The organism is Mycolicibacterium alvei, from assembly GCF_010727325.1.
Lineage (GTDB): Bacteria > Actinomycetota > Actinomycetes > Mycobacteriales > Mycobacteriaceae > Mycobacterium > Mycobacterium alvei.
Genome location: NZ_AP022565.1, coordinates 3,995,618 through 4,053,288, shown reverse-complemented (window position 1 = coordinate 4,053,288; position 57,671 = coordinate 3,995,618). Strand labels below are relative to the sequence as shown.

The following is a 57,671-nucleotide window of genomic DNA, read 5'->3' as shown; positions in this document are numbered from 1 at the left end:
AGCTCGAAGGGTTCGGTGAGAACGGATTCGGTCATGATCACAGCACTCTCGGTCGAAGTCGGGTCAGGGAGAACAGCGGGGTCAACGGGCGGCGCGGGATCGGTGGCCTGCCGGCGGAGAGGTTGACGCGGTGCAGTCGGGCCTCGAGGACAGGGCCGAGGCCCATCAGGTGGATCGGGTCGCGATCGGATCCGGCGAGCGAGAACTCGTCGAGATGCACCCGTCGCGTTTCGATCGGATGCTCGCCGGGGGTGAATCCGACGATCCGTGGCAGGGCGAGCCCGAGGGTGCCGGTCACGTTGCGGTGCGGCCGCCCGAGGATCGGCGGTGCGTCGGGGAGCTGTTCACCGAGGGTGCCGCGCATGGTGACGAGGTCGTGGCCGCGGCGGCGGAATCCCGAAAATCGTCTTCGGAAGGAACCAGTAGCCGCGCCGCATCGAGATGTCAGCGGTCCCGAAGGTGGCAGAGGCCTCGACGGCAATGTCGCTTGCGGAGTTTCCGGCGCCGACGACCAGCACCCTGCTCCCTGGGCCGAAGTCTTCGGGGCGCTTGTAGTCCTTGGAGTGCAACACCATCCCGGTGAACTCGCCCGGATAGTCGGGGATGTTGCGTTGCCAGTAGTGGCCGTTCGCGATCACCACGGCGCGATACCGTCGGACCTCACCTGACGCCAGCTCGACATACCAACCGTTTGACCCGTTCGCGTCGACAGGCCGAACGCGCACGACTTCGCTGTCGAACTCGATGTTGTCGGCCAACCCGAAATACTCGACGTAGGACTGCAGGTAGGCCAGCATCTGCGCGCCGCTCGGGAACGTCGGATAGGCCTCCGGCATCGGAAACTCCACATACTGCGTGGACTTCTTCGAACTGATCAGGTGGGTGGAGTCATACACCCCGTGCGACCAGTTGCCGCCCACCCGGTCGGTAGCCTCCAGCTGGTCATAGGCGATTCCCGCGCGCTGGAGCGCGAACGCCAGACCGTTTCCTGCGTATCCCGCGCCGATCAAACACACACGGTCCCGTCGGTCTTCGATGCTCACACTCACCCCGTCTCGGCTCTCCACGGCCACAGTTTGTTACACACGCTGTAGCTACAGTCGATGTAACATGCCGGACGAGAGCGCTCCCGTCAACACGATCGGATAGAGGCGTGACGATAGACACAACCCCACAGGCGGCTCGGCGTCCCTACGCCCCGCGCATGGCACCGGCGCAGCGGCGCGAACACCTGCTCGACGCCGCGCTCCGCGTGATCGCCGAACACGGCGTGGGCAAGGTATCGATGGACTCGGTCGCCAAGCAGGCAGGCGTCACGCGCCCGGTCGTCTACAAGCATTTCGACGATACGAACGCACTCCTGCGCGCGTCACTGGTCCGCGAAGAGCAGCGTGCCGTGGCCCAGTACCGGGACGCCTTTCCCCCGGCGTCGTCGCAGATGGCCCTCACCGAGCGGCTACGGACGCTCTACGCGAACCTGCTGAAGATGTTCGAGGCCTCCCCCGACTTGTGGCGGGCGATCCTTGTGCTGGCCGATAGCACCACGTCGGTGTTCCGAACCCGCCTCGAGCAAGGCCGCGAACTCGCCGCGAACAGCATTGAGGCGTTGCTCACCGCCCAGGCCGACGGTGACAGCCTGCCCCCTGACACCGATGTCGAACTACTGGCCCGCATGATGCTGTCGCTGATCCTGGAGTCGGGAAGGCTACTGCTGACCGACCCCGACAACTACCCACGCGAACGCCTCCTGGCCGGAGCCGACACCGCCGTCACGAGCCTGATCCGGCCCTAGATTCCCATACAGTCCGGCACCGCCCCTTCACGGTCGTCTCGGTGATCACCCTGCACGACGCGTTCTTGTAGTCCGGGCCATTGTCACCGCACAAAAACCGGATGTGACTGTACCCCGCTGCCGCGCAAGACGATTCGACTTGGGGAAACGTACAGGTGGACCTGGGCCAGCGACGGGGTGGAGGCCTGAGGCCGCTGCTCCGCTGGGCTTTCCAGACCGAGTTGAGCTGCCCACCGTAGAAATTCGGTGAGACCAGCGCAGGCCAACGACACGCCGACCGATCCGGCGGGTCAATTCCCGCAGATTGGGTCACTTTGGGTCATCGAGATGGTTCCGAGCTCCGCGCGCGAAACTCGGAAACCACCTCTGAACTGCGGTGGCGGAGGGATTTGAACCCCCGGACGGTGTTAGCCGTCTCTCGCTTTCAAGGCGAGTGCATTAGGCCGCTCTGCCACGCCACCGCCGACAAGAGTACGGGTTTCACACCCGGCCGATGTGCGCGGGCGGCGATCCGTTCTTCAGCGCGACGCTGATGCGGCGGCAGTTCTCCCCCATCGCCGCGATCTGCGGACGCGAAAGCCTGCCGAGGAAGTGCGAGCGGACGCCCTGCCCGTAGGTGACCATCGCCTCGCGGACGGCGGCCCTGCCTTCCTCGGTGATCGTGGCCACCACGCCGCGCCCGTCGTCCGGACTGGCACACCTGGTCACCAGGTTCTGCACTTCCAGTCGCCGGATCTGCCGGGTCACCCGGCTGGGCAGTGACATCAGCCGCTCGGCCAAGTCACCCATCCGCGCCGACCCGGTCGACGACTTGTCCAAGATGTCGAGCAGGCGCACATCATTCAGCGTGAGGTGATGCGCATCCACCAACGACCGGTTCAAGGTCGCATACATTCTGAGCGCCGAGTCGAGGTAGTTCTGCCATGACCTCTGCTCGGCGATATCCAAGCCCGGCATGTCACCCGCCGTGCGCCCCGCAATCATCCCCGCCATGGCGCAATCGTAAGGGACGTCAGTATTGCTGCGCTGAGGAAATAGAAGGCTTGTAGCCTGGAAAAAATGTATGCAATTGTCGCCTCCGTCGATGGCCACCTGACCTGGGAAAACGTCGCTGATATCGCGCCAGCAAACGATGAGATCCTGATCCGGGTTCACGCCGCCGGCGTCAACCGGGCCGACCTCCTGCAAGCGGCGGGTAAGTATCCGCCCCCGCCAGGCGCCAGTGAGGTCATCGGGCTGGAGGTTTCCGGGACCGTCGCGGCCGTCGGTGCAGATATTACCGACCGGTCAGTTGGGCAACCGGTGTGCGCGTTGCTCGCAGGTGGCGGTTACGCCGAGTACGTTGCCGTACCGGCCGCCCAGGTGCTGCCATTGCCCGATGGCGTTGCCCTGGGTGACGCCGCAGGTCTACCCGAAGTGGCCTGCACGGTGTGGTCGAACCTCGTGATGACGGCGGGTCTGACGGCGGGCCAGGTCGTCCTGCTACATGGCGGCGGCAGCGGCATCGGCACCCACGCCACCCAGGTGGCCCATGCGCTCGGCGCGCGCGTCGCAGTAACTGCAGGGTCGGCGGACAAGCTCGCGCTGTGCCGCGACCTCGGCGCCGACATCGCCATCAACTACCGCGACGAGGACTTCGCCGAGCGAGTCCGGGCCGAGACCGGCGGCGCGGGGGCCGACGTGATCCTCGACATCATGGGCGCGGCCTACCTGGACCGCAATGTCGATGCCCTGGCCACCGGCGGACGTCTGGTGATCATCGGCATGCAGGGCGGTATCAAGGCCGAACTGAACATCGCCAAGCTGCTCGGCAAGCGGGCCGGGGTCATCGCGACCTCGCTGCGCCCGCGCCCGGTCGACGGGCCCGGCGGCAAGGGAGAAATCGTGCGGGCGGTGCGCGACAACGTCTGGCCGATGATCGCCGACGGGCGGGTTCGGCCGATCATCGGCGCCGAACTGCCCATCCAGCAGGCCCAGCGGGCCCACGAACTGCTGGCTTCCGGCGAGGTGTCGGGAAAGATCGTGCTGACCGTCGGTTGATACTGCGGCTACGGCGCACCCCACTCGCACTTTTGCGCCGTGGACGCAGTCAACGGCATCGGGATTAGCCGAGTGAGGCCAGGGCCCGCACGAGCTGATCGACCTCGGCACCCGTCGAGTAGTGCGACAGCCCGACGGTCACCGCGCCACCGATGTCGTTCACGCCGATCACGTCGAGCACGCGCGAGCTGGCATTCGACATCGCCAAGATGCCGTTGTCGGCCAACCGTTGCACCACCCGCTCGGCCGGGACGTCCCGCACCACGAAGCTGAGCACCGGGATCTGTGACTCCGGCCTGCCGATCACCATCACCAACGGCAACGAGCGCAGCGAGACCACCAGGTACTCGAACAGGCGGTCCAGATACGCGCCGGCCGACTGCATCGACACGGCCAGGCGTTCGCGCCGCGAGCCGCTGGCCGAATCATCGAGGTTCGACAGGTACTCGATGCTGGCCACCACGCCACCCAACAGGCCGTACTGGTGCATGCCCACCTCAAGGCGGGCCGGACCGGTCGCCCGGGGATTCAACGAGACCGAGGCCAGCGAGTCGATCACCGACGGGTCACGGAACACCAGGGCGCCGATCGGCGGGCCACCCCAGGGCACCGCGTTGAGGGCGACGACATCGGCCTCGACCTCGTTGATGTCCATCAGCCGGTACGGGGCCGCGGCCGAGTGGTCGACCACCACCATGCCGCCGACCTCATGCGTGAGCTTGGTCACCTCACCCAGATCGGTGACGGTTCCCAGCGTCGACGACGCTGACGCGATCGCCACCAGGCGGGTCGGCTTGTCGATCAACCCTTCCCACTGCCAGGACGGCAGCTCGCCCGTCTCGATGTCGACCTCGGCCCACTTCACCTTGGCGCCGTAACGATTCGCGGCCCGCAACCACGGCGCGATGTTCGCCTCGTCATCCAGTCGGGTGACCACCACCTCGTAGCCGAGCCCGACCCGGCTCGAGGACGCCTCGGCCAGCGCGGTCAGCAGCTGAGCCCGGTCCGCGCCGAGTACCACGCCCCGCGGATCCGCATTGACCAGGTCAGCGACGGCCTGGCGGGCAGCGATGAGGACAGCCGCACTGCGGCGTGCCGATGGATGCGGGCCCACCGCCGTGGGCATCGAGCCTCGGAACGCAGTGGACACCGTCGTCGCGACGGAATCGGGCACCAGCATGCCGTTCTGGGCATCGAAGTGGACCCACCCATCGCCCAGAGACGGGTGCAAGCCCCGCACCCGGGCGACGTCGTATGCCATGCCAGCCACCTTAGAGCTTCCGCGGATATCACAAACCGACACGATTTGGTGAGCGCCGATCGCATGTTCGCACTTGAAGAGACCATGCTCGGACCGGGTCACCCTGGGCAGCCATACTAGTCCAGTGGGCTTCGGGTTCGGAGTGCTAATCGCACTGTTGTTGCTGGTGATCCCCGGGGCGTTGATCGCCAGGGCAGGTGGGCTGACCGTGCCGACTGCGGTCGCAGTGGGTCCAGCCTTGACCTACGGCACCGTCGCGTTGGCGATCGTCCCACTGGGGGCCATCGGCATACCGTGGAACACGTGGACGGCTTTGTTTGCTGTAGCCTTCACCGCCGCCTTGGCGGCCGGTTTGCGGCGGGCGCTGGACCGCTATCGCGACGCCGACGCCGACGCCTCCGGCATCACCACGCGGCCCGCGATGCTGGTTGCCGCCGGTGTGCTGCTGGGTGCCGCATTGATCGCTGCCGCCGCATTAGCCGGGCTCGTGCACTGGCAATCCATCCCCAGCACCTGGGACTCGGTGTGGCACGCCAACACCATCCGGTGGATCCTCGATACCGGCCAGGCCTCTCCGACCCACATGGGCGAGCTACGCAACGTCGAGACCCACGAGGCGCTCTACTACCCGTCGGCGTTCCACGCCCTGGCCGCCGTCTACTGCCAGCTCACCGGCGCCGCCGCGACCACGGCGTACACCGTGAGTTCGGTCGTCGCGGCGGTGTGGCTGTTCCCGGTCAGCGCCGCGGTGCTGACGTGGAAGATGGTCCGCCCGCACACCTGCGAGATGCGCACCGCGGTCGCTGCGGGCACAGCCGCGGCGCTCGCCGCGTCGTTCACCGCGGTGCCCTACGTCGAATTCGATGTCGCGGCGATGCCCAACCTGGCTGCCTACGGTCTCGCGGTACCCGTGTTCGCCCTGATCGCCTCGACGCCGGCACACCGCGACCGCATCGGCCTTGCCGTGCTCGCCACAGTCGGCGTCTTCTCGGTACACCTCACCGGCGGCGTGGTGATTGCCCTGCTGGTGGGCGTCTGGTGGCTGGTGGATGCGCTGTGGCGGCCGGTACGCGGCCGACTGTCCGACTTCCTGGCACTGGCCGCCGTCGCGGTGCCGGCCCTGCTGATCCTGCTCCCCCAGTTTCTCGGGGTCCTTCAGCAGGCCGAGATCATCGTCGGCCACGCCTTCGTCAACCACCTCGGCAAGAAGTACTCGCTGGTCGCCGCGGTCCTCCAGCACACCCGCCACCTCAACGACTTCCCGGTCCAGAGCGCACTCATCGCCATGGCCGCCGTCGGCGGCCTGGTCCTGCTGGTGAAGAAGATCTGGTGGCCGCTGGCGGTGTGGCTGATCCTGATCGCGTCGATCGTGCATTCCGGCGCCCCGTTCGGCGGGCCGATCGGAGCCATCACCGGCGCGTTCAGCGACCTGTTCTACAGCGATCCGCGCCGACTGTCGGCGGTCGTCACCATGCTCTACGCACCGATGGCGGCGATCGGCCTGTGCGCACTGGTGCTGCTCGGCGCCGCCGTGCTGCGGCGGGCCGGCGCCCGCCCGACCTGGATCCGCGCGACGGCCGCCGTCGCGCTGGTCGCCACCACCGTGGGCCTGGCCTGGCACTACTTCCCCCGGCACAAGCTCCTGTTCGGCAACAAGTACGACTCGGTGATGATCGACGCCAAAGATCTGGAGGCTTTCGCCTACCTGGCCGGGCTTCCCGATGCCCACACCACGCTGATCGGCAACGCCAACACCGACGGCACCGCCTGGATGTATGCGGTGTCGGGGCTGCATCCGCTGTGGACGCACTACGACTACCCGGTGCAACAGGGCCCCGGGTACCACCGGTTCATCTTCTGGGCCTACGCCGACGACGCGGACACCGATCCCCGGGTTGCCGAGGCGGCGGAGGCGCTCAACATTCGCTACGTGATCACCAGCACCCCGGTGGTCCGCGGGTTCGCCATGCCCGACGGACTAGTGTCGCTAGAGCGCTCACGGTCGTGGGAGAAGATCTACGACAACGGTGAGGACCGCATCTACCGCTGGCTCGGAGAGAACGCGGCGACCAAGACGAACTGACACGAGACAGAACTGTTGCAAGGGAAGGCCATGACCATCAACCCCGACGATGACAACATCGAGATCCTGGCCAGCACCGCCGATGAGCCAGATGGCGACGCCGACGGCAAGGCGTTGACCGACCTCGTCGAACAACCGGCGAAGGTCATGCGCATCGGCACCATGATCAAGCAGCTGCTCGAAGAGGTGCGGGCGGCTCCGCTCGACGACGCCAGCCGGGAGCGGCTGCGCGACATCCACCGCACCAGCATCCACGAACTCGAGGAGGGCCTGGCCCCCGAACTGCGTGACGAGCTCGAGCGGCTGACGCTTCCCTTCACCGAGGACAACGTGCCGTCCGATGCCGAACTCCGCATCGCGCAGGCGCAGCTGGTGGGCTGGCTCGAAGGCCTGTTCCACGGCATCCAGACGGCGTTGTTCGCCCAGCAGATGGCCGCCCGCGCGCAGCTCGAGTCGATGCGCCAGGGCGCTCTCCCACCGGGGCTGCAGGGCCCCGGCGGACAACGCGGCGGTTCGGGTCACCCCGGCACCGGCCAGTACCTGTAGGTCGCGTTGTCCGATCCGTACATCTCGACGCGCGAAGCGTGGGTGGAGTTCCCCATCTTCGATGCCAAGACACGCTCGCTGAAGAAAGCTTTCCTCGGCAAGGCCGGCGGCGCCATCGGGCGAAACGAGTCCAACGTCGTCGTCATCGAAGCGCTGCGCGACATCACCATGTCGCTGAAAATGGGTGACCGCGTCGGGCTGGTCGGCCATAACGGTGCGGGTAAATCCACACTGCTGCGGCTGCTTTCGGGTATCTACGAGCCGACGCGAGGCTCGGCCACGGTGAGTGGCCGGGTGGCTCCGGTATTCGACCTCGGCGTCGGGATGGACCCCGAGATCTCAGGTTTCGAGAACATCATCATCCGCGGCCTGTTCCTCGGACAGACCCGCAAGCAAATGATGGCCAAGGTCGACGAGATCGCCGAGTTCACCGAACTGGGCGAGTACCTGTCGATGCCCCTGCGCACGTATTCGACCGGCATGCGGGTGCGCCTGGCGATGGGCGTGGTCACCAGCATCGATCCCGAGATCCTGCTGCTCGACGAGGGCATCGGGGCCGTCGACGCAGAGTTCCTGAAAAAGGCGCAGTCACGGCTGCAGAGCCTGGTGGAGCGGTCCGGAATCCTGGTGTTCGCAAGCCATTCCAACGAGTTCCTGGCCCGGCTCTGCAAAACCGCGATGTGGATCGACCACGGCGCCATCCGGATGACCGGCGGTATCGAGGAGGTCGTCGGCGCCTACGAGGGGCCGGATGCGGCCCGGCATGTGCGCGAGGTGTTGGAGGAAACGGCTCGTGAGGCCTGAGGACACGGTCTGTGCGGTGATCGTCACGCACCGGCGTCGTGAGCTGCTGACCAAATCCCTGGCCGCAGTGGCGAACCAGGACCGCACACCCGATCACCTGATCGTGGTCGACAACGACGACGACGAGGCCGTACGCGAGCTGGTTCTCGGCCAGCCGGTGCCGGCAACCTATCTCGGATCCCGCCGAAACCTCGGCGGCGCAGGCGGTTTCGCGCTGGGGATGCTGCACGCCCTGGCCCAGGGGGCCGACTGGATCTGGCTGGCCGACGACGACGGCCGCCCTGCCGACGACACCGTTCTGTCCACCCTGCTGGCTTGCGCCGAGCAGTACGGCCTGGCCGAGGTCTCACCCATGGTGTGCAACCTCGACGATCCGCAGCGCCTGGCGTTCCCACTGCGCCGCGGACTGGCGTGGCGACGGCTGGTCAGTGAGTTACGCACCGAGGGTGACGGTGATCTGTTGCCCGGCATCGCCTCACTGTTCAACGGCGCCCTGTTCCGGGCCGCCACGGTGGAGGCCGTCGGTGTCCCCGATCTGCGCCTGTTCGTCCGCGGCGACGAGGTCGAACTGCACCGGCGCCTGGTGCGCTCCGGCCTGCCGTTCGGAACATGTTTGACCGCAAGCTATCTGCACCCGTGCGGGACCGATGAGTTCAAACCGATCCTCGGTGGCCGGATGCACACGCAGTACCCCGACGACGAGACCAAACGTTTTTATACCTACCGCAACCGCGGCTACCTGCTCTCCCAGCCGGGTTTACGCAAACTCCTGCCGCAGGAGTGGGTGCGGTTCGGCTGGTACTTCCTGGTGTCCCGCCGCGACCCGGCGGGTCTGCGCGAATGGATTCGCCTGCGGCGGTTGGGCAGGAGCGAGAGATTTTTTCGGGGCGAGCGAAGCGACGGGAGGAGCAGCAGGTGACATTCACCGATGCAGCGTCCGATTCCAAGACCATGGCCCGGGCCGTGCGCGATCTCTCCGAGGGTTTCCGCAAGCGTGAACTGTGGCTGCACCTGGGCTGGCAGGACATCAAGCAGCGTTACCGGCGCAGTGTGCTCGGCCCGTTCTGGATCACCATCGCCACCGGCACCACCGCGGTGGCGATGGGCCTGCTCTACTCGAAACTGTTCAAGCTCCCGCTCGAGGAGCACCTGCCCTACGTCACGCTCGGCCTGATCATCTGGAATCTGATCAACGCGTCGATTCTCGAAGGCTCCGAGGTGTTCATCGCCAACGAGGGCCTGATCAAACAACTTCCGACGCCGCTGTCGGTGCACGTCTACCGGCTGGTCTGGCGGCAGATGATCCTGTTCGGCCACAACATCGTCATCTTCGTGATCATCGCCATCGTCTTTCCCAAACCGTGGACGTGGACCGACCTCGCCGTCATCCCGGCCCTCGCGCTGATCGTGCTGAACTGCATCTGGGTGTCGATCTGTTTCGGCATCCTGGCCACCCGCTACCGCGACATCGGCCCGCTGCTGGCCTCAGTGGTACAGCTGCTGTTCTTCATGACCCCGATCATCTGGAACGAGTCGACGCTGCAGCAGCAGGGCGCCGGATCGTGGGCCAAGATCGTCGAGATCAACCCGCTGCTGCACTACCTCGACATCGTGCGGGCGCCGCTGCTGGGCGCCGACCAGGAGCTGCGGCACTGGATCGTGGTGCTCGCGCTCACGGTGATCGGCTGGACGTTCGCGGCACTGGCCATGCGCCAGTATCGGGCTCGCGTCCCGTACTGGGTGTAGCCGCTACCCGTCGGGCGCGGAGGCGAAGGGTATTCAGCTGCCAGCAGCCGCAGCAAATTTTCACCTAGATGGAAATCCTCAGTTCAACCGGATAATTCCCCAACCAAGGCCGGTATCAGTAACCGTGTGCAGCTAGCTGCGGAACACGTTTCAGATTGCTACCCGCCGGTAGCTTGCGCGGAATTCTGCCTGTTTGCCCACCGACCGTTTCTGAAGTCGGTATTTCTATATGCAAACTTTCCACATTCAGGCTTTTCTCAGGTTTTCCTCAGCTACGGTCCAGCCTGTAGGTACCAACCTCACCGTCAAGGAGACCTGAGTGGACATGAGCCTTCGTCCTTACGCGACCGCCGGAATCGCACTGGTAGGTGCCGGCGTCATCGCCATCACCCCGATCGCGCCACCGCCAACCGATGTACAAGTCGCCAATCCCGCCGTTAACCTCGCCGCCTCCGTCAACCCCATCGCCCCGTGGGTGGATGCATTCAACGAAACTTCAGCCAACGCCACCACAGTCACCCAGGTCGCCGCCGAGGCTCCCGGTGCGGCATTGCAGCAGGCCATCGTCAACCAGTTCGGCTTCCTGGACCAGCTACTCAACAATCCGGGCAGCATCGGGCCCGTCCTCGAGCAGTTCGGCGCCAACCTGCAAAAAGCGTTCCAAGCCGCCACCCTCCTGGGCGTCAAGGAGCAAGGGGACGCCACGCAGCTGTTGATCCAGAGCAACGACTTCATGCACGTGCTCATCGCGTCAGCGATTCCAGTCTTGTTTGAGCCAACCCTCGGCGAGCAGGGTGCGGCCATCCTCACCGAGGTAGTCCGGTTCTTGGCGTCACCTGCCAGCGGCATCCTCATCGGTATGGTCGGCCCCGTCATCAGCCCCGCAGTGGCGACCCTCAACAGTGTCTTGGAAATCTCCGGCGCCCTAGGCGCCGGGAACTTCGAAGATGCACTGCAGGCGCTGGTCGCCATGCCCGCCAATGTCGTCGGCTCGGTCTTCAACGGCGCCACCCTCAACCTCGATGTGCTGCTGCCGCTGGTTTCTCAGGTTACCCCGCCAGAGTTCCCAGTCACCTCACTCAGCATGGCCTTCGGTGGGCTGCTCACCCCCGGAAACACAGGTGGGCTCTGGATACCAGAAGGAGGCACCGGCGGCTCGATCATCAACTCCCTCGGCGTCGGCGCGCTCGGGATGGAGATTGTGGGGAATCCGGTCGGTCCGATCGGCGCCATGGTGAACCTGTCGCAGATGATCGCCAAGGCGATCGGCTGGGATGGTACGGGCAACCCGCTGACCAAGTTGACCTTCCCGTCGATCGACTCGCCTGCCGCACCAGCGGGGGCGAGAGTTGCTCCCAAGGAGATTCAGGTGAAGGCAGCGCCGCCCGCGGTGGATGACATCACCTCAGATCCGACGGCGAATGAGAAGCCCACTGTCACAATCAAATTGGACGATAAGGCTGGCCCGGAGGTCACCGCGACCGGCGCCACCTCGGAAGAGGTTTCCGACAAGGGGACGACGGCCGAGGCCCCCGTGGCGCAGAAGGTGAAGAAGCCCACGCTTCGGCAGAACCCGCTCAGCCGGGTCCAGACCGCCCTCGACAAGGCCGGCGATCGGGCGGAGAACATCCGCTCCGACATCGGAAAGAAGCTGAAAATCAAGTCGCCCAAGAAGGCCGCGACGAAGTCACCGGCCGCGGACAAGGCCGGCGATAGCAGCTCCGACAAGAGCGACAGCGGCAACGCCGCCTGACCTGATCCGGCCCCGCCCCCACCAGGGCGGGGCCGGTTCTGTCATGTTCCAAAGTTAAAGCGTTGTTGCAGAACGAAATTCACCGCCGAACAGGAACCTTCGACCCGAGACCTCCTCCGGAACGATCCGCACGTAGCGGCGTTTCGTGGTGTCGATCCACGAGAGCAGTTGGGCATTCTCGGCTTCGTCGATCTCATCGGGCGTCTCAAGCAGTCGCGGTTCGCCCCGCACAATCACACTCCACCCGCCGGCGACATTGTGATCGTCGGCTTCGAACAGCACCCGGTCGTTCCACAGTGCGCTGATGAGCTTGGTGCCCTCGGCCGTCCGGAACAACACAGTGCGGCCTTGGACGACGAAGTTGACCGGGAAGATCTCCAGCCGGGTGCCCACCGTCGTGACCAGACGGCCCAGGGACACTCCGGACAGCAGTTGCCAGCACTCGTCCTCGCCGACCACCGAAACGGGGCCCTGTGGCGTCATGAGGCCACCGTAGCGCCGATCGACGGGATGGCTACAGCTTCATGCCCTCAGTTCATGTTCCAGGGCTCGCCGTAGGTGGTGACGCTGTCACCGGTCGAGGCGATCAGGCGGGCGAACGGACGCAGCAGCACGCCACCGGCCGCACCGGTCACCGTGCCGTGCGCGTTGGACACCGCCACACCACCGGCCGGACCCTTGACGTCCACCGAGAAGGTGGCCACCTCCTGGATACCGGGGCCGTTGCCCAGGTCGGCGCTGATCGACACACCCGGGAACAGGTTCGGCGTGATCACCGAGTCCAGGCCGAAGGGCGGTCCGGTGATGTCACCGTCGTCGATCAGGATGTTGGGGGTGGTGTAGGAGAAGTTGATGCCCACACCCAGCGACCAGGGGAAGCCGATCTGGTAACCCAGCTCCAGGGTGCCCTCGAACTCATCGGCGCCCGGGCCCTCGACGTGGTACTTGGCCCGGCCGGAGTGGAACCACTCACGGGTCAGCCGGTTGCGGTCCAGGGGGAACACCCCGTTGAGGAAGGTGTCCCACTGCTGAACGGTCAAGGTCCGATCCTGGCCGTCGACCAGGCTCAGTTCATTGTCCAGACCCGCATGAGAAATGCCCGTGCTCGCAAACAGCGCCGCGATGGCTGCGACCATCACGACCAGCACCCGACGGAATGCCTTCATGTTCTCCCTAGCTATACCGATGATCCGATCATCTTCCACCAACCCGGGATCCCCACCCCCAGAGAACATGTTCGGCGATCCGCGCCCCGATTAGGGAGGTCACATTCGATTCTCATGCCTTGCTCAAGATTGGCAGACGAAATCTAACCGGGCAAAGCCTGGGCAGCAACGGCTACGGATTCCGGCCGTCGCACATACAAACCTTGGTACAAAATTTGCTGAGTCCACACCGGACCGCGTCACACCATCACTGTCCGTTACCTGTGAACGTGGACCGTCACAGGCCCCGACCGGAGACCCGGGATGGCGACGCAAAGCCCCGCCATGGCGCCGGAACTGCTATTTCGCCATTCCCACCGAAGGTACGACAGGCAATCGCCTTGAGCGGAACCATTGCCGTCACGGGCGTCAATATCGCGGACGCCCCGGCCGCCCACTCCGGGTTTGCGCTTGCTGTGTAAACGGCCCGTTACGCGCCACACAAGCCCCGATTAACTGAACCGCCGAAGATCCTTCAGCGATGCCCGCAGCCGTTATTCCAAATTGTGACCTAAATCACAATCGCAGTGGACGCCGGGGCCCCGTTCACCCACCCAGGGTCAGCTCCGCCGCGGCGGAGCCGCCTTCACCACCGCGTTGATCCGGTTCCACGCATTGATCGTCACCGCCATGGAGATGACCTGACCCAACTCACGGTCGGTGAAGGCTGCCGCCGCACGGGCATAGACCGCATCGGAGACCGGTCCGTGGTTCACATCGGTGACGGCCTCGGTCAGCGCCAACGCCGCCTGCTCCTGCTCGGTGAACAGATCGCCGGCCTCTTCCCAGGCGGCGATCAGAGATAGCCGCTGCTCGGTCTCGCCGTATTGGCGGGCGTCGTGGGTGTGCATGTCGAGGCAGAAGGCGCAGCGGTTCATCTGAGATGCACGGATCTTGATCAGCTCGCCGATGGTCGGGTCGAGGTCTTTGGCGGCGGCGTTCGACAGCGTCATCATCGCGTCGTAGAGCTCGGGCGAGGCCTTGTAGATCTTGAGACGGTCAACGGTTGCTACGGGCTCGAGTGTCTGTGTCATGCCATCAACGCTAGGCGTGATAGTACCGTCTAGATGGTTCAATATGACAGTGACTTCACGGGCCAATTTCGGTCGCGACCTACACCTTGAGCTACGCACAGGGATCGAGCCCGGCAGCCGGACCGCCCGCGAACAGCTGATCACCGCACTTCGAGACGGAATCCGAACCGGCAGACTGAGCACCGAGACGCGACTGCCACCGTCACGCACACTCGCCGCCGATCTGGGTCTGGCCCGCAACACCGTCGCCGAGGCCTACGCCGAGTTGGTCGCCGAGGGCTGGCTGGCATCCCGCCAAGGCGCGGGCACCTGGGTCGCGCGGACCACCGCCCCGCTGCCCGCACCGCGACCGCGCCGCATTCCCTCTGTCCCGCAGCACAATCTGATGCCTGGCTCCCCTGATGTGTCCGAGTTCCCTCGGTCGGCCTGGTTGGCATCGGCGCGCCGGGCCATCACCGACGCACCCGTCTCGGCGCTGCGCATGGGCGATCCGCGCGGACCGTTGGTGCTGCGCGAGGCACTCACCGAGTACCTGGGCCGGGTGCGCGGCGTGCGGACGACGCCGGAGTCGGTCGTGATCTGCTCCGGGGTACGCGACGGCGTCGACCTGATCGGACGTGTCCTGGGCACCGGGGGCCCCGTCGCGGTAGAGGCTCACGGGCTGTTCATTTTTCGCGATGCGCTCGCGGCCCTGGGAGTACCGACGACACCGATCGGTGTCGACGAACACGGGGCGGTGATCAGCGATCTGGAGCGCCTCGACGCCTCGGCGGTACTACTTACTCCCGCGCATCAGAGCCCGTTCGGCATGGCGCTGCACCCGGCCCGGCGCACCGCGGTCATCGACTGGGCACAACGCGCCAACAGATATGTGTTGGACGACGACTACGACGGCGAGTTCCGCTACGACCGCCAGCCCGTCGGCGCCCTGCAGTCACTGAACCCCGAACGGGTCGTCTACCTGGGCTCGGCCAGTAAGAGCATGGCGCAGGTGATGCGGGTCGGTTGGCTGGTGCTGCCCGAGGCGTTGATCGATCCGGTCGTCGCGGCGGCCGGCGGGGCCCAGTATCACGTCGACGCACTCACAGCACTGACCCTCGCCGACTTCATCCGCACCGGCGGCTACGACCGGCACATCCGGCGGATGCGCAACCGCTACCGGCGACGACGCGACGCCCTGGTCGCCGCACTGGCCGGGTTCGACCTCGATATCGGCGGCCTGGCAGCCGGGGTGAATATGCTGCTCACGCTGCCCGACGGCACCGAACCGGAGGTGCTGCGCCGGGCCGGCGAAGCCGGGATCGCCTTGTCCGGGCTGTCGATCATGCGTCATCCCCTGGCCGGACCGGATACCGCCGACCCCGACGGGGTGATCATCGGTTTCGGGGCGCCCGCCGAGCACGCCTTCGGGGCGGCGGTCGACGCGCTCTGCCGGGTTCTAGCTGCCACGTTGCGCTAGTGGTCCTCACCCGCGATCAGGTCCGACGGTCCGGTGGCGATCCCCAGGTCGTTGAGCGCCGACTGCAGCACGACTGAACCGCAGGCCCTCGCTAAGCTGCCGGGGTGGCTGAGCCCGTTATGTCGCCGACCCTTGACCTCAAAACGCAGGCTTTCCGGTTCCTTGTCACCGGCGGACTGGCTGCGATCGTGGACTTCGGTCTGTACATCACCCTCCTTCGGCTTTTCGCCACGGTCTGGCACGTCGACGAGGACATCCGGGTCAACGTCGCCAAGACCATCAGCTTCATCGCCGGCACCACCACCGCGTACCTGATCAACCGGCGCTGGACCTTCCAGGCACCGCCCAGCAAGGCCCGGTTCATCGGGGTCTGCGTTCTCTACGCACTCACCTATGCGGTGCAGGTGGGCATCAACTTCGTGTTCTACATGCAGTTCGAGAGCCAGCCCTGGCGGGTGCCGGTGGCATTCGTCATCGCCCAGGGCACCGCCACGGTGATCAACTTCATCGTGCAGCGGGCAGTGATCTTCAAACTGCACTGAGGTCGGCGCCGGCTACTGCCGGGTATTCTCCTTAGCGATGTCGACTACCGATTTGCCGACCACTCCCAAGCGCCTGACAGGCTGGGGCCGGACCGCACCGACCGTGGCACAGGTGCTCTCAACCAGCGATCCCGAGGTCATCGTCCAGGCCGTTACGCGGGCCGCCGAGCAGAAGGGCCGGGGCGTGATCGCCCGCGGTCTGGGCCGCTCCTACGGCGACAACGCGCAGAACGGCGGCGGGCTCGTCATCGACATGTCGGCGCTCAACCAGATTCACTCGATCGACCCGGGCACCAAGCTGGTCGATGTGGACGGCGGGGTGAACCTCGACCAGCTGATGCGGGCCGCGCTGCCTCACGGACTCTGGGCCCCGGTGCTGCCGGGCACCCGGCAGGTGACCATCGGCGGGGCCATCGGGTGTGACATCCACGGCAAGAACCACCACAGCGCAGGCAGTTTCGGCAACCACGTGCGCTCGATCGACCTACTGTCCGCGAGCGGCGAGATCCGCAAGCTCACCCCGGACGGCCCCGAGGCCGAATTGTTCTGGGCCACGGTCGGCGGCAACGGGCTGACCGGCATCGTCCTGCGGGCCACCATCGAGATGACGCCGACGGAGACCGCATACTTCATCGCCGACGGCGATGTCACTCACGGCCTCGACGAGACCATCGAGTTCCACAGCGACGGCACCGAGGACAACTACACGTATTCATCGGCGTGGTTCGACGCGATGAGCGCGCCCCCCAAGCTGGGGCGCGCCGTGATCTCCCGCGGCTCGCTGGCCAAACTGGACCAGCTGCCCGCGAACCTGCAGCGCGATCCTCTGAAATTCGATGCGCCGCAGTACTTCACCGCGCCGGACGTCTTCCCCAACGGCCTGGGCAACAAGTTGATCTTCGGCGCGATGACCGAGGTGTGGTACCGGATGGGCAAGACCTACCGGGGCAAGGCCCAGAACCTGACGCAGTTCTACCACCCACTCGACATGGTCGGGGAGTGGAACCGCGCGTACGGTTCGAGCGGATTCACCCAGTACCAGTTCGTGGTGCCCACCGAGGCCGTCGACGAGTTCAAGCGGATCATGGTCGACATCCAGCGCTCGGGGCACTACTCGTTCCTCAACGTGTTCAAGCTGTTCGGACCGGGCAACCAGGCTCCGCTGAGCTTCCCGATACCCGGCTGGAACGTGTGCGTCGACTTCCAGATCAAGGCCGGCCTGAGCGAGTTCCTCACCGAACTCGACCGGCGCGTGCTGGAATTCGGTGGACGCCTCTACACCGCCAAGGACTCGCGGACCACCGCGCAGGCGTTCCACGCCATGTATCCGCGCATCGAAGAGTGGCTGGCGGTTCGCCGCAAGGTCGATCCGGACGGGGTGTTCGTCTCGGACATGGCACGCCGGCTGGAGCTCGTTTAGCCGCTCACCGTTCCCCAGGAGTTGGCGAGAACTTTATTCTTGACTAATTCCAGAAAAGGGGTGAGACTCGGTCACATGGCGACGACCTCGGACTTCCAGCAGATGCTGAGAAGTGCCGACATGCGCGTGACCCGCCCCCGAGTGGCGGTACTGCACGCTGTCCATGCGCATCCGCACGCCGACACCGACACGATCATCCGGTCGGTACGTGAAAACCTTCCCGACGTCTCCCACCAAGCCGTGTACGACTCACTGCATGCGCTGACTGCAGCCGCACTGGTGCGGCGCATCCAACCCTCCGGTTCCGTCGCGCGATACGAATCACGTATCGGCGACAACCACCACCACGTCGTGTGCCGATCGTGTGGCGCAATCGCCGACGTGGACTGCGCGGCCGGGTTCGCCCCATGCCTGACCGCGTCACACGACCACGGTTTCGATATCGACGAAGCCGAGGTCATCTATTGGGGCACGTGCCCCGAATGTTCCACTGCCCCAACTAAATATCCCTAACCCGCCAGCCCCGGAAGGATTCGTCATGGCCGACGCCGAAACTCACCCCCCCATTGGTGAGGCACAAACCGAACCCGCCGAAAGCGGTTGCCCGATGCAGATCAAGCCGCCCGTCGAGGGCGGTAGCAACCGCGATTGGTGGCCCAACGCGGTCAACCTCAAGATCCTGCAGAAGAATCCGCCCGCCATCGACCCGAATGACGAGGGCTTCGACTACCGCGAAGCCGTCCAGACCATCGACACCGATGAGCTGGCCCGCGACTTCGACGCGCTGCTCACCGATTCGCAGGACTGGTGGCCCGCCGACTTCGGCCACTACGGCCCGCTGTTCGTCCGGATGACCTGGCACGCCGCCGGCACCTACCGGGTCGAGGACGGCCGAGGTGGCGCCGGACGCGGTATGCAGCGCTTCGCCCCGTTGAACAGCTGGCCCGACAACGTCAGCCTGGACAAGGCCCGCCGTCTGCTGTGGCCGCTGAAGAAGAAGTACGGCAAGAAGCTGTCCTGGTCCGACCTGATCGCCTACGCAGGTAACCGGGCCATGGAGCAGATGGGCTTCAAGACCGCGGGCTTCGCCTTCGGTCGCCCCGACTTCTGGGAGCCCGAAGAGGACATCTACTGGGGCTCCGAGCATGAGTGGCTCGGTTCGCAGGACCGGTACGCCGGCGCCGGGGACCGCACCAAGCTGGAGAATCCGCTGGCCGCCAGCCACATGGGTCTGATCTACGTCAACCCCGAAGGCCCCGAAGGAAATCCGGACTACATGGCAGCCGCCATCGACATCCGCGAGACCTTCGCCCGCATGGCGATGAACGACATCGAGACCGCGGCGCTGATCGTGGGCGGCCACACCTTCGGCAAGACCCACGGGGCCACCGATATCGAGAACGGCGTCGAGCCCGAAGCAGCCCCGCTCGAGGAGATGGGTCTGGGCTGGGCCAACCCGGGCCGCGGCAACGAAACCGTCAGCAGCGGTATCGAGGTGACCTGGACCCACACCCCCACCAAGTGGGACAACTCGTTCCTGGAGATCCTCTACAGCAACGAGTGGGAACTGTTCAAGAGCGCCGCGGGTGCCAACCAGTGGCGGCCGAAGGACAACGGCTGGGCGAACTCGGTGCCGATGGCGCAAGGCAACGGCAAGACCCACCCGGCGATGCTGACCACGGACCTGTCGCTGCGGTTCGATCCGATCTACGGCGAGATCACCCGCCGTTGGCTGGATCACCCCGAGGAACTGGCCGAGGAGTACGCCAAGGCATGGTTCAAGCTGATCCACCGCGACATGGGTCCGGTAGCCCGCTACCTCGGACCACTGGTGCCCAAGCAGACCTGGCTGTGGCAGGACATCATCCCGGCCGGCAAGCAGCTCAGTGAAGCCGATGTCGCCACGCTCAAGGCCGCCATCGCCGATTCCGGTCTGACGGTCCAGCAGCTGGTGGACACCGCGTGGAAGGCGGCGGCCTCGTACCGCTCCAGCGACATGCGTGGCGGCGCCAACGGCGGCCGGATCCGGCTGCAGCCGCAGCTCGGCTGGGAGGTCAACGAGCCCGACGAGCTCGCCCAGGTGATCCGCAAGCTCGAGGAGATCCAGGTTGCCTCCGGTACCGGGGCGTCCTTCGCGGATCTGGTCGTGCTGGCCGGCAACGTGGGTGTCGAAACCGCCGCCAAGGCAGCCGGATTCGACGTCACCGTGCCGTTCACCTCGGGTCGTGGCGACGCCACCCAGGACCAGACCGACGTCGAGTCGTTCGCCTACCTGGAGCCCAAGGGTGACGGTTTCCGCAACTATGCGGGCAAGGGCGACACCCTGCCGGCCGAGTACCGGCTGATCGACCGCGCCAACCTGCTGGGCCTGTCGGCTCCGGAGATGACCGTGCTGGTCGGTGGCCTGCGCGTGCTCGGCGCCAACCACGGTGGTTCGGACCTCGGTGTGCTGACTGCCAACAAGGGCAAGCTGACGAACGACTATTTCGTCAACCTCACCGACATGGGCATCAAGTGGGCACCGTCGTCGGCCGACGACGGCACCTACGTCGGGTCCGACCGGGCCAGCGGTGCGCAGAAGTTCACCGCCAGCCGCGTCGATCTGCTGTTCGGCTCGAACTCGCAGCTGCGGGCACTGGCCGAGGTGTACGCCGAGGATGATTCCAAGGAGAAGTTCGTCAAGGACTTCGTCGCCGCCTGGGCCAAGGTCATGGACAACGACCGGTTCGATCTGGCCTGATCGCCTGACTGATAAGTAGCGCAACACCCCGCGGGCTCGAAGCTCGCGGGGTGTTGTTGTCTCACTGCCCTTTTGCCCGCACGGCCCGATACGCCGCCTTACCGAAGGTTTCCGCCACCAACTCCGAGTCACCATCGACGTCGAGCATCTTGCGGACGGCCGCTTCGCAGATCGCCAGGAACACCTCGACCAGGATGGGCAGCGTGGCGTCGAGATCGGCGACCTGCCACCGTTGCAGCAGCGGTCGTATCGCCGTGGCGAGCTGTCCTCGGATGCGCTCACGGCCGGCAACGATCGCGGCGGTCAGCACTGGGTCTGGGTCGGCGGCGAAGATGATGCGCCACGAGGCGGGCCGCTCGCGCACCGTGCTGTGCAGCGCGCGGAACCCGTCGACGAACAGTTGCTCGATGGAGCCGGTGCGCTCCGGTGGCAACAGCTCGAGCAGGCTCGACAGCACCTCGTCGGTTTCCCGATCCAGCAGTGCGGCAAGCACTTCCCCGCGGCCGGGATAGCACGCGTAGACCACCGGCCGGGTGACGCCGAGACGTCGGGCGATGGTTCCCATCGTCACCTCCGCCAGGCCCTGGTGGGCGGCGATGTCCAACGCGGTGTCGAGCACCTGGGGCCGACGGCGGTCCGGGCCCAGGTGCTCGGCGCGACCCCGGTTGGCGAGTGCGGCGTCGTTCATTTCGCTTCACTCATATCAGGGTGACGTCCGCGATGATCAACACGGGCCACGCGACGATCTCGCCCAATAGCGAAAACACCTTGTCCAGGCCGGTGAGTCCGACGATGTGGTCGCTGTGGGTAAGCGCCCAGACCATACCGATCACGAAGTACGGGGCTCCCACCACGATCGCGAGGTAGACCAGTTGCCGGATGCTCAGCCGGTAGTCGAGGAGGTTCTTGATCACGAGTCAGCCGATCCCACCGAGAATCGGCTGGGACTCGACGATGCCCTCGTCACTCGGTGCGAGACCGTCACCGAACACCCGGACCTGCTGGCGCTCGCGCAACTCGAAGTGGGCCTGGCTCGGGGCGGCGTAGCCGTAACGACGCTGTGCCTCGCGCGGTGTCGTGGTGACCGGATCCTTCGGCGGAACCGACAGCAGGACCCGAGCGCCGATGGGCAGGGTCGCAGGCGAGAGCAACCGCAGCAGGATCAACTCGAGCCGCTTACTCATCGCGATGATCGTGAATGAGGCGCTCAGCGGTGGCACCACCAATGCATCGAGAACCCGGGATGTGCTGAGCCCAGCCATCTTTCGCATCCAGCGCGGCATCGTTGCCAGGGTGCCGCGGCGCAGGAACGCGGTGACCACGGTGGTGCCCGGGCGCAGCAGCAGCGGCATCTTGGGCAACATCACCTCCGCACCCAGCAGATGATGCATGGCTTGGCGGGCGATATCCGAGCCGATCAACTGGGGCCGCATCTGCTCGAAGTACTCCCGGATTCCCTCGCGGGTCAGTGGGACGTCAGAGGGGTCGCAGGTCTGCAGTTCGGCGGCGATCGCGCATTCCCGCCAGTACTGCAACTCCTCTTCGGGCGGCAGCGGGCCCGGACCGTACTTCTCGTAGGCCACCAGGATGGAATGCCAGGCAGTCAGGTGGATCCACAACTGCGAACCGGGATCGTTGGCGTCGTAGGCCTTTCCGGTGACCGGGTCGGTGCCGATGGCCTTCGAGTGGATCTTGACCAGGACATCGGCGGCCTTCGTGGTCGAACGACTGTCGTCGAACGCCACCATCGCGAAGTACCGCAGCGTCCGGTCATACCGGGTGCGCGGCCGCGAGTAGATCTCATGGGTCTTGTCCACCGCCGCGACGAGAGCCGGGTCAAGTTCCTCGATGACGACGGCCCGCTGGAACCCGATCGACAGCGAGGTCGGGTAGCTCCACACCTTCCAGGTCACCGAATCCGGGCCGAAGAACCCGTAGTCCTCCCCCGGTTCGGTCGCGGGCAACGTCAGCCAGTCACGAATCGTCATGATCTCCCCTTTTTCCTACACGATGTAGAAAAAAGCTACGTCGTGTAGGAAAGAGGGTCAAGACCCTGCGCTCGGATTGCTCGAATTTTCGAAGGAAACCGCACGGTACCCTCGTCACGATGTCCCCCGAGGCTTGGAGCTGCGCTAGATGGTGTTCGACGCCGTAGGTAACCCCCAGACGATTCTGCTGCTCGGCGGCACCTCAGAGATCGGGCTGGCGATCTGTGAGCGCTATCTGCGCGACGCGTCGGCCCGTATCGTGCTGGCCGCCCTGCCCGGAGATCCGGGCCGCGACGACGCGGTGGCCCAGCTGCGCAACGCCGGCGCCAGTTCGGTCGAGGTCATCGACTTCGACGCAGTCGACACCGCCAGCCACCCCGACGTGATCGACAAGGCGTTCGCCTCTGGCGACGTGGATGTCGCGATCGTCGCCTTCGGCCTGCTCGGTGATGCCGAGGAGTTGTGGCAGAACCAGCGCAAGGCCGTGCAGATCGCCGAAATCAACTACACCGCAGCGGTTTCCGTCGGCGTCCTGGTCGGCGAGAAGATGCGCGCCCAAGGCTACGGTCAGATCATCGCGATGAGCTCGGCCGCGGGCGAGCGGGTGCGCCGGTCCAACTTCGTCTACGGCTCCACCAAGGCCGGTCTCGACGGGTTCTACCTCGGCCTCGGTGAGGCACTGCGCGAATATGGCCCGCGGGTGCTGGTGATCCGGCCCGGACAGGTCCGCACCCGGATGAGCGCCCACGTCAAGGAAGCCCCGCTGACCGTCGACAAGGAATACGTCGCCAATCTGGCCGTCACCGCATCGGCCAAGGGCAAGGAGCTGGTCTGGGCGCCGGGCGCGTTCCGCTACGTGATGATGGTCTTGCGGCACGTCCCGCGGTCCATCTTCCGCAAGCTTCCCATCTGATGCAGGCCGGACTGGCCAGTCCGGCCAGAGTGGCCGGACAAATGGTGATCGCCCTGATGCTCGCCTCGGCGGTGGCCGGGGTGTCGATCGCGGCGGTCGCCCAGGTCCAGTGGCCGGCCTACAACACTTCCAACCAGCTGCACGCGCTCACCACGGTGGGCCAGGTCGGCGCGCTGGCCGGAATCTTCGCGGCAGGCCTGATCTGGCGCCGCGGCAGGCGCACCCTGGCCCGGCTGACCGGGCTGATCTTCCTGTCCGCGTTCTCGGTGGTCACCCTGGCGATGCCGCTGGGCGCGACCAAGCTGTACCTGTTCGGGGTGTCGGTCGACCAGCAGTTCCGCACCGAATACCTCACCCGGCTGGCCGATGCCCCCGGCCTGCACGACATGACCTACTTCGGGTTACCGCCCTACTACCCGGCCGGCTGGTTCTGGATGGGCGGGCGCATCGCCGCGGCCACCGACACCCCGGCCTGGGAGATGTTCAAACCGTGGTCGATCGTCTCGATCACCATTGCCGTGGCGCTGGCATTTGTGTTGTGGGCGAACATGATTCGCTTCGAGAATGCGCTGGTTGTGACCACCGCGAGCACCGCCGCCATGCTGGCCTACTCCTCCACCGAGCCGTATGCCGCGATCATCACCGTGCTGCTGCCGCCGGTGTTCGTGCTCGCCTGGTCGGGGCTGCGAGGCAAAACCAGAAACGGCGGCTGGGCCGCCGTCATCGGCGTCGGGATCTTCCTCGGCTTCGCCGCCCTGTTCTACACCCTGCTGCTGGCCTACTGCGCCTTCACCCTCGCGATCATGGCGCTTGTAGCCACCGTGGCCCGCTGGAGCCGCCGCGGCGGCGACATCCGGTCGAGCAGCATCGAACCGCTCCTGCGCCTGACGGTCATCGCCGTCATCTCCGGGGCGATCGCCCTGATCACCTGGGCCCCCTACCTCCTGGCCTCGCTGCGCGGCGAGCCCGCCGAGAAGGGCACCGCCCAGCACTACCTGCCCGATGCCGGCGCCCAACTGACCTTCCCGATGCTGAGCTTCACCCTGCTCGGCGCGCTGTGCATGCTCGGCACGCTGTGGCTGGTGGTCCGGGCCCGCAGTTCGACGACGGCTGCAGCGTTGGCCGTCGCAGTCCTCGCCGTCTACGCCTGGTCACTGCTGTCGATGCTGACCACCCTGGTCGGCACCACGCTGCTGTCGTTCCGGCTCCAGCCCGCGCTGACCGTACTGCTCACCACCGCAGGCGCGTTCGGGTTCATCGAGGCGACCCAGGCGATCGCACGGCGCTATCAACCGGAGACGGGTCGTCGCGTTGTCGCCGCGGCCGCTGCCGTCGGCGCAATCGGCGCCGTCACCTTCAGCCAGGACATCCCCGACGTACTGCGCCCCGACATCAACGTGGCCTACACCGACACCGACGGCACCGGCCAGCGAGCAGACCGCCGACCCCCCGGAGCCGAGCGCTACTACCGCGAGATCGACGCCAAGATCGCCGAGGTCACCGGGGTGCCGCGGAACCAGACCGTGGTGCTGACCGCCGACTACAGCTTCCTGTCGTTCTACCCGTACTACGGGTTCCAGGGCTTGACGTCGCACTACGCCAACCCGCTGGCCGAATTCGACAAACGTGCCAAGGCCATCGAGGGCTGGGCCACCATGAGCAAGCCCGACCAACTCGTGGACGCACTGGACGAGATGCCCTGGAAGGCACCGACCGTGTTCCTGATGCGCCACGGCGCGAACGACACCTACACGCTGCGCCTGGCCTCCGACGTCTACCCCAACCAGCCGAACGTGCGCCGCTACCACGTGGCGCTCGACGCGGCGCTGTTCGAGGATCCTCGTTTCGAGGTGACCGACATCGGTCCGTTTGTCCTGGTGATCAGAAAGCCCACTCCCGATGACCATTAGTTCCGGCGCTGACACGCCGATAGCATCAGAGCCCGTGACGGGACCGCGGGGAACCTCCGGCAGCAACCACCGGACAGTGCGGCTCATCGCGATCATCGCCGGTCTGCTCGGCGTACTGATGGCGGTGGCAACGCCACTGCTTCCGGTCAAACAGACCACCGCCCAGCTGAACTGGCCGCAGGACGGCACGTGGCAGAGCATCAACGCGCCGCTGATCGGGTATGTCGCCACCGACCTGACCATCACCGTGCCATGCCAGGCCGCCGCCGGCCTGGCCGGGCCGGACAACCAGGGCCGCACGGTCCTGCTGTCCACCGTCCCCAGGCAGGCACCCAAGGCCATCGACCGCGGCCTGCTGATCGAACGGGTCAACAACGACCTGCTGGTCATCGTGCGCAACACCCCGGTGGTCAGCGCACCGTTGGATGCCGTGCTCAGCCCGGCCTGCCAGTCGCTGACCTTCACCGCGCACGCCGACAAGGTGACCGGCGAATTCGTCGGGCTGACCCAGGGCGACGCCAGCGCCACCGCCGACCATCCCGACGCGCCCCTGCGCGGTGAGCGCGGCGGATACGACTTCCGGCCCCAGATCGTCGGCGTCTTCACCGACCTGTCCGGGCCTACGCCCGAGGGTCTGAAGTTCTCGGCCACCATCGACTCGCGCTACAGCAGCGCCCCGACGCTGCTCAAGATGCTGGCGATGATCATCGGCGTCGCCATGACCGTGATCGCGCTGGGCGCGCTGCATCGTCTCGACAGCGCCGACGGCGTCCGGCACCGGCACTTCCTGCCGCCCCGCTGGTGGTCGATGACACCGTTGGACGGGCTGGTCACCGCGGTGCTGGTGTGGTGGCACTTCGTCGGGGCCAACACCTCCGACGACGGCTACATCCTGACCATGGCCCGGGTGTCCGAACACGCCGGCTACATGGCCAACTACTACCGCTGGTTCGGCACCCCCGAGGCGCCGTTCGGCTGGTACTACGACCTGCTGGCACTGTGGGCCCACGTCTCCACCAACAGCGTCTGGATGCGGCTGCCCACTCTCGTCATGGCACTCGCCTGCTGGTGGGTGATCAGCCGCGAGGTGCTCCCCCGACTCGGTCGCGCCGTCAAGACCAACCGCGCTGCGGCCTGGACCGCCGCGGGCATGTTCCTGGCGTTCTGGCTGCCACTCAACAACGGCCTGCGGCCCGAACCGATCATCGCCCTCGGCATCCTGCTGACCTGGTGTTCGGTGGAACGCGGGGTGGCCACCAACCGCATGTTGCCGGTGGCGATCGCGATCATCATCGGCGCGCTGACCCTGTTCTCCGGACCTACCGGTATCGCCGCCGTCGGCGCCCTGCTGGTCGCCGTGGGACCGCTGAAAACCATTGTCGCCCGGCATACCTCACGCTTCGGGTACATGGCCCTGCTGGCGCCGATCCTGGCCGCGTGCACCGTGACGATCATCCTGATCTTCCGCGATCAGACCCTGGCCGCCGAGATCCAGGCCAGCAGCTTCAAGTCCACGGTGGGCCCCAGCCTGGCCTGGTTCGACGAGCACATCCGCTACTCACGGTTGTTCACGTCGAGCCCCGACGGCTCGGTGGCGCGGCGATTCGCGGTACTGACCCTGCTGGTGGCACTGGCGGTCTCGGTCGCGATGACGCTGCGCAAGGGTCGCATCCCCGGCACCGCGGCCGGCCCGAGCCGACGCATCATCGGCATCACGATCATCTCGTTCCTGGCGATGATGTTCACCCCGACCAAGTGGACCCATCACTTCGGCGTGTTCGCCGGGCTGGCCGGATCCCTCGGCGCACTGGCCGCGGTCGCGGTGACCGCCGCAGCCATGAAGTCGCGGCGCAACCGATCGATGTTCGCCGCCCTGGTGCTGTTCGTGGTGGCACTGTCGTTCGCGACGGTCAACGGCTGGTGGTATGTCTCCAACTTCGGGGTGCCGTGGTCGAACTCATTCCCCGAGTGGCATTTCGGATTCACCACCATCCTGCTGGGCTTGTCGGTGCTGACCCTGCTGTTGGCGGCCTGGTTCCACTTCAGCGGCCGCGACCAGTCCCCGGACGGACCACAGCGCCCCTGGCAGCGGATCGTGCAGGCCCCGCTGGCCATCGCCGCCTGGGTGCTGGTGATGTTCGAGGTGCTGTCGCTGACCCTGGCGATGACCGACCAGTACCCGGCCTGGTCCGTCGGGCGCTCCAACCTGGAGGCGCTCGCCGGCAAGACCTGCGGACTGGCCAGCGACGTGATGGTCGAGGAGAACGCCAACGCCGGCCTGCTGGCATCGATCAGCGAGCCGCCCGGCCAGGCGCTCGGCGCGGTCACCTCACAGGGCTTCAGTCCCAACGGCATCCCGTCGGACGTCTCGGCGGACCCGGTGATGGAACAGCCCGGCGCGGGCAACTTCGCCGACACCGACTCGGGCACCGTGACGGGCAGCGAGGTGGGCACCGAGGGTGGCACCACCACGGCCGCCGGGGTCAACGGATCCCGCGCCCGGCTCCCCTACGGGCTCGACCCGGCCACCACTCCGGTGCTCGGCAGTTGGCGGGCCGGCACCCAGCAGCCCGCGATCATGCGCTCGGCCTGGTACCGGCTGCCCGATCGCGACACGGCAGGCCCGCTGCTGGTCGTCTCCGCCGCAGGCCGCTTCGATCCGGGTGAGGTCGTGGTGCAGTGGGCCACCGACGCACAGGCCGCGGAGAACAAGCCCGGCGGCGGCATCGGATTCGCCGATGTGGGTGCCGCCCCGGCCTGGCGCAACCTGCGGGCCCCGATGGCCGCGATCCCGCGCGAAGCCACCCAGATCCGATTGGTCGCCTCCGACGACGACCTGGCCCCGCAGCACTGGATCGCGGTGACCCCGCCGCGAATTCCGCAGCTGCGCACCCTGCAGGAAGTGGTCGGCTCGCAGGACCCGGTGCTGCTGGACTGGCTGGTGGGCCTGGCGTTCCCGTGCCAGCGGCCGTTCGGCCATCAGTACGGCGTCACCGAGGTGCCCAAGTGGCGGATCCTTCCCGACCGCTTCGGCGCCGAGGCCAACTCGCCGGTGATGGACTACCTGGGCGGCGGCCCGCTGGGCATCTCCGAACTGCTGGTGCGGCCGTCGAGCGTGCCGACATATCTCAAGGACGACTGGTTCCGGGACTGGGGCTCGCTGCAACGGCTCACGCCCTGGTACCCGGAGGCCACTACGGCCCGCCTGGACCTGGGTACCGCGATCCGCAGCGGATTGTGGAGCCCGGCACCGCTGCGACATAGTTAGGACACAGCTCGGACAAGTGCGGCAGGGCAGACCGGGCCTCATATCCGGGTCGCATAACATCGAGCCTCGTGCCTTCCGATGAGCCAACCGACCGTGTGGTGGGCGTCGCACGCCTGATCGCCATCATCGCGGGCATCGCGGGTGTGGTGCTGTGCGCGCTGGTGCCGCTGCTGCCCGTCAAACAGACCACCGCGACCGTCCTGTGGCCGCAGGGCACCGACGCCGGGGGCAACGTCACCTCGGTGACCGCCCCGCTGGTGTCGGGTGCCCCGCAGACCCTCGATGTGTCCATTCCGTGCACGGCGATCGCGACGCTGCCCGCCACGGGCGGCCTGGTGTTCTCCACCATTCCGTCCGACGGGATCGACGCCAGCCGCAACGGGCTGTTCGTCCGGGCCAACACCGAGACCGTGGTGGTGGCGTTCCGTGACTCGGTGGCCGCCGTCGCACCCCGCGCGGCGATCAACGCCGGCGGCTGCAGCGCGCTGCACCTGTGGGCGAACCTGGGCGGTGTCGGTGCGGACTTCGTCGGCATCCCCGGTGCCACCGGCACCGCGGCCGTCGAGAAGAAGCCTCAGGTCGCCGGCCTGTTCACCGACCTGAAGATGGCACCGCAGCCCGGGTTGAGCGCCCGCGTCGACATCGACACCCGGTTCATCACCTCCCCGACCGCACTGAAGCTGCTGGTGATGGCGCTCGGGGTGCTGTGCGTGGTGGCCTCGATCATCGCGCTGGCCGTTCTTGACCGCCGTGGAAGCCATCGGGTCCGCGGGGCCTGGCGCCGCTTCGTCAAGGTCCCGCTCGGCACCTGGATCGCCGACATCGGCGTCATCGGCGGCCTGCTGGTGTGGCACGTCATCGGCGCCATCTCGTCGGATGACGGCTACAACCTGACCATCGCGCGGGTATCGGCCGACGCCGGGTACACCGCCAACTACTTCCGCTACTTCGGCACCACCGAGGCCCCGTTCGACTGGTACCAGTCGGTGCTGGGCCACCTCGCCACGATCAGCACCGCCGGTGTGTGGATGCGGCTGCCCGCCACCCTGGCCGGCATCGGCACCTGGCTGCTGCTGAGCCGCTGGGTCCTGCCGCGGCTCGGCCGGCGCGTCGCGCTCAACCGCGTCACCATGTGGACCGCAGGCGCGGTGTTCCTCGCCGCCTGGATGCCGTTCAACAACGGACTGCGCCCCGAACCGCTGATCGCCTTCGGCGTCCTCGCGGTCTGGGCGCTCGTGGAATACACAATCGGTACACGCGTTTTGTGGGCGACCTGCCTGGCGATCATCGTGGCGGCGTTCAGCGTGACCCTGGCCCCGCAGGGCCTCATCGCGCTGGCCCCGCTACTGGTCGGCGCGCGCGCCGTCATCAGGATCATCAAGGCCCGACGCATCGCCCTGCCCGCACTGGCCGCGCTCGCCGGGTCGGCGGCACTGATCTTCGTCGTGGTGTTCCGCGACCAGACCCTGGCCAGCGTCGCCGAATCGGCCCGCATCAAATACACCGTCGGCCCGACCATCTCGTGGTACCAGGAATTCCTGCGCTACTACTTCCTGACCGTCGAAGACTCGGTCGACAGCTCCTTGACCCGGCGGTTCGCGGTCCTGGCCATGATGCTGTGCCTGTTCGGCATGATCGCCGTCCTGCTGCGCAAGGGCGGCGTGCCCGGCCTGGCCAGCGGCCCGGTCTGGCGACTGATCGGCACCACCGCCGTCGGCCTGTTGCTCCTGCATTTCACCCCGACCAAGTGGGCCGTGCAGTTCGGTGCGTTCGCCGGGCTGGCAGCCGCGCTCGGGGCGGTGACGGCGTTTGCCTTCGCCCGGGTGGGCCTGCACAGCCGACGCAACCTCGCCCTCTACGTCACTGCGCTGCTGTTCGTGCTCGCCTGGGCCACGTCCGGCACCAACGGCTGGTTCTACGTCGGCAACTACGGTGTGCCCTGGTTCGACCGCCAGCCGGTGCTCGCCGGATTCCCGGTGACCACCATCTTCCTGGCGCTGGCCATCATCACCGCGGTGCTGGCCGGCTGGCTGCACTTCCGGATCGACTACGCCGGGCACACCGAGGTGGCCGACACCCGGCGCAACCGGGCGCTGGCGTCGACCCCGCTGCTGGTGGTCGCAACCATCATGGTGGTGCTCGAAGTCGGCTCGATGGCCAAGGGTTTCGTCCAGCGCTACCCCGTCTACACCACCGCCAAGGCCAACGTCTCGGCGCTGACCTCGGGGCTGTCGGCGGACAGTTGCGCCATGGCCGACGACGTCCTGGTCGAGGCCGACACCAACGCAGGCATGCTGCAACCGGTGGAAGGCCAGACCTACGGCGAGTACGGGCCACTGGGCGGCGAGAACCCGGTTGGCTTCACCCCCAACGGGATCAGTGACACCCTGGAGCCGCCGAAACCCGTCGTCGCCAACCCCGGCACGGTGAACTCCGACGGCTCACCCAACAAACCCAACGTCGGCATCGCCTACGCAGCGGGCACCGGCGGCGGCTATGGACCCGTCGGTGTCAACGGTTCCCGGGTGTACCTGCCCTTCGGCCTGGACCCGGCGCGTACCCCGGTGATGGGCAGCTACAAGGAGAACACCCTCGCGGCCAAGGCCACCTCGGCCTGGTACCAACTGCCGCCGCGTACCGCAGACCGACCATTGGTGACCGTCGCCGCCGCGGGCGCCATCTGGTACTACGACGAGGAACACGAGTTCCACTACGGCCAATCACTGAAACTGCAGTGGGGCGTGCACCGTCCCGACGGCAGCTTCGCAGCCCTCGACGCCGTCCAACCGATCGACGTGTTCGCCCAATACGCCTGGCGCAACCTGCGTTTCCCGTTGGCCTGGGCACCGCCGGAGGCCAACGTGGCCCGGATCGTCGCCGACGATCCGAACCTGTCCGACGACCAGTGGTTCGGTTTCACCCCGCCTCGGGTGCCAACCCTGCAGACCGCACAGGATTTCCTCGGCACGCAGACCCCGGTGCTGATGGACATCGCGACCGCCGCGAATTTCCCCTGCCAGCGCCCATTCTCCGAACATCTCGGTGTCGCCGAGCTGCCGGAATACCGCATCCTCCCCAACGTCAAGCAAGTGGTGGTGTCGTCGAACATGTGGCAGTCCGCCCAAAAGGGTGGTCCCTTCCTCTTCATCCAGGCGCTGCTGCGCACGTCGACCATTCCGACGTATCTGCGTGACGACTGGTACCGGGACTGGGGCTCGATCGAGAAATACGACCCGGTGGTGCCGGCCGGCCAGGCGCCCGTCGCCACGATCGAACAGGGGACCCAACGAGTGTTCGGCTTCAGCCGGCCCGGGCCGATCCGGGCCCTGCCATGAGCACCACGGTGCGCGAACATAGCGCTGACAAGGGCGTTCAGCTGACCCGCTGGGTCGCGATGATCGCCGGGCTCATCGGCTTCCTGTGTGCAGTGGCCACACCGCTGCTGCCGGTGGTCCAGACCACCGCCACGCTGAACTGGCCTCAGGCCGGCCAGTTGGGCAGCGTCACAGCACCTTTGATCACTCAGACCCCGGTCACCATGTCGGTGACAGTGCCGTGCGAGGTGCTCCGCTCGGTACCGCCCGAGGGCGCGATGGTGCTGGGCACCGCGCCCAAGGAGGGCAGGCAGGCCGCGCTCAACGCGTTGTTCGTCAACGTCAACGCCAAGCGCGTCGACATCACCGACCGCAACGTGGTGATCGCCAGTGTGGAACGGGAGAAGGTCAATTCGCCTGCCTGTGAACGCATCGAGATCACCTCGTCGGAGGCCGGAACCTTCGCCACGTTCGTCGGGCTCACCGGCAAGGACGGTAAGGAGCTGCACACCGGCTTCCCCGACCCGAACCTGCGACCCCAGATCGTCGGTGTCTTCACCGAGCTGAGCGGAGCCGCGCCGCAAGGCCTCTCGTTCTCAGCCACGATCGATACGCGCTTCACGTCCACGCCCACCACGCTCAAGCTGGTGGCGATGCTGCTCGGGATCGCCGCCACAGTGGTTGCGCTGCTGGCCCTGTGGCGCCTCGACCGGCTCGACGGCCGACGGATGCACCACCTGATCCCCTCACGCTGGCGCACGTTCAGTGCCGTCGACGTGGCGGTGATCGGTGGGTTCCTGAGCTGGCACGTGATCGGCGCCAACTCGTCCGACGACGGCTACATCCTGCAGATGGCACGGGTGGCCGACCACGCCGGCTACATGTCGAACTACTTCCGCTGGTTCGGCAGCCCCGAGGATCCGTTCGGCTGGTTCTACAACCTGCTGGCCCTGATGACCCATGTCAGCGACGCCAGCATCTGGATGCGTCTGCCCGATCTGATCTGCGCGCTGGTCTGCTGGCTGCTGCTGTCGCGTGAGGTGCTGCCGCGCCTCGGGCCCGCGGTGATCGCCTCCAAACCCGCGCTGTGGGCGGCCGGCCTGGTGCTGATGGCCGCCTGGATGCCGTTCAACAATGGCCTGCGCCCCGAAGGCCAGATCGCCACCGGCGCACTGATCACCTATGTGCTGATCGAACGCGCCATCATCTCCGGACGCCTGACCCCGGCCGCCATGGCGATCATCGCGGCGGCCTTCACCCTCGGCATCCAGCCGACCGGTCTGATCGCCGTCGCAGCACTGCTCGCCGGTGGTCGCCCGCTGCTGCGCATCCTGGTGCGTCGCCGTCGCGTCCTGGGCCTGTGGCCGCTGGTGCTGCCACTGCTGGCCGCGGGCACGGTGATCCTGACCGTGGTGTTCGCCGACCAGACGCTGGCAACGGTGCTGGAGGCCACCAGGATTCGTACCGCGATCGGCCCGAGCCAGGAGTGGTACACCGAGAACCTGCGCTACTACTACCTGATCCTGCCCACCGTGGACGGCTCACTGTCCCGCCGGTTCGGCTTCATCATCACCGCGCTGAGCCTGTTCACCTCGCTGTTCATCATGTTGCGGCGCAAGCGGGTTCCCGGTGTGGCCCGCGGGCCGGTCTGGCGACTGATGGGCATCATCTTCGCCACCATGTTCTGCCTGATGTTCACCCCCACCAAGTGGGTGCACCACTTCGGCCTGTTCGCCGCCGTGGGCGCAGCGATGGCGGCGGTGGTCACGGTGCTGGCCGGGCCGGCGATTCTGCGCTCGGCGCGTAACCGCATGGCGTTCACCGCGGCCGTGCTGTTCGTGCTGGCGCTGTGCTTCGCCACCACCAACGGCTGGTGGTATGTGTCCAGTTACGGCGTGCCGTTCAACAACGACAAGCCCAACATCGGTGGAGTCACGGTGAGCGCCATCTTCTTTGCGCTGTTCGCCATCACCGCGCTGTGGGCGTACTGGCTGCACCTGAGACCGTCGGCCGAGGGCCGGTTGGCACGGGCGCTGACCGCCGCACCCGTGCCGCTGGCGGCCGGGTTCATGGTCGTGGTGTTCGTCGGTTCGATGCTCTACGGGGTGGTGCGCCAGGACGGCACCTACTCCAACGCATCCGCGAACCTGCGAGCTTTCGCCGGCGGTTGCGGCCTGGCCGACGACGTGCTGGTCGAACCCGACACCAACGACGGGTTCCTGACCCCCGTGCCGGGTGAGTACGGTCCGCTGGGGCCGCTGGGCGGGACCGCATCGAGCGGGTTCGCACCGAATGGCGTACCGGATCACATTGTCGCCGAAGCAATTCGGATCACCGTGCCGATGCCGGGTATCGACGCCGACTGGAATGCCGACGCCGAGCTGAAGACCCCGGGCATCAACGGGTCGACCGTGCCACTGCCCTACGGGCTCGATCCGGCCCGGGTACCCCTGGCCGGCAGCTACGTCGAGGGACCGGCCCAGCAGGTGAGCAAGCTGGCCTCGGCCTGGTATCAGCTACCCGCACCCGATGCGGCCCACCCGCTGGTCGTCGTCACCGCGGCCGGAACCATCACCGGCAACAGCATTTTCAATGGACTCACCGAGGGCCAGGCGGTCGAACTGGAATACGGCCGCCCCGGACCCGACGGCGCCGCAGTGCCGGCCGGCCGGGTGGTGCCGTACGACCTGGGACCGATCCCGTCCTGGCGCAACCTGCGCTTCGACCGCAGCGAGATTCCCTCCGACGCAACGTTCGTCCGGGTCATCGCCGAGGATGAGTCGTTGTCCCTCGGAGACTGGATCGCGGTGACCCCACCCCGGGTGCCCGAGGTCAAGACCGTGCAGGAGTACATCGGCTCGGAGCAGCCGGTGCTGATGGACTGGGCTGTGGGCCTGGCCTTCCCGTGCCAGCAGCCGATGCTGCACGCCAACGGTGTCACCGAGGTGCCCAAGTTCCGGATCACCCCGGACTACAACGCCAAGATGAAGGACACCGACACCTGGGAGGACGGCATCAACGGCGGCCTGCTGGGCATCAGCGATCTGCTGCTGCGCCAGCATGTGATGGCCACCTACCTGAACAAGGACTGGGGCCGGGACTGGGGCTCGCTGCGCAAGTTCGACACCATCGTCGATGCGGTTCCGGCGGAGGTCGAACTCGGGACGGCGACGCACTCCGGGCTCTACAAACCGGGCCGGATCCGCATCAAGCCGTAGCTTCTCCCGCACCGCCGCTCGCCGGTTTCTGCACCAGGGTCGCGAATCGCGAAAATTACGGCCCAGGTGTAGAAATCGGCGCTACGGTTCGCGGCGCGGCGCTACGGTTCGCGGCGCAGCGCTACGGTTCGCGGCGCTACGGTTCGCGGCGCAGATGCGCCAAGGCTCGGGTCGCCGCGTTGGCGCCGCACATGCCGTGCGCGCCGGGCCCCGGCGGTGTGGCAGCCGAACAGATGTACATACCGGGGATACCGACGTCATAGGGTGCCAGCGTGGGCCGCGGTCCGAACACCAACTGCCCGATGTCCTTGGCGCCGGTACAGATATCCCCGCCGACGTAGTTCGGGTTGTACACCGACATCTCGGTGGTCGAACGCACGGCGGTCGCGACGATCCGGTCGGCGAAGCCCGGTGCGAACCGCTCGAACTGCTCTACGATCGCATCGGTTGCGTCACCGGTATACCCGTGCGGCACATGGGCATACGCGTAGATCGGATTGACATCTCCGGCGCTACGGCCCGGATCTGCCAGGTACTGCTGCCCCACCAGGACGAACGGCCGGCGTGGCATGCGCCCGGCATGGATCTCACGCTCGGTGGCCGCGATCTCGTCGAAGTCCCCACCCAGATGGACCGTTCCGGCCCGACCCACCTCGGCATTGGCCCACGGCACCGGGCCGCGGACCGCGAAATCGACCTTGAATGCGCCTGGACCGTAACGGAATCGGCGGTAACTGCGGGCCACCCGGCGCGGCAACCGGTCGCCCAGGATTTCGGCGACGGCGGTGGGCGTCAGGTCGAACATGGTGATGTCGGCGGGCGGCAGTTGATCGGCCCTGGCGATTCGGGTTCCCGTACGCACCTTGCCGCCGAGTTCGGCCAGCACCGAGGCCAGCGCGTCGGTGATCGCCTGCGATCCTCCCTCCGCCACAGCCCACCCATGCCGGTGTCCGGCGGTGAGGATGCCCAGCCCGATCGCCGAGGTCATCGGATAGTGCAACGGCCGGAAGGTGTGGGCCGCAACGCCTCCGAACAACGCCCGAGCGGCCGGTGTGCGGAAGATACGGGCGAATAACGAGGCGGGCAGCACCGTGGGCGCCCCGAACCGGGCCAGCGTCAACGGATGTGCCGGGATCCGCAGTAGCGGTCCCATGATGTCATCAGCCAGCGTGTCGAAACGGGCTGCGGGGCCACCGAACACGGCTCGCCAGCGGGCACCGTCGGCGCCGAGCCCGGCCGCAGTCTGCTCGACGCTGCGGTACAGCAGGCCCGCATCACCGTCGTCGAGCGGGTGAGCACAGTCGATTTCGGGCCAGCGCCAGCGCAATCCGTGTCGCTCGAGATCCAGGCCGGCGAGAAAGGCCGATCCGACCGCCATCGGGTGGATCGCCGAGCAGTGGTCGACGAGGACTCCGTCAACGGTCCCGGAGCGCACGCCGCCGCCGATCTCCTCGGCCGACTCCAGCACGGTGACCTCGTGCCCGGCCCGGGCCAACACGATGGCGGCCGCGAGCCCGTTGGGCCCGCTGCCCACCACGACGGCGGTGCTCATAGGCGATCCCCTTTCGCCTTCAGACTAACCAGCCGAGCATCCAGCAAACACGAGTGGTCTGTGGATAACTTGTGGATGGTTTTTGCCGGGTCCGCATTCACCGCTGCTCACAATGGTCGATTTCGAATTACACGCATGTGAGTAAGACTGTGTGTCGACCGCACACCGCGAACCATGACAGGCAGTGCACGCTCGCGGTGCCCAGGTGGAGAGAAATTAGATCGGCGTCAGTCCGTGCTTGCGCAGCGTCTTGGGACCGTTCTGCTTGTCGCGCAGCAGCTTCAGCGACTTGCGCAGCAACAGTCGGGTCTCGTGCGGTTGGATCACGCCGTCGATGTAACCCCGCTCGGCCGCGATCCACGGCGTGGCCAGGTTGAGGTTGTAGCCCTCGATGAAGTCGGCGCGGATCTTCTGCACCTCGGGTGCGGTCGGATCCGGGAACCGCTTCACCAACAACTGCGCGGCGCCCTCGGCGCCGATCACCGCGATGCGCGCGGTCGGCCAGGCGAAGTTCAGATCCGCCGACAACTGCTTGGAACCCATCACCGCATACCCGCCGCCATAGGCCTTGCGGACGACGATGGTCACCTTCGGCACGTCGGCCTCGACGATCGCGTTGAAGAACCGGCCACCACGCTTGATGATGCCGTCCTTCTCCTGCTGCACGCCCGGCATGGCGCCCGGGGTGTCGACCACGAAAACCAAAGGCAGGTTGAAGGAGTCGCAGAACCGGATGAAGCTGGCGGCCTTGTCGGAGGCATCCGTGTCCACCACACCGGACAGGAACATCGGCTGGTTGGCGATCACGCCGACCGGCTGGCCGTCCACCCGCGCGAACGCGGTGATCATCGCGGGGCCACGCTGCTCGGCAATCTCGAAGACGTCACCGTCGTCGAAGATCCGCAGCAGAATCTCGTGCATGTCGTAGGCCGTGTTGTCGGCGTCCGGCACGATCGAATCGAGCTCCAGATCGTGCGGGGTGATCTCGGGCTCCAGACCCGGGTTGACGATGGGGGCATCGTCGAAGTGATTGGCGGGCAGGAACGAAAGGTAGTCACGCACGTACTGGAACGCGGCCGCCTCGTCCTCCACAACCTTGTGGATATTGCCCCGCTGGGCCTGCACGTCGGCGCCGCCGAGCTCGTCGAACGTCACATCCTCACCGGTGACGTCTTTGATCACGTCGGGGCCGGTGATGAACATGTAGCCCTGGTCGCGCACCGCCACCAGCAGATCGGTCTGGATCGGCGAATAGACCGCGCCGCCGGCACATTTGCCCAGAATGATGGAGATCTCCGGGACCAGACCGCGCAGCATCTCGTGCCTGCGGCCGAGTTCGGCGTACCAGGCCAGCGAGGTCGCCGCGTCCTGGATGCGGGCGCCGGCCGAGTCGTTGATGCCGATGATCGGGCAGCCGACCATGGCCACCCACTCCATCAGCTTGGCGACCTTGCGGCCGAACATCTCGCCGACCGAACCCTGGAACACCGTCTGGTCGTGGCTGAACACCCCGACCGGGCGGCCGTTGATGGTGCCGTGCCCGGTCACCACACCGTCGCCGAAGAGCGCGTTGGGGTCACCCGGAGTTTTGGCCAGGGCACCGATCTCCAGGAAGCTGCCCGGATCGACCAGCGCGTGGATCCGCGCGCGGGCGCTCGGAATGCCCTTCTTGTCCCGCCGGGCGATCGCCTTGGGATCGCCGGGCTCCTTGGCCAGTTCCAGCTTCTCGCGGAGCTCGGCCAGGAGTTCGGCCGTGGTCTTGTTCGTCACTTGCTCTCGCTCTCCACAGTCGACATTGTCGCTTCGCTCTGGATCCGGCTGATCGCCTCGCTCAGGTGAGCACCCACTTTGGCAATGTACGGCTCATCGATGGCCTGAATGTGCTCGCCCCCGATGGGCAACACCTCAAGATCCTTGACGAACTCGCCCCAGCCGCCGTCGGGCTTGCGGGTCGCGTACGCGGGCTCGAAGACGATGGCGTCATCGTGGTACCGGTCGGCCAGGTAGAGGGTGACGTGCCCGTCGTACGGCTGGATCTCGATGGTGTCCAGCGCCCGGTTGTCCAGGTACGACGTGCGCTGGTGCTCGATGATCCCGCCCGGGATCTGCACGCCGCTCTGCGCGACGATCTCCAGCACGAACTTGACCTGGCCCTCGTCGTCGAGCTTCTCCAACTCCTCGTAGGGGATGGCCGGGACCTCGACGTTGAAGGTGCGCTCGGCGAACCGTGCGTAACGGTCCCAGCGGGCGCGCATCCCTTCCTTGCTCTGGTCGATCGGCTCACCGGGAAGCGCGAGGTCGATCAGCCCGACGAACCGGACATCGGCACCGGCGCGCTTGAGGCCGATCGCACACGCGTAGGCCAGAGCTCCACCCAGCGACCAGCCGGCCAGGATGAACGGTCCCTGATGCATCTCCAGCAGCTTGGGCACGTACTCGGCGGCGCGCTCCTCGATGGAGCCTTCCACCCGCTCGATGCCGTACACCGGGGTGTCGGCCGGCAGCCGCTTCATCAGCGGCTCGTAGACCACGGTCGAGCCGCCCGCGGGATGGAACACGAACAGCGGAACCTTCGGGCCACCCTCTTTCGCGGGACGCAGGGTACGCACGAACCCGTCGACCACGCCCTCTTCGAGCTGATCGCGCACGATCGTGGACAGCTCTTCGATGGTCTTGGCCGAACGAACCTGCTCGACGGTGACGGTGCCCTCGGCGCGCTCGGAGAGCCGCTCGGACAATTTGGTCGCCGTCTCGACATCGACGAACGGCAGCTCGTTGAAGATGCCGCCCGGCGACTTGCCGGTGACGATCGCCCAGGTGGCGAAGGTGACCCGCTCCGCGGCGTCACGCGGGGGCACGTCGGCGCCGAGCGCCTCGGTGACGGCCTCCTGGGTCAGCACCTTGGCGGCTGCGGCGGCTGCCGTGGCCTTGCTCGGTCCCGACGGATCACTCGGCGGGGCCGGGATGGAGGGTCCACTCGGGTCGCTCGGCGGGGCCGGAATGTCCAGTCCGGATGCGGCTTCCGTAGCTTCGGGGGCTTCGGATTCCTTCTCCGCCAACGGGTGCCCGGCCTCTGCCAGCTTGGCCTCCAGTTCGGCGACCGTGGACGCCCCACCCAGCAGCTCAGACTGCTCGGCGGCGATCTCCTCGGCCGTCTTGCCCTTCTGCGACTCGGCGATCTCCTCGACCTCGTCGCGGTGCTCGATCGCGTACTTGATCAAGTCCTCGACGTTGTACAGGTTGGCGTCGCGGACCGCGGTCAGCTGGATCGGCGGCAGGTCGAAGTCGTACTCGACCCGGTTCTTGATCCGCACCGCCATCAGGGAGTCCAGGCCCAGCTCGATCAGTGGCACCTCCCACGGCAGGTCCTCGGGCTCGTAACCCATGGCGCCACCGACGATGGTGCCGAGGCGCTCTGCGATGGTCTCGCCCGAGTCGGGTGACCACTTGGCAAAGCCCGCACCGAGATTGGCGCCCTTGGTCAGGTTGTCGGACAGAATCGCCGCATCGTCCTCGACCTCGGGCTCAGCCACCGGTTCTGGCGCAGCCGAAACCTGCTCGGCGACAACACCGGCACCCACTGCGGTCGGCAACGCGGCCGCGGCTCCCCCACGGGTCACGATCGCGTCGTACACCAAACAGAAGGAAGATTCGCCCCCATTATCCAAGCGGGCATGCACCTGCACCGAGGCACCGCCCGGGTGCCGGGTCAGCGTGGTGACCAGACGCGAGCCCTCGGCGGGCACCGCGCGCTGCTCGGAGGCGGTCAGCTTGGCATCCGGAAGCACCTGCGCGGCAGCCGCTTTCACCAGTGCGGCGAGGTCGGCGGCGCCCTTCGACACGAACTCCCAGACATGCTTGCCGTCGGGTGTCGCGACGTGGTTGCCGGGCATCACGGCCGAGCTGTCCGCGGTGAACTGGGCGTCCAGCCAGTGCTGCTTGCGCTTGAACCGGGTCGGCGGGATGTTGGCGAAGTCCAGCGCACCGGCCAGGCCGCTGGACTTGCGCGGGAACAGGGTCCGGAAGTCCAGGCTGTGACCGTGCACGAACAGGTGCGCCATGGCCGTGACCATCGACTCGACCTCGTCCTGCTTGCGGGCCAGGGTCGCGATCAGCTGTGCATCATGAAGTCCAGCTGAGGCCGTGGTCAACCCGACCTGCATGAGTGCCACCGGGTTCGGCGCCAGCTCAAGGAACGTGGTGTGACCGTTGTCCACCGCGTTGCGGATGCCGTGGGTGAAGTAGACGCTGTGACGCAGCCCCTTCTTCCAGTAGTCCACGTCGTGGATCGGCTCGGCGCCGGCCCGAATGAACTTGCCCTCGTGCACGGTCGAGAAGTAGCCCGTGGTCAGCGGATGCGGTTCGATACCTTGGATTTCCGCGGAGAGCTCACCGAGCAGCGGATCCATCTGCTGGGTGTGGCTGGCGCCCTTGGTCTGGAGCTTGCGGGCGAACTTGCCCTCGGCTTCGGCCCGGGCGATGATCGCGTCGATCTGCTCGGGCGGGCCGCCGATGACGGTCTGGGTCGGGGCGGCGTAGACGCACACCTCGAGGCCCGGGTAGTCCGCGAAGACGGTCTTGATCTCGTCGGCCGAGTACTCGACCAGGGCCATCAACCGGATGTACTCACCGAACAGCATCGCCTCGCCCTCACCCATCAGGTGGGCGCGCGAGCAGATGGTCCTGGTGGCGTCGGCCAGTGACAGGCCGCCGGCGAAGTAGGCGGCGGCCGCTTCACCGAGCGACTGTCCCACCACCGCACCGGGTTTCGCGCCGTGGGCCTTGAGGAACTCACCGAGCGCGATCTGGAGGGCGAAGATCACCGTCTGGACCACTTCGATGGGGTATTCGCAGGTGTCGTTGGTGTAGTCGATCGCGTCGTCGAGAATCAGCTCGACGACCGAGTACCCGCGCTCATCCTGGATGTGCGCGTCGACCTTGTTGATCCATTCGGCGAAGACCGGTTCGCGCAGATACAGGCTCTTGCCCATCTTGCGGTGTTGCGCACCGAAACCGGCAAGCACCCACACCGGCCCGTTGGTCACCGGGCCGTCGGCCGAGATCACCGTCGGATGCTGCTTGCCCTCGGCAATCGCCCGCAGGCCCTTGATCGCCTCGTCGTGGTCGTGGGCCAGCACCACGGCGCGGGAACGGCCGTGGCTGCGGCGCGACAGCGAGCGACCGATGGATTCCAGCGACGACGCCCGCCCCTCTTCGCTGTCGATCCAGTCCGCCAACTCGGCAGCGGCGACCTTCTTGCGCGAGGTCAGGAAGGCCGAGAGCGCCAGCGGGACAAGCTTCTTCGTCGGCTCAGCAGCCTCTGCCGCCGCCAGCTCCTCGCGGGCCGCCTCGATCAGCCGCAGCGCCTCGTCGGTCAGGCCGGGCAGCTCGTGGTGCGCCTCGTCGTAGGCCGGGTATTCGTCAGCCTCGGGCTCGTCGTGAACGAACTCGCCGTACTCGTCCATCCGCACGCCGCCGACATAGGTGGCGTTCGCCTCGTCGGCGGTCGACTTGTCCTCGACCACTTCAGGTTCCGGCTGCGGCTCGACCAGATCCGACGGCAAGACCTCGCGCAGCACCAGGTGGGCGTTGGCGCCACCGAAGCCGAAGCCCGAGACACCCGTGATGGCGTGCCCGCTGTAGCGCGGCCACTCCGAGAGTGTGTCGTTGACCTTGAGGTGTTCCTTGTCGAAGTCGATGTAGGGGTTGGGGCCTGCGTAGTTGATCGAGGGGGGCAGCTTGTCGCGCTGCAGCGCCAGCGTCATCTTGGCCAGGCTGGCCGCGCCTGCGGCCGACTCCAGGTGTCCCACATTGGATTTCACCGCACCGAGCAGAGCGGGCTTGTCGGCATCGCGGCCGCGGCCGACCACCCGGCCCAGCGCGTCGGCCTCGATCGGGTCACCGAGGATGGTGCCGGTGCCGTGCGCCTCGATGTAGTCGACGTCGCGCGGGTTGATCCCGGCGTCCTTGTAAGCCTTGCGCAGCACGTCTTCCTGCGCGTCCGGGTTGGGCGCGAGCATGCCGTTGGAACGGCCGTCATGGTTGACCGCACTGCCGGCGATCACCGCGAGAATGGTGTCCCCGTCGCGGCGGGCGTCGGAGACCCGCTTGAACACCAGCATGCCGCCGCCCTCGGAGCGCGCATATCCGTTGGCGTCCGACGAGAACGACTTGATCCGGCCGTCCGGGGCCAGCACTCCGCCGACCTCGTCGAAACCGATGGTGACGATCGGGGTGATCATGGCGTTGACGCCGCCGACGATCGCCACGTCGGCCTCGCCGGAGCGCAGTGCCTGCACACCCTGGTGCGCGGCGACCAGCGAGCTGGAGCAGGCGGTGTCGACCGACACCGACGGTCCGCGGAAATCGTAGAAGTAGGACACCCGGTTGGCGATGATCGAGGTGGCGGTGCCGGTGATCGCGTAGGGGTGCGCCGCCGTCGGGTCCATCAGCGCGAGGAACTGGTAGTCGTTGTTGGAACTACCTACGTACACAGCGACATTGGTGCCGCGCAGGCTCGAGGCCGGGATGCGGGCGTGCTCAAGGGCCTGCCAGGTCAGTTCGAGCGCCATCCGCTGTTGCGGATCGATGTTGTCGGCCTCCATCTTCGACAGTGCGAAGAACTCGGAGTCGAAACCCTTGATGTCCGAGAGATAGCCGCCGCGAATGCTGGCCTTGCCCACGCGTTCGGCGATCCGCGGCTCAGCGAGGAACTCCTCCCAGCGGCCCTCGGGCAGATCGGTGATGGCGTCCTTGCCGGCAAGCAGCGCGTCCCACATCTCGTCGGGGGAGTTCATGTCCCCCGGGAAGCGGGTTGCGACACCGACGATCGCGATGTCCTCGACATCGGCGGCGCGCGACCAGTCCTCGTCACCGGTGTCCTCGGGCTCGGGCTCGCCCTCGATGATCACCGTCGCGAGCGACTCGATGGTCGGGTGCCGGAAGAGCACCGTGGCGGTCAGCGTGACCCCGGTGAGGTCCTCGATGTCGCTGGCCATGGCCACCGCGTCACGCGAGGACAGACCCAGTTCGATCAGCGGGGTGGTCTCGTCGATCGCATCGGGCGACTGGCTCGTAGCGGTGGCCACCGCCTTGCGCAGCCACTCCCGCATCTCCGCGACGGTCAGGTCGGGACGCGAGGCCGGCTGGCCTGCAGACTCGGTGGTCGCTGGAAGATTCGAATCGCTTTGGGTTTCATCCATGTTCAAGTCACCTTCGTCGTGCATCGGGCGCTGGGCGGCGTGGCGCCTAGCTCAGTCAGTCGTCCGTCTCGTCCGGGAACGCGTTGGCGATCTTGCCGCTGCGCAGAGAGCCGTCCAGGTACGCCGAACGGCAGGCCCGGCGACCGATCTTGCCGCTGGAGGTACGCGGGACGGCGCCGGCGGCGGTCAGCAACACGTCGCGCACGGTGACGCCGTGCCGCACGGCGATCGCCGCGCGGATGTCATCGGTGATCGGACCGACTTCGAGCTTGTGCGAGCCGGGTGCCCGCTCGGCGACGATGACCAGCTGCTCGGAGCTGTCGTCCTCGTCACGGTGCAGGCCGGCGTGTGCGTTTTCGAACACCTCGTCGGGCAGCTGGTTGGCCGGCACCGAGAAGGCCGCCACGTAGCCGGTGCGCAGCGCCTTGCTGGCTTCCTGCGCCGAGTACTCCAGGTCCTGCGGGTAGTGGTTGCGGCCGTCGATGATCACCAGGTCCTTCACGCGGCCGGTGATGTAGAGATCACCGTCGTAGAAGGCGCCGAAATCACCGGTACGGACCCAGGCGGCGTCGTCTTCAGCGCCCTCGGCGTGTGACGGGCTGGTCCGCGATTTGAGGGTGTTCTGGAAAACCTGGACAGTCTCTTCGGGCTTACCCCAGTACCCGGTGCCCATGTTCTGGCCGCTCATCCAGATCTCGCCGACCTGTCCGTCGGGCAGCTCGGTCGCGCTCTCGGCGTCCACGATGACGGCCCACTCCGAGACGCCGACCTTGCCGGCCGAGGCCTGGGCGACCGCCTTTGGCGAGTCGCCGTCGACCTCGACGATGCGGCCGCTGTTGAGCGCGTCGCGGTCGACGTAGATGATCTTGGGCTCTTCGGCGGCCGGGGTGGTCGACACCATCAACGTCGCCTCGGCCAGGCCGTAGGACGGTTTGATCGCCTTGGCGGGGAAGCCGAACGGGCTGAACGCCTCGTTGAACCGGCGCACGGTGGCTGCCGAGATCGGCTCGCTGCCGTTGAGCACGGCCTTGACGTTGGACAGGTCGAGCGGCGCGCCATCTTTGGGCACACCCCGGGCGGCAGCGTGGTCGAACGCGAAGTTCGGGGCCACCGAGATGACACCGCCGGTGTCGCCTTCTTTGCGGGCCATCTCCCGGATCCAGCGCTCCGGCCGGCGCACGAAGGCGGCCGGGGTCATGAAGGTGAAGTAGTGGCCGATCATCGGCGCGATCAACCCGGTGACCAGACCCATGTCGTGGAAGAACGGCAGCCAGGACAGGCCGCGGTCGCCCTCCTCGCCTTCGAGCGCCTCGACGATCTGCACCACGTTGGTGGCCATGTTCAGGTGGGTGATCTGGACACCGGTCGGGATCCGGGTCGATCCGGAGGTGTACTGGAGGTAGGCGATGGTGCTCTCGTCGACGTCCTTGAAGTGGACCCAGGTGGCGGCGACGTCATCGGGCACGGCGTCCACGGCGATGACCCGGGGACGCTGGTTGGCCGGCCGGCTGCGGAAGAACTTGCGGACGCCCTCGGCGGCGTCGGTGGTGGTCAGGATCGCCGACGGGTGGCAGTCGTCCAGCACCGCGTGCAGGCGGCCGACGTGTCCGGGCTCGGACGGATCGAACAGCGGCACCGCGACGCGGCCGGCGTAGAGCGCACCGAAGAAGGCGACGAGGTAGTCGAGGTTCTGCGGGCAGAGAATGGCCACACGGTCACCAGGCTGGGTGACCTGCTGAAGGCGGGCGGCCACCGCCTTGTTGCGCGCACTGAACTGGGCCCAGGTCAGGTCACGGGCGACGCCGTCGCGCTCGGTCGAGAAGTCCAGGAAGCGGTATGCCAGCTTGTCGCTACGAACCCTGGCCCAACGCTCGACGTGTTCGACGATGCTGGCGCCGTCAGGGAACTTGATCTGACCGTCCTTGATGAACGGATTGATGAACGGCATTTAACTCTCCTGTCAGAGCCGCACTCGTCGCTTTGTCGCACGTCACTGGTGGTGCGTCGCAGCCACTCGGCGGCCGGCACATACCCAAACCCGACGATCGTACCGGGCTTGCAGATCCATGCCACGAATCAGTTGACGGGTCTATTCAACCCACAACCCGCGCACGAAGCTCTTATTTTTCTCTTAATGTTAGGGGACCGTGACGGTCCCGGCCAAATCCGGTGCGCGAGTCGTGTCCCGGGGCGTGTTCGTGTCACCCGTGCTTCGGATGAGGCGCGTTCTCCACCAGGCCCCTGGCCCAGCCCAGTGTCCATTGCGTGGCGGTCTCCCCGTTCTCCACCCAGAACTGCGGGGTGTTGTACAGGGCGTGCACGGGACCGGCCGCGCTGCCGGTCAGTGTCTCCAGGGTCTTGGGCAGGTTGAAGATCGAGAACGCCTCCTCGGGCGCCGAGCAGATGAGATCGCCCTTGCCGCAGATCTGGTTGGTCCGGTCGTCGAGCGCCCCGAAGCCGCCCTGCCGCGGACCCGTCATGGTCAGGCCCATCCCGGACAGCACTGACAAGTCGTGCAACGTGATCTCGGCGCCTTGGCCGGGTGGGTTCGGGCCCACGTCCTGACCGACGCCGAGCTGGCGGCGGCCATCGGCGATCAACGTCGCACCCAGCACCAGATCCTCGTCCACCGGGCCGCGCCCGTTGCCGATGTCGCTGGCCAGGTCCCCACCGATCACCGCGCCCTGCGAAAACCCGGCGATCACATAGCTGGTCAGCGGGCAGCGGTCGTTCATCTCCGTCATCGCCTTCACCGCGGCGCGCTTCCCCTCGGCGCGACTGTCGTCGTAGGACATCTGATTGTCGGCGGAGAACGGATTATGGAACTGCGCGGTGTAGGGCACCGTGTAGACCTCGAGGCGGTCCCTTCCGAACTGCTCGGCCATCGGCCGACTGATATTGCTCATCAGCGACAGCGGGAACTGTGTCGGGTTGAACGGGTCGTCCACCGGTGAGGACTCCCAGGTACCGGGGATCGAGAGCAACATGACGTCGGGACAGTCGGCGGACTGGAACTCCGGACGCGGCTTACGCGTCGCCGACGGGCCCGGCACCCCGGCCGGGGGCTGGGCCGTCGGCGGTCCCGACGGGCTCTCGGGGCGACGCATGTAGATCACGATCATGGCGGCCACCAGCACCACCACGAGTGCCATCGCCGCGGCCGCGATCAGGGCCAGGATGCGGTGCCGCTTCCTGCGGCCGGCATTTTTTGCCATGGGTTACTCGGGCTCCTCGCGTGCGGTGCGGTGATCTGCGTCAGCAGAGATGTTCGGTGGCGATACGGATGTAATCGGTGGCGGCGGCGTCGATCTCATCGGGCGTCGGGCTCTCCGAGGAATGGGCAGCCCGGACATCGTTGCGTACCAACGGCAGGACCAAATCCCGCACGGCCTGGTCGCTGAGCCTGGCGGCGTGGGCCTGGCACACATACGACCCGATCGACAGCGCCAACAGCTCGCTGGACGGGTCGATCCCGGTCCCCTTGAGCTCATCGAGATAGGTGTGCTGCTGCGAGGTGATGGCCAGCTCGCCGGGGCGACCCTCCTCGGGCGGCGCGGATGCCGCCTGCGGCTGCGCCCCGTTCACCAGCGACGCAGGCTGTGCCAGGGGCGCCATGATGTCACCGCTCGCATCGCACGCCGTCAGCAACGACGCAGCGGACACCGCTACCACCAGGGCGGCCGACCGTACCGTGTGCTGCACGCCTCCACCGTACCGGCTGGTGAAAAGTGTCCCGGCGCAGCTGATTCTGATCATTCCGGCTGGCGGCTCGGACTGCTACTTGATGGTCGCGACCAGTTCGCCCGACAAATATGCAAGCTGCGGGGCCCAGCTGCCCCAGTCGTGCTGGCCTCCGGCCGGAATGTCGAAGTGCCCGTTGCTGCCGCCGACGGAGCGGTAGTGCTGGTAGAAGGAACGGTTGCTGCCCTGCGCCAGATCGCAGACACCGATCATCGCGGCCGGATCACTGCACGTCAGGGTCGCGGGGCTGTACACCCAGAGGCGGGTGTTGGCATCGGCCAGCAACTGCACGTGCACGTCGGGGTCATGCCACTTCCAGCGGCCCAGCTGTGGGGCGCCCCACATCCCGTAGCTGTCCACCCCGCCGAACTGCGCCATGCCGGCGGTGATCGCACCGTTGAGGGTGGTGGCCGACGGGGTCAGGAAGCCCGACAACGATCCGGCGAAGCGGAATCGGTCCGGGTGGAACGCGGCCAGCGTCAGAGCGGCGGTGCCGCCTTGCGCGGCCCCGACGACCCCGTGCCCGCCCGGGGCCAGGCCCTTGTTGGCGGCCAGCCAGTCCGGCAGCTCGGCAGACAGGAAGGTGTCCCACTGCTTGCTGCCGTCCTGCTCCCAGTTCGTGTACAGGCTGAACGCGCCGCCGGCCGGTGCCGCCACCGAGATACCGCGGCCGCCCAGGGTCGACATCGCATGACCGGCGTTGACCCAGTTGCTGACGTCAGGAGCCGCGTTGAACGCGTCGAGCAGGAAGACCGCATGCGGACCACCGCCCTGGAATGCCACGGGGATGTCGCGCCCCATCGCCGCCGACGGGACCATCAGGTACTCGACACCGTCAGCCCGGGCCGGCGCGGCCGTCGTGGACACGGCCCACAGTCCGGCACCGAGCACCGGAGCCAGCAGCGCCAGCAGCATCGCTCGCGTCAGATTCAACGCACGTCTCATCATCAACCTCTCCCGCTGCCTGCCGGACTCGAAAGTGCCCCCGCACACGTAACCCGGGTTGTAGTGAACCACATCGACCTCACAGCTGGGGCGGCAATCAGCGGCCGCCGAAACGGCTGACGGCGGCGATCCGTGAGGATCGCCGCCGTCAGGCGTCGTTCGCGTTAGGTCGCTACCCGTCGCCGGATCAGGCGGTCGGGGTGGCGCCCAGGACCCGCTGCAGGTCGGGCTTCATGGCCTGCACCTGCTGGCCCCAGTACGCCCAGTTGTGCGTACCGCTCTGCGGGAAGTTGAACACGGCGTTCTTGCCACCGGCCGCGATGTACTTCTCCTGGAAGGTCGAGTTCGTGCGGCACACGAAGCCCTCGAGGAACTTGGCGGGCATGTCGGCGCCACCCAGCTCGCCGGGCTTGCCGTTACCGCAGTAGACCCAGAGACGGGTGCCGTTGTTCGCCAGCGTCGCGACGTTCTCGGTCGGGTCGTTGGCCTTCCAGGCGTTGCCCGGATCGCCGGTCTTGCCCCACATGTCATCGGCCTTGTAGCCGCCGGCGTCACCCATCGAGATACCGATCAGCATCGGCCACCAGCCCTCGGACGGGTTCAACGTGCCCGACAGCGAGGAGGCGTAGATGAACTGATCCGGGTGGCGAGCCGCCAGCATCAGCGCCGACGAACCGGCCATCGACAGACCGACCACCGCGCTGCCGGTCGGCTTCACGTCACGGTTGGCTGCCAACCAGGACGGCAGCTCGCTCGTCAGGAAGGTCTCCCACTTGTAGGTCTTGCAGCCGCCGTCCTTGCTGCCACAGGCCGGCTTGTACCAGTCGGTGTAGAAGCTGGACTGGCCACCGACCGGCATCACAACCGAGATGCCCGAGTTCAGGAACCACTCGAACGTGGGCAGTTCGATGTCCCAACCGCTGTTGTCCTCACGGGCGCGCATACCATCGAGCATGTACAGCGCGGGCGAACCCGGGCCACCGCTCTGGAACTCCACCCGGATATCGCGTCCCATCGCTGCCGACGGAACCTCGAGGTACTCGACCGGCAACCCGGGCCGAGACCAAGCTCCCGCTGTCGCCGAGCCGCCTGCGACGCTCACCAAGCCCGGCAGCACGGCCGCTGCCGCAACCGCGACCGTCAGCCGGCGCGACAGGCCGCGCATCTTTTCAACGAACTTCATACCGCTCCCTATCTGAATCTCTTCTTCGTATTCCGCACATCGATGTCAGGACCGACGTAAGCGGCTCACGTGCCCGTGTAGTCAACCACACGATTACGCGATGCTTCTCTTCAGTAGTTGTCGTCCCTGATCACTCCTCAGCCGTCGATGGTCGCGATCAGGTCTGGTTCTCGCGCCCGCATCTGAGCCGCCCGGTAGGGCCAGATCTCCAGGCTGCCGGTGCTCCTCGCGGGGTTGGGGCCGGGCCCCTCGTCGAGGCCGGTACCACCGCCCGGCCCGTAGCACACCGACAGTGACGCAGCGCACGCCGAGACTTCCGCTGTGAGGAACGTCTCCCATATATAGGCGCCGGTCGGCTCGACCGGCAGCCCCGCACGGGAGGAGGTCAGCATGGTTTCTCGTACCGTCCGTTCAAGATCGATCACGCAGGCTCGTCTGGGTATCGGCGCCGCCCGCCCGGGCGTTACCGAATACATAGAATTCGGTTCCTGCTATCTCGCCCCCGTTAGGGTCCGGTGGCGGGCATCCCCGTATACGGCGGGTTCTTCGGTTCGGGGACCGGCAGGCCGCACCGCTTCAACTCGTAGAGCGGCACGCGGTCGATCCGGTACTTGGTGAACTCGTACGCGTGCGCCAGGTTGGACAGGAACCGCCGCGGGCTCATCTCCCCGCGCACCGAGTTCAGCATCGACTCGGTGGCCGGGCAGTCGATCGCGACCTCGGCCTGCGAGATCCATTCCTCGTCCAGGTAGGCCGGGATGTACGGCCTGGTCTTGAGGAACGGTCCTTCGGCGACGGCCCAGTCCGGGAACAGGTTCTTGTCGTGGCCGATGCGGCCGTCGGTCAGCCGTTGGGTGTGCATCGCCAGCGGATTCGTCAGGCCGATCTGATCGATGACCCGTACGTCGAGCCCGACGTTCATGCCCAGCATGCCCATGTTTGTGAAGAACACGGTGTGCGGGGTTTCCAACGCCCGACGGGCCTCCGGAGTGAGATCGGGCGGCGGCGGATAGGCGGGCACGACGTCCCATTGGTCATAGTTGCCGGACGGCAACAACAACGCCCCGTCGGGAGTGTTGTTGATCGCGGTCAGCACCGCACGCATGCGCGGATAGTCCAGGTAGTCGGCGGCGGTCAGCGGGTGCGCATGGCCGGTGGCCTGCGAGTAGAACCGGCGCTCGTCGACGATGCCGGTGTAGGTGACGCGGGTGCCGTCGGCCCCCAGACCCGGAGAGTTCGCAGCCCAGATCGACCAGCCCACCACCGAGGCCCACAACACGCTGGTGGCCGCGGCCAGCAGGTACCCCGTCTCCCGGGTGAACCTGGCGCCGTCGGGCAGCACGACCGGAATGACCGAAACCGGCATCAGCATGCAGAACAGCGGCGCCAGCAACACTCGGCCGTGCATGAAGTCGCCGCCCTGCCGCACCCAGTAGATGCCCTGCAGCAACCCGCTGGCGAACATGAAAAGCACTACCGCAGCCGGACTTTGGACGGTGCGGGCCAGCCAGCCGTACCCGCGGGGCACCTGATGGCGTACCCACCACGGCCGGGTCCTCGTGGCCAGCAGGACCACCCCGAGCGCGGCGAGCAGCAGTACCGGCACCCACAGCAGGTACGGATTGTTGAAATTGCTCAGATAGGTGAAGCCCTGTGACCATTTGGCGCCCGACGCGTCCTTGGCCACCGCGGTGCCCGGCACGATCAGCGCGTAGTAACCCATCCGGAAGATCTGGTAGGCGACCGGTAGAAGACCGCCGGCCACCACGATGAGGACCCGGCGCCGCCAACCGCGGGCCGCGATTAGCATCATGACCAGCGCGCCGCCGCCGATCAACGCCAACTCGGGGCGGATCAGCACGCTCAACCCGGCGACGGCGGCCAGCGTCCCGTCGAAGAGCCGGCCTTTCGGTGTCGCGCGCAAGGCCTGCGACCAACACACCAACATCCACCACAGCAGGCCCAGATAGGCCAGGACCAAACCGTTTTCGAGCCCGGAAGTGGCGAAGTCGCGGGCCGGCGGGATGGCGATGTAGACCAGCGCGCCTGCGGGCAGCAGCAGCGCCCGACGACCCTGCAGGCTGGGGGCGTACAACCGGCCGGTGCCGAGCATCGCCAGCACGACGCCGAGCACGCTCAGCGTCAGTGCAAGGGCCAGCACCACGTACTCCATCCGGACCGGACCACCGAGCCACGCGCCCAGCGTGACCAGATAGGTCCACGCAGTGGAGGTGTTGGCCTCGATCCGTTCGCCGGCATTGAAGACCGGACCGTTGCCCGCCAACAGGTTCCGCACCGTACGCAACACGATCAGGCCGTCGTCGGCGATCCAGCGGCGCTGCCAGGCACCCCAGCCGAACAGCCCGGCCACCACGACGACGCTCACCCACAGGCTGATCCGCACCGTGACGTGGTACGGAAACACCGGCCACCGCGCCAACCGCGCACCCACGCCGCCCGCCAGGCGGCGCAGAATAATCCGATCAGCTGAAGTAGATGGCTGCACCGATGGTTCCGATCCAGGCCAGGAACAGGATCTGCAGAACTCTGTCTTTCAGCGCAATCTCCTCAGGCTCACCGGCGATGCCACCATCGATGTCCACCGCATAGCGCAGGATCGCGATGGTGAACGGAACCATCGTGATCGCGTACCACGATGCGTCCTGGCCGTCGAGCCCCAGCGCGTCGTTGGCGCTGTCGCGCCCGAACGCCCACAGGCCGTAGCAGAGCACCATCGCGGTGGCCGACAACGTCCACACGAAACGCAGGTAGCTGCTCGTGTAGCTCTCCAGCGACTTGCGGATCTTGGCACCCGTGCGCTCGGCCAGTTGCAGTTCGGCGAACCGCTTTCCGGCCGCCATGAACAGCGAGCCGAAGGCCATCACCAACAGGAACCATTGCGACAGCGGGATGTCAGCGGCCACGCCACCGGCGATGGCGCGGAGCAGGAAGCCCGAGGACACGATGCAGATGTCGAGCACGGCCTGGTGTTTGAGCCCGAAGCAGTAGGCGAGCTGGATGGCGATGTACACCGCCATCACCAGTGCCAGATTCGGTGTCAACAGCCACGAGATGCCCAGCGAGGCCAGCGCGAGCACGATTGCCAGCACGTAGGCCAGCGACTCCGGCACCACGCCGGCAGCGATCGGCCGGAACCGTTTCGTGGGATGGGCGCGGTCGGCCTCGACGTCGCGGGCGTCGTTGACCAGATAGATCGACGATGCCGCCAGACAGAACACCACGAACGCGATCGACACCTTGTAGGCAAGGTCGGCGTAGTTGTACTCGATGCCGCTGCCGACCGCAGCCAGCGGCGCGGCCAGTACGAGCAGGTTCTTGATCCACTGGCGCGGACGGATCGCCTTGATCAGCCCGGCGGCCAGATTCTTGGGCGGCCCGAGCTCCGGGGGCGCTTCCTCACTCATTTGGCCACCGTCTCCTTCGGCCCGACACCGGCAGTTTTTCCGACCACAGAACCCACGAGCGTCCCGACAGCCACGCCGGTGACCACGTCGCTGGGGTAGTGCACACCCAACACCAGACGTGACAGTGCCATGGGCACCACCAACGCCGCGCGCACCGGCAGACCCGTCGTCCGGGCCAGCAGCACCGCGGCCGCGGCCGTCGAGGTGGCATGTGCCGAGGGGAAACTCAACCGGCTCGGCGTCCCGACGTTCACGGCGATGTCCGGGTGGTGCGGCCGCTCACGGCGTACCACCCGCTTGATCAATACGGCGGCGGCGTGGGCGGCAAAGGCCCCGAAGCCCACCGCGAGCCAGGACCTGCGCTTGGCCGGTTGGGCCAGCGCACCCGCGGCCGAGACCGCGAGCCAACCCAGGCTGTGCTCGCCGAAATGCGACAGCGCACGGGCGCCGGTCAGTACGCCCGGCCGGGTGGCCAGGGCAGACTGCACGGCAACCAACACGGCGTCCTCGCCGCGCGGGGCATCGGTCATGTCAGTTTTTCTCCGCCGACTCGGTCAGCAACACCGTCTCCCACTTCTGGGTGCTGGTCAGCACCGGCAGCGCCTCACGATAGACCTTGCGCATCCGATCGAACTGACGGACCACACGCATCTGCTGGCGCAGCGAGGTGCGCAGCAACGCGAACATCTTGGCCCGGTCCCGCTGCCGGTACACCACACCACGCCCATCGGCGGTGGTGACGGTGACCCCGTCGGCCCGGGACAGGGAGAACCAGCGGGCGTCCTGGGTTGCCACGTTGATCTGCGGCCGGATGTGGGTTTCCGGGTCGTGCTGACGCAGTTGGTGGACTACGCCGCGGGCCAGGTGCACCATGATTGCCGGCTTGGAGGTCGGGATGCCGATCCTGCGGCGCTTGAGATCCGAAGCCGGCGGCAGTTCGGTGGCGCCGGGCAATACGACGGCGTCGGGGAACTGCTTACGCATCTTGTGTACGTCGGGCAGGGCCGATTCCAGGATGGAGAAGATGTGCTCCGGGCCGGCCAGGAAGTCCTCCATGGCCTGGTTCTGGATCGCGACCGTCGAATACTCAAGGCACAGCAGGTGTTTGAACGTGGCCTTGAGGTGGCTGGCCATCAATCCCCGCACGTCGCCGTCCCAGTGCAGTGCGGACACCACCAACCGGTTGCGCAGATGGAAGTACGCCTGCCAGTCGATGGCGTCGTCCTTGTCGCTCCAGGCCATGTGCCAGATCGCCGCGCCCGGCAGGGTGACCGTGCGGTATCCGTGCTCGGCCGCGCGCAAGCCGTATTCGCAGTCGTCCCACTTGATGAACAGCGGCAGCGGTTGCCCGAGTTCTTCGGCCACCTGCCGCGGGATCATGCACATCCACCAGCCGTTGAAGTCCACGTCGATCCGGCGGTGCAGCAGCTTGCTCCGGTCGGATTCGGTGTCGTCCAGCGGGTACTTGGCGAAGTCGTGGTCGTACTCGGTGTTGGGGGCCGCCGACCACATGAAGTTCGTCCGGTCCACCATCTCGCCCATGATGTGCAGGTGTGAGGGCTCCTGCAGGTTGAGCATCTGGCCGCCCACCAGGATGGGTTCCTTGGCGAACCGGTTCATGGCCAGGGCGCGCAGGATCGAATCGGGTTCGATGCGGATGTCGTCGTCCATGAACAGGATCTGCTCACAGTCGGTGTTCTTCAGCGCCTCGTACATCACCCGGCTGTAGCCGCCGGACCCGCCGAGGTTGGGCTGGTTGTGGATCGACAACCGCTTGCCCAGCGCGGCGGCCGCAGCCTCGAACCCGGGGTGGTCCTTGGCCTTGTTGTTGCCCTGGTCGGACACGATGACCGCGCTGACCACCTCGTCCACCAACGGATCCGAGGTCAGGGCGGCCAGTGCGTTGACACAGTCCGCGGGCCGGTTGAAGGTCGGGATACCCACGGCGACGTTGGCCCGGCCGGGCGCGGGCGACGGGGCATACCAACCGGCACTGTGCACCCGCACCGCGGTGTCGGTGGTGATGTCGAACCAGATCCAGCCGCCGTCCTCGAAGGGGGTCAGGTCGATCTCGAACTCGACTGTGGCGCTGGCGCCGCCATCAGGCCCAGTGGCGGTTCCGCCAGTTCCGCTGGAGACCGGGGCGCCACCGACGCTGATCCGCGCACCGGTCGCCTTGGACCGGTACACGTCGATGCGGGCGGTGCCGGTCAGCTCGACGCGCAGGACTACCGACTTGCACGTGGACCAGCGCCGCCAGTAGCTGGCCGGGAACGCGTTGAAGTAGGTCGCGAACGAGATGCCGGATTCTGCGGCGATCTCCAGGGTTGTGCGGGTCGGCGCATGCGCCCGGCGGGCGTTCGTGGCGTCTTCGACGAGATAGAGCTTGCGGACGTCCAGTGGCTCACCTGGTCGCGGCAGGATCACCCGGGCCAGCAGACTGACCGCCCTGGATTCTCCGGCGGCAAGTGCGCCGGACGGGATGTCACTCATGCGTTGCTGCTTTCCTTGTCGGTCTGCTCGGTCACCAGCGGCGCACCGTCAGCCAGGTGCGGCGCCAGGGTGTTGTCGTACATGTTGAGCGCACTGGCGATCGCCATATGCATGTCGAGGTACTGGTAGGTGCCCAGCCTGCCACCGAAAAGCACCTTCGCCGAGGCGGTTTCGGCCTTGGCCCGGGCCCGGTAGGAGGCCAGCAGGGCGCGGTCGGCCTCGGTGTTGATCGGGTAGTACGGCTCGTCGTCCTCTTCAGCGAATCGCGAGTACTCGCGCATGATCACCGTCTTGTCGGCCGGATAGTCCCGCTCGGGGTGGAAATGCCGGAACTCGTGGATTCGTGTGTAGTCCACGTCGGCGTCGTTGTAGTTCATGACGGCGGTGCCTTGAAAGTCCCCCGTATCGAGCACCTCAAGATCGAAATCCAGTGTGCGCCAGCCCAGCCGACCCTCGGAATAGTCGAAGTAGCGATCCAGCGGGCCGGTGTACACCACCGGGGCGTCGGGGCTGGCGGCGCGCAGTTCTTCGCGGACGTCGAACCAGTCGGTGTCCAGCCGCACCTCGATGCGGTCATCGGCGGCCATGTTCTCCAGCCAGGCGGTGTACCCGTCGACCGGCAGGCCCTCGTAGGCGTCATTGAAATACCGGTTGTCGAAGGTGTAGCGCACCGGCAGCCGGGTGATGTTGGCCGCCGGCAGTTCCTTCGGGTCGGTCTGCCACTGCTTGGCGGTGTAGGCCTTCACGAACGCCTCGTACAGCGGGCGCCCGATCAGCGAGATGGCCTTCTCCTCGAAGTTGGCCGCCTCATGCCCGGCGATCTCACTGGCCTGCTCCTTGATCAGGGCGCGCGCCTCGTCCGGGGTGAAGTACCGGCCGAAGAACTGCGAGACCAGGCCCAGCCCCATCGGGAACTGGTAGGCCTGCCCCTCATGCATCGCAAAGACGCGGTGCTGGTAGCCGGTGAAGTCGGTGAACTGCCGCACGTAGTCCCACACCCGCCGGTTGGACGTGTGGAACAGGTGGGCCCCGTACTTGTGGACCTCGATACCGGTCTGGGGTTCAGCTTCCGAGTAGGCGTTGCCGCCCAAATGGGAGCGCCGTTCGATAACAAGGACTCGCTTGCCCAGCTGTGTTGCCGCGCGCTCAGCGATCGTCAGTCCGAAGAACCCGGAACCCACGATGAATAAGTCGAAATGGCCGCTGGACTGGTCGGTAGCGACCCGAGGAGATAAGGACGTCATCGGCAGCCAGGGTATCCGACCGCGCCCCTGTGCCCCGAATTCGGCAAGGGCCCAGGTCGCAATTCGCTCACGATTCAATATCGTCACTTCAGACACACCAGTAACAGCTTTAACATCGATCTCGTCGGTATTCATGGGCTTCACATCAACTGGCCCGGAACACCGATGAAGCAAGAGGAGAGCAACCACCTGCAATCCGCAGTGCAGTCCTTGGCTGCAAACATATTGAGGAGACTTCCGTGCCGAACCGCCGTCGACGCAAGCTCTCGACAGCCATGAGCGCAGTCGCCGCAGTGGCAGTCGCAAGTCCAGTCGCCCTAGTTGCCGTGTCGCAGCTTTCCCCCGCACCGCAGGAGCGCGAGTTCACCCAGGCCGCGCTGGTCACCGACCTGCCCGGTGAACTGATGTCCGCACTGTCGCAGGGCCTGTCCCAGTTCGGCGTCAACCTGCCGCCGATGCCCATGCTGGGCGGCACCTCGCCGACGCCGACGCTCGGCTCGCCGACCCTGACCTCGCCGGGACTGATGTCGCCGGGGTTGACATCGCCGGGATTGACCGCGCCAGGCCTGACCGATCCTGGTCTGACATCGCCCGGGCTCACGGCTCCGGGGCTCACGTCCCCTGACGCCGCGCTGACCAGCCCCAATGGCCTGTCACCCAGCTTGACCTCGCCGACGGCCGGGCTGCCGGCTGCACCCGACGGGCTGACCAACCCGGCGCTCACGCCGCCGACAGCCGGCTCGCTCACCAACCCGGCGCTGACGCCGGGCGGGTTGACCACGTCGCCCACCGCCTTGGGCGGCACGGGCCTGACCACCTCACCGGTGGGCCTCGACCCGGCACTGTCCGG

At 66.8% G+C, this 57,671-nt stretch carries 44 protein-coding genes and 1 tRNA gene (2 of these 45 running past the window's edge); 19 read left to right on the top strand and 26 right to left on the bottom strand.

The genetic code is table 11. The features are described 5' to 3' along the window. The 3 genes in view from G6N44_RS19275 to G6N44_RS19265 are tightly spaced (at most 2 nt apart) and all read right to left on the bottom strand, a layout consistent with a single transcriptional unit that may run on beyond the window. Positions 1–35, bottom strand: the start of a protein-coding gene (locus G6N44_RS19275) for an oxidoreductase (protein WP_163666636.1). The gene continues 1,192 nt to the left of window position 1, outside the view; only the first 35 of its 1,227 coding nucleotides appear in the window; it begins with the start codon at positions 33–35; its stop codon lies off the left edge, out of view. A 2-nt stretch (positions 36–37) separates the two neighbouring features. Next, positions 38–364, bottom strand: a complete 327-nt coding sequence (locus G6N44_RS19270) for a hypothetical protein (RefSeq protein WP_179964410.1) — start codon at positions 362–364, stop codon at positions 38–40. Next, positions 345–1,067, bottom strand: coding sequence for a flavin-containing monooxygenase (locus G6N44_RS19265; RefSeq protein ID WP_235682815.1), 723 nt, complete (start codon positions 1,065–1,067; stop codon positions 345–347). The genes G6N44_RS19270 and G6N44_RS19265 overlap by 20 nt, the downstream gene beginning before the upstream one ends. Before the next feature lie 86 nt (positions 1,068–1,153). On the opposite strand from G6N44_RS19265, the gene G6N44_RS19260 reads away from it, so the two are divergent. Then, positions 1,154–1,792, top strand: a complete 639-nt coding sequence (locus G6N44_RS19260; RefSeq protein WP_163666634.1) for a TetR/AcrR family transcriptional regulator — start codon at positions 1,154–1,156, stop codon at positions 1,790–1,792. Positions 1,793–2,166: 374 nt separating this feature from the next. Here the strand turns inward: G6N44_RS19260 and G6N44_RS19255 are convergent. Continuing rightward, positions 2,167–2,253: transfer RNA gene (locus G6N44_RS19255), tRNA-Ser, on the bottom strand. A 19-nt stretch (positions 2,254–2,272) separates the two neighbouring features. Beyond that, entirely contained in the window at positions 2,273–2,785 is a 513-nt protein-coding gene (locus tag G6N44_RS19250; protein WP_064957336.1) for a MarR family winged helix-turn-helix transcriptional regulator, read from the bottom strand. 66 nt (positions 2,786–2,851) lie between these two features. Between G6N44_RS19250 and G6N44_RS19245 the strand changes: the two genes are divergently transcribed. Next, positions 2,852–3,832: an NAD(P)H-quinone oxidoreductase gene (locus G6N44_RS19245; RefSeq protein WP_163666632.1), complete on the top strand. Its 981-nt coding sequence runs from the start codon at positions 2,852–2,854 to the stop codon at positions 3,830–3,832. Positions 3,833–3,896: 64 nt separating this feature from the next. Here G6N44_RS19245 and G6N44_RS19240 read toward each other — a convergent pair whose 3' ends face one another. Continuing rightward, the gene (locus G6N44_RS19240; RefSeq protein WP_163666630.1) at positions 3,897–5,093 is read right to left on the bottom strand and encodes a cysteine desulfurase-like protein; all 1,197 of its coding nucleotides are present in this window, start codon (positions 5,091–5,093) and stop codon (positions 3,897–3,899) included. Positions 5,094–5,217: 124 nt separating this feature from the next. Here G6N44_RS19240 and G6N44_RS19235 point away from each other — a divergent pair, with 124 nt between their 5' ends. The 6 genes from G6N44_RS19235 to gjpA all read left to right on the top strand — a co-directional run bounded on the left by G6N44_RS19235 (position 5,218) and on the right by gjpA (position 12,025). Continuing rightward, positions 5,218–7,176, top strand: a complete 1,959-nt coding sequence (locus tag G6N44_RS19235; RefSeq protein WP_163666628.1) for a DUF6541 family protein — start codon at positions 5,218–5,220, stop codon at positions 7,174–7,176. 30 nt (positions 7,177–7,206) lie between these two features. Continuing rightward, positions 7,207–7,722, top strand: a complete 516-nt coding sequence (locus tag G6N44_RS19230; protein ID WP_163666626.1) for a bacterial proteasome activator family protein — start codon at positions 7,207–7,209, stop codon at positions 7,720–7,722. Between the two features lie 6 nt (positions 7,723–7,728). Beyond that, on the top strand, positions 7,729–8,526 hold the full coding sequence (wzt, locus tag G6N44_RS19225; RefSeq protein WP_163666624.1) for a galactan export ABC transporter ATP-binding subunit Wzt/RfbE: 798 nt from the start codon (positions 7,729–7,731) through the stop codon (positions 8,524–8,526). Continuing rightward, positions 8,516–9,445 carry a galactofuranosyltransferase GlfT1 gene (glfT1, locus tag G6N44_RS19220; protein WP_235682814.1) on the top strand — a complete coding sequence of 310 codons (930 nt, stop codon included), beginning with the start codon at positions 8,516–8,518 and terminating at the stop codon, positions 9,443–9,445. Before wzt ends, glfT1 begins: the two co-directional genes overlap by 11 nt. After that, positions 9,442–10,272: a galactan export ABC transporter permease subunit Wzm/RfbD gene (gene wzm / locus G6N44_RS19215; protein ID WP_163666622.1), complete on the top strand. Its 831-nt coding sequence runs from the start codon at positions 9,442–9,444 to the stop codon at positions 10,270–10,272. Before glfT1 ends, wzm begins: the two co-directional genes overlap by 4 nt. Positions 10,273–10,597: 325 nt before the next feature. Further along, entirely contained in the window at positions 10,598–12,025 is a 1,428-nt protein-coding gene (gjpA, locus tag G6N44_RS19210) for an outer membrane porin GjpA (protein ID WP_163666620.1), read from the top strand. A 54-nt stretch (positions 12,026–12,079) separates the two neighbouring features. On the opposite strand, the gene G6N44_RS19205 is transcribed toward gjpA, so the two are convergent. The 3 genes from G6N44_RS19205 to G6N44_RS19195 form a co-directional block, all read right to left on the bottom strand. Further along, positions 12,080–12,508: a pyridoxamine 5'-phosphate oxidase family protein gene (locus tag G6N44_RS19205; RefSeq protein WP_163666618.1), complete on the bottom strand. Its 429-nt coding sequence runs from the start codon at positions 12,506–12,508 to the stop codon at positions 12,080–12,082. Between the two features lie 47 nt (positions 12,509–12,555). Beyond that, positions 12,556–13,191 (bottom strand): porin MspA, encoded by a 636-nt coding sequence (locus G6N44_RS19200; protein ID WP_163666616.1) that lies wholly within the window; start codon positions 13,189–13,191, stop codon positions 12,556–12,558. Between the two features lie 599 nt (positions 13,192–13,790). Continuing rightward, positions 13,791–14,264: a carboxymuconolactone decarboxylase family protein gene (locus G6N44_RS19195; protein ID WP_163666614.1), complete on the bottom strand. Its 474-nt coding sequence runs from the start codon at positions 14,262–14,264 to the stop codon at positions 13,791–13,793. Positions 14,265–14,307: 43 nt separating this feature from the next. Here G6N44_RS19195 and pdxR point away from each other — a divergent pair, with 43 nt between their 5' ends. The 5 genes from pdxR to katG all read left to right on the top strand — a co-directional run bounded on the left by pdxR (position 14,308) and on the right by katG (position 20,425). Further along, entirely contained in the window at positions 14,308–15,723 is a 1,416-nt protein-coding gene (gene pdxR, locus G6N44_RS19190) for a MocR-like pyridoxine biosynthesis transcription factor PdxR (protein ID WP_163666612.1), read from the top strand. 119 nt (positions 15,724–15,842) lie between these two features. After that, positions 15,843–16,265, top strand: a complete 423-nt coding sequence (locus G6N44_RS19185) for a GtrA family protein (protein WP_163670158.1) — start codon at positions 15,843–15,845, stop codon at positions 16,263–16,265. Between the two features lie 37 nt (positions 16,266–16,302). Continuing rightward, a complete protein-coding gene (locus G6N44_RS19180; protein ID WP_163666610.1) occupies positions 16,303–17,685 on the top strand; it encodes a decaprenylphosphoryl-beta-D-ribose oxidase in 1,383 nt (460 codons plus the stop codon). Positions 17,686–17,760: 75 nt separating this feature from the next. Beyond that, on the top strand, positions 17,761–18,198 hold the full coding sequence (locus G6N44_RS19175) for a Fur family transcriptional regulator (protein ID WP_179964409.1): 438 nt from the start codon (positions 17,761–17,763) through the stop codon (positions 18,196–18,198). Between the two features lie 25 nt (positions 18,199–18,223). Then, positions 18,224–20,425, top strand: coding sequence for a catalase/peroxidase HPI (gene katG, locus G6N44_RS19170; protein ID WP_163666608.1), 2,202 nt, complete (start codon positions 18,224–18,226; stop codon positions 20,423–20,425). A 61-nt stretch (positions 20,426–20,486) separates the two neighbouring features. Here the strand turns inward: katG and G6N44_RS19165 are convergent, their stop codons facing one another. Genes G6N44_RS19165 through G6N44_RS19155 form a run of 3 tightly spaced genes read right to left on the bottom strand, consistent with a single transcriptional unit; the run spans position 20,487 to position 22,413 of the window. After that, entirely contained in the window at positions 20,487–21,113 is a 627-nt protein-coding gene (locus tag G6N44_RS19165) for a TetR/AcrR family transcriptional regulator (RefSeq protein WP_163666606.1), read from the bottom strand. A gap of 10 nt (positions 21,114–21,123) precedes the next feature. Beyond that, the gene (locus G6N44_RS19160; RefSeq protein WP_170309411.1) at positions 21,124–21,339 is read right to left on the bottom strand and encodes a hypothetical protein; all 216 of its coding nucleotides are present in this window, start codon (positions 21,337–21,339) and stop codon (positions 21,124–21,126) included. Between the two features lie 3 nt (positions 21,340–21,342). Continuing rightward, positions 21,343–22,413 carry an oxygenase MpaB family protein gene (locus G6N44_RS19155; RefSeq protein WP_163666604.1) on the bottom strand — a complete coding sequence of 357 codons (1,071 nt, stop codon included), beginning with the start codon at positions 22,411–22,413 and terminating at the stop codon, positions 21,343–21,345. Between the two features lie 148 nt (positions 22,414–22,561). On the opposite strand from G6N44_RS19155, the gene G6N44_RS19150 reads away from it, so the two are divergent. The 5 genes from G6N44_RS19150 to G6N44_RS19130 all read left to right on the top strand — a co-directional run bounded on the left by G6N44_RS19150 (position 22,562) and on the right by G6N44_RS19130 (position 35,036). After that, complete coding sequence (locus G6N44_RS19150; RefSeq protein ID WP_163666602.1) at positions 22,562–23,326, top strand: decaprenylphospho-beta-D-erythro-pentofuranosid-2-ulose 2-reductase; 765 nt, start codon at positions 22,562–22,564, stop codon at positions 23,324–23,326. Beyond that, on the top strand, positions 23,326–25,236 hold the full coding sequence (locus tag G6N44_RS19145; protein ID WP_163666600.1) for a galactan 5-O-arabinofuranosyltransferase: 1,911 nt from the start codon (positions 23,326–23,328) through the stop codon (positions 25,234–25,236). Before G6N44_RS19150 ends, G6N44_RS19145 begins: the two co-directional genes overlap by 1 nt. A gap of 34 nt (positions 25,237–25,270) precedes the next feature. Next, positions 25,271–28,504, top strand: coding sequence for an arabinosyltransferase domain-containing protein (locus tag G6N44_RS19140; RefSeq protein WP_163666598.1), 3,234 nt, complete (start codon positions 25,271–25,273; stop codon positions 28,502–28,504). 68 nt (positions 28,505–28,572) lie between these two features. Continuing rightward, on the top strand, positions 28,573–31,839 hold the full coding sequence (locus G6N44_RS19135) for an arabinosyltransferase domain-containing protein (protein ID WP_235682813.1): 3,267 nt from the start codon (positions 28,573–28,575) through the stop codon (positions 31,837–31,839). Continuing rightward, positions 31,836–35,036: an arabinosyltransferase domain-containing protein gene (locus G6N44_RS19130; protein WP_163666596.1), complete on the top strand. Its 3,201-nt coding sequence runs from the start codon at positions 31,836–31,838 to the stop codon at positions 35,034–35,036. The genes G6N44_RS19135 and G6N44_RS19130 overlap by 4 nt, the downstream gene beginning before the upstream one ends. A gap of 136 nt (positions 35,037–35,172) precedes the next feature. Here the strand turns inward: G6N44_RS19130 and G6N44_RS19125 are convergent, their stop codons facing one another. The 14 genes from G6N44_RS19125 to glf form a co-directional block, all read right to left on the bottom strand. Continuing rightward, entirely contained in the window at positions 35,173–36,588 is a 1,416-nt protein-coding gene (locus tag G6N44_RS19125) for a phytoene desaturase family protein (RefSeq protein ID WP_163666594.1), read from the bottom strand. A gap of 216 nt (positions 36,589–36,804) precedes the next feature. Continuing rightward, entirely contained in the window at positions 36,805–38,358 is a 1,554-nt protein-coding gene (locus tag G6N44_RS19120) for an acyl-CoA carboxylase subunit beta (protein ID WP_163666592.1), read from the bottom strand. After that, positions 38,355–43,790: a polyketide synthase Pks13 gene (gene pks13 / locus G6N44_RS19115; RefSeq protein WP_163666589.1), complete on the bottom strand. Its 5,436-nt coding sequence runs from the start codon at positions 43,788–43,790 to the stop codon at positions 38,355–38,357. Before pks13 ends, G6N44_RS19120 begins: the two co-directional genes overlap by 4 nt. Positions 43,791–43,845: 55 nt before the next feature. Then, positions 43,846–45,738, bottom strand: coding sequence for a long-chain-fatty-acid--AMP ligase FadD32 (gene fadD32, locus G6N44_RS19110; RefSeq protein ID WP_163666588.1), 1,893 nt, complete (start codon positions 45,736–45,738; stop codon positions 43,846–43,848). A 253-nt stretch (positions 45,739–45,991) separates the two neighbouring features. Beyond that, positions 45,992–47,005, bottom strand: coding sequence for a carboxylesterase Culp6 (culp6, locus tag G6N44_RS19105; protein ID WP_163666586.1), 1,014 nt, complete (start codon positions 47,003–47,005; stop codon positions 45,992–45,994). Between the two features lie 40 nt (positions 47,006–47,045). After that, positions 47,046–47,492, bottom strand: a complete 447-nt coding sequence (locus tag G6N44_RS19100) for a DUF732 domain-containing protein (RefSeq protein ID WP_163666584.1) — start codon at positions 47,490–47,492, stop codon at positions 47,046–47,048. A gap of 75 nt (positions 47,493–47,567) precedes the next feature. Beyond that, a complete protein-coding gene (locus tag G6N44_RS19095; protein WP_163670151.1) occupies positions 47,568–48,476 on the bottom strand; it encodes an alpha/beta hydrolase-fold protein in 909 nt (302 codons plus the stop codon). 187 nt (positions 48,477–48,663) lie between these two features. Further along, on the bottom strand, positions 48,664–49,659 hold the full coding sequence (locus G6N44_RS19090) for an esterase family protein (RefSeq protein ID WP_163666582.1): 996 nt from the start codon (positions 49,657–49,659) through the stop codon (positions 48,664–48,666). A 137-nt stretch (positions 49,660–49,796) separates the two neighbouring features. Continuing rightward, a complete protein-coding gene (locus tag G6N44_RS19085; protein ID WP_163666580.1) occupies positions 49,797–50,084 on the bottom strand; it encodes a hypothetical protein in 288 nt (95 codons plus the stop codon). Between the two features lie 80 nt (positions 50,085–50,164). Next, the gene (zomB, locus tag G6N44_RS19080; protein WP_372508106.1) at positions 50,165–52,165 is read right to left on the bottom strand and encodes a terminal beta-(1->2)-arabinofuranosyltransferase; all 2,001 of its coding nucleotides are present in this window, start codon (positions 52,163–52,165) and stop codon (positions 50,165–50,167) included. Further along, complete coding sequence (locus tag G6N44_RS19075) at positions 52,143–53,084, bottom strand: decaprenyl-phosphate phosphoribosyltransferase (protein WP_163666578.1); 942 nt, start codon at positions 53,082–53,084, stop codon at positions 52,143–52,145. The genes zomB and G6N44_RS19075 overlap by 23 nt, the downstream gene beginning before the upstream one ends. Beyond that, entirely contained in the window at positions 53,081–53,614 is a 534-nt protein-coding gene (locus tag G6N44_RS19070) for a phosphatase PAP2 family protein (RefSeq protein ID WP_163666576.1), read from the bottom strand. Before G6N44_RS19070 ends, G6N44_RS19075 begins: the two co-directional genes overlap by 4 nt. Before the next feature lies 1 nt (position 53,615). After that, entirely contained in the window at positions 53,616–55,577 is a 1,962-nt protein-coding gene (locus tag G6N44_RS19065; protein WP_163666574.1) for a glycosyltransferase, read from the bottom strand. Then, positions 55,574–56,821 (bottom strand): UDP-galactopyranose mutase, encoded by a 1,248-nt coding sequence (gene glf, locus G6N44_RS19060; RefSeq protein WP_163666572.1) that lies wholly within the window; start codon positions 56,819–56,821, stop codon positions 55,574–55,576. Before glf ends, G6N44_RS19065 begins: the two co-directional genes overlap by 4 nt. Positions 56,822–57,060: 239 nt before the next feature. Between glf and G6N44_RS19055 the strand changes: the two genes are divergently transcribed. Beyond that, positions 57,061–57,671 carry the 5' portion of a hypothetical protein gene (locus G6N44_RS19055; protein ID WP_163666570.1) on the top strand. The gene runs 283 nt beyond the window's last position, so 611 of the gene's 894 nt are visible here — the first part of the coding sequence; its start codon is at positions 57,061–57,063; its stop codon lies off the right edge, out of view.

What these genes read in the sequence shown, in the direction of transcription:
- G6N44_RS19270 (WP_179964410.1), bottom strand. Translation starts at nt 364, where the DNA reads ATGCGCGGCACCCTCGGTGAACAGCTCCCCGACGCACCGCCGATCCTC.
- G6N44_RS19250 (WP_064957336.1), bottom strand. Translation starts at nt 2,785, where the DNA reads ATGGCGGGGATGATTGCGGGGCGCACGGCGGGTGACATGCCGGGCTTG.
- G6N44_RS19245 (WP_163666632.1), top strand. Translation starts at nt 2,852, where the DNA reads ATGTATGCAATTGTCGCCTCCGTCGATGGCCACCTGACCTGGGAAAAC.
- G6N44_RS19240 (WP_163666630.1), bottom strand. Translation starts at nt 5,093, where the DNA reads ATGGCATACGACGTCGCCCGGGTGCGGGGCTTGCACCCGTCTCTGGGC.
- G6N44_RS19230 (WP_163666626.1), top strand. Translation starts at nt 7,207, where the DNA reads ATGACCATCAACCCCGACGATGACAACATCGAGATCCTGGCCAGCACC.
- gjpA (WP_163666620.1), top strand. Translation starts at nt 10,598, where the DNA reads ATGAGCCTTCGTCCTTACGCGACCGCCGGAATCGCACTGGTAGGTGCC.
- G6N44_RS19205 (WP_163666618.1), bottom strand. Translation starts at nt 12,508, where the DNA reads ATGACGCCACAGGGCCCCGTTTCGGTGGTCGGCGAGGACGAGTGCTGG.
- G6N44_RS19200 (WP_163666616.1), bottom strand. Translation starts at nt 13,191, where the DNA reads ATGAAGGCATTCCGTCGGGTGCTGGTCGTGATGGTCGCAGCCATCGCG.
- G6N44_RS19195 (WP_163666614.1), bottom strand. Translation starts at nt 14,264, where the DNA reads ATGACACAGACACTCGAGCCCGTAGCAACCGTTGACCGTCTCAAGATC.
- pdxR (WP_163666612.1), top strand. Translation starts at nt 14,308, where the DNA reads ATGACAGTGACTTCACGGGCCAATTTCGGTCGCGACCTACACCTTGAG.
- G6N44_RS19185 (WP_163670158.1), top strand. Translation starts at nt 15,843, where the DNA reads ATGTCGCCGACCCTTGACCTCAAAACGCAGGCTTTCCGGTTCCTTGTC.
- G6N44_RS19180 (WP_163666610.1), top strand. Translation starts at nt 16,303, where the DNA reads ATGTCGACTACCGATTTGCCGACCACTCCCAAGCGCCTGACAGGCTGG.
- G6N44_RS19175 (WP_179964409.1), top strand. Translation starts at nt 17,761, where the DNA reads ATGGCGACGACCTCGGACTTCCAGCAGATGCTGAGAAGTGCCGACATG.
- katG (WP_163666608.1), top strand. Translation starts at nt 18,224, where the DNA reads ATGGCCGACGCCGAAACTCACCCCCCCATTGGTGAGGCACAAACCGAA.
- G6N44_RS19165 (WP_163666606.1), bottom strand. Translation starts at nt 21,113, where the DNA reads ATGAACGACGCCGCACTCGCCAACCGGGGTCGCGCCGAGCACCTGGGC.
- G6N44_RS19155 (WP_163666604.1), bottom strand. Translation starts at nt 22,413, where the DNA reads ATGACGATTCGTGACTGGCTGACGTTGCCCGCGACCGAACCGGGGGAG.
- G6N44_RS19150 (WP_163666602.1), top strand. Translation starts at nt 22,562, where the DNA reads ATGGTGTTCGACGCCGTAGGTAACCCCCAGACGATTCTGCTGCTCGGC.
- G6N44_RS19145 (WP_163666600.1), top strand. Translation starts at nt 23,326, where the DNA reads ATGCAGGCCGGACTGGCCAGTCCGGCCAGAGTGGCCGGACAAATGGTG.
- G6N44_RS19130 (WP_163666596.1), top strand. Translation starts at nt 31,836, where the DNA reads ATGAGCACCACGGTGCGCGAACATAGCGCTGACAAGGGCGTTCAGCTG.
- G6N44_RS19125 (WP_163666594.1), bottom strand. Translation starts at nt 36,588, where the DNA reads ATGAGCACCGCCGTCGTGGTGGGCAGCGGGCCCAACGGGCTCGCGGCC.
- pks13 (WP_163666589.1), bottom strand. Translation starts at nt 43,790, where the DNA reads ATGGATGAAACCCAAAGCGATTCGAATCTTCCAGCGACCACCGAGTCT.
- fadD32 (WP_163666588.1), bottom strand. Translation starts at nt 45,738, where the DNA reads ATGCCGTTCATCAATCCGTTCATCAAGGACGGTCAGATCAAGTTCCCT.
- culp6 (WP_163666586.1), bottom strand. Translation starts at nt 47,005, where the DNA reads ATGGCAAAAAATGCCGGCCGCAGGAAGCGGCACCGCATCCTGGCCCTG.
- G6N44_RS19095 (WP_163670151.1), bottom strand. Translation starts at nt 48,476, where the DNA reads ATGAGACGTGCGTTGAATCTGACGCGAGCGATGCTGCTGGCGCTGCTG.
- G6N44_RS19090 (WP_163666582.1), bottom strand. Translation starts at nt 49,659, where the DNA reads ATGAAGTTCGTTGAAAAGATGCGCGGCCTGTCGCGCCGGCTGACGGTC.
- G6N44_RS19075 (WP_163666578.1), bottom strand. Translation starts at nt 53,084, where the DNA reads ATGAGTGAGGAAGCGCCCCCGGAGCTCGGGCCGCCCAAGAATCTGGCC.
- G6N44_RS19070 (WP_163666576.1), bottom strand. Translation starts at nt 53,614, where the DNA reads ATGACCGATGCCCCGCGCGGCGAGGACGCCGTGTTGGTTGCCGTGCAG.
- G6N44_RS19065 (WP_163666574.1), bottom strand. Translation starts at nt 55,577, where the DNA reads ATGAGTGACATCCCGTCCGGCGCACTTGCCGCCGGAGAATCCAGGGCG.
- glf (WP_163666572.1), bottom strand. Translation starts at nt 56,821, where the DNA reads ATGACGTCCTTATCTCCTCGGGTCGCTACCGACCAGTCCAGCGGCCAT.